Source organism: Cupriavidus sp. 01L415 (assembly GCF_056400065.1).
Genome location: NZ_JBFTSP010000020.1, coordinates 1 through 57,671, shown reverse-complemented (window position 1 = coordinate 57,671; position 57,671 = coordinate 1). Strand labels below are relative to the sequence as shown.

General features: G+C 63.5%; 44 protein-coding genes and 1 tRNA gene (1 of these 45 running past the window's edge). 24 read left to right on the top strand and 21 right to left on the bottom strand.

What is annotated here, in order from left to right; genetic code table 11:
• The 3 genes from AC1DOX_RS22805 to AC1DOX_RS22795 all read right to left on the bottom strand — a co-directional run.
• Positions 1-760, bottom strand: partial view of a Bug family tripartite tricarboxylate transporter substrate binding protein gene (locus AC1DOX_RS22805; RefSeq protein WP_441617325.1) — the 5' portion only. The gene continues 263 nt to the left of window position 1, outside the view; only the first 760 of its 1,023 coding nucleotides appear in the window; it begins with the start codon at positions 758-760; the stop codon falls past the left edge of the window.
• A gap of 77 nt (positions 761-837) precedes the next feature.
• Positions 838-1,293, bottom strand: coding sequence for a DUF2214 family protein (locus AC1DOX_RS22800; protein WP_092134774.1), 456 nt, complete (start codon positions 1,291-1,293; stop codon positions 838-840).
• A 250-nt stretch (positions 1,294-1,543) separates the two neighbouring features.
• Entirely contained in the window at positions 1,544-2,764 is a 1,221-nt protein-coding gene (locus AC1DOX_RS22795; RefSeq protein ID WP_477114067.1) for a CaiB/BaiF CoA transferase family protein, read from the bottom strand.
• A 331-nt stretch (positions 2,765-3,095) separates the two neighbouring features.
• Between AC1DOX_RS22795 and alaS the strand changes: the two genes are divergently transcribed.
• Complete coding sequence (gene alaS / locus AC1DOX_RS22790; RefSeq protein WP_441617329.1) at positions 3,096-5,720, top strand: alanine--tRNA ligase; 2,625 nt, start codon at positions 3,096-3,098, stop codon at positions 5,718-5,720.
• Between the two features lie 96 nt (positions 5,721-5,816).
• Here the strand turns inward: alaS and AC1DOX_RS22785 are convergent, their stop codons facing one another.
• The 3 genes from AC1DOX_RS22785 to AC1DOX_RS22775 all read right to left on the bottom strand — a co-directional run bounded on the left by AC1DOX_RS22785 (position 5,817) and on the right by AC1DOX_RS22775 (position 9,036).
• Positions 5,817-6,581: a slipin family protein gene (locus AC1DOX_RS22785; RefSeq protein WP_092134769.1), complete on the bottom strand. Its 765-nt coding sequence runs from the start codon at positions 6,579-6,581 to the stop codon at positions 5,817-5,819.
• A 1-nt stretch (position 6,582) separates the two neighbouring features.
• Entirely contained in the window at positions 6,583-8,052 is a 1,470-nt protein-coding gene (locus tag AC1DOX_RS22780) for an NfeD family protein (RefSeq protein ID WP_441617332.1), read from the bottom strand.
• Between the two features lie 99 nt (positions 8,053-8,151).
• Positions 8,152-9,036, bottom strand: coding sequence for a LysR family transcriptional regulator (locus AC1DOX_RS22775; protein WP_441617334.1), 885 nt, complete (start codon positions 9,034-9,036; stop codon positions 8,152-8,154).
• A gap of 132 nt (positions 9,037-9,168) precedes the next feature.
• Between AC1DOX_RS22775 and AC1DOX_RS22770 the strand changes: the two genes are divergently transcribed.
• From AC1DOX_RS22770 to AC1DOX_RS22745, 6 genes are all read left to right on the top strand, one after another.
• A complete protein-coding gene (locus AC1DOX_RS22770; RefSeq protein WP_441617336.1) occupies positions 9,169-10,410 on the top strand; it encodes a YbfB/YjiJ family MFS transporter in 1,242 nt (413 codons plus the stop codon).
• Positions 10,411-10,500: 90 nt separating this feature from the next.
• Positions 10,501-11,274: a class II aldolase/adducin family protein gene (locus tag AC1DOX_RS22765; protein WP_441617338.1), complete on the top strand. Its 774-nt coding sequence runs from the start codon at positions 10,501-10,503 to the stop codon at positions 11,272-11,274.
• A 51-nt stretch (positions 11,275-11,325) separates the two neighbouring features.
• On the top strand, positions 11,326-11,514 hold the full coding sequence (locus AC1DOX_RS22760; protein ID WP_092134765.1) for a 4-oxalocrotonate tautomerase: 189 nt from the start codon (positions 11,326-11,328) through the stop codon (positions 11,512-11,514).
• A gap of 59 nt (positions 11,515-11,573) precedes the next feature.
• Entirely contained in the window at positions 11,574-12,605 is a 1,032-nt protein-coding gene (locus AC1DOX_RS22755) for a threonine aldolase family protein (RefSeq protein WP_441617340.1), read from the top strand.
• 98 nt (positions 12,606-12,703) lie between these two features.
• Positions 12,704-13,300 carry an NUDIX domain-containing protein gene (locus AC1DOX_RS22750; protein ID WP_092134761.1) on the top strand — a complete coding sequence of 199 codons (597 nt, stop codon included), beginning with the start codon at positions 12,704-12,706 and terminating at the stop codon, positions 13,298-13,300.
• 13 nt (positions 13,301-13,313) lie between these two features.
• Positions 13,314-13,541 (top strand): sulfurtransferase TusA family protein, encoded by a 228-nt coding sequence (locus AC1DOX_RS22745; protein ID WP_092134760.1) that lies wholly within the window; start codon positions 13,314-13,316, stop codon positions 13,539-13,541.
• A 72-nt stretch (positions 13,542-13,613) separates the two neighbouring features.
• On the opposite strand, the gene galU is transcribed toward AC1DOX_RS22745, so the two are convergent.
• Together galU and AC1DOX_RS22735 are read right to left on the bottom strand one after the other, a co-directional pair.
• Positions 13,614-14,483 carry a UTP--glucose-1-phosphate uridylyltransferase GalU gene (gene galU, locus AC1DOX_RS22740; protein ID WP_441617342.1) on the bottom strand — a complete coding sequence of 290 codons (870 nt, stop codon included), beginning with the start codon at positions 14,481-14,483 and terminating at the stop codon, positions 13,614-13,616.
• Between the two features lie 186 nt (positions 14,484-14,669).
• The gene (locus AC1DOX_RS22735) at positions 14,670-17,537 is read right to left on the bottom strand and encodes a valine--tRNA ligase (protein WP_441617344.1); all 2,868 of its coding nucleotides are present in this window, start codon (positions 17,535-17,537) and stop codon (positions 14,670-14,672) included.
• Positions 17,538-17,750: 213 nt separating this feature from the next.
• Between AC1DOX_RS22735 and AC1DOX_RS22730 the strand changes: the two genes are divergently transcribed.
• Positions 17,751-20,123: a UvrD-helicase domain-containing protein gene (locus AC1DOX_RS22730; RefSeq protein WP_441617346.1), complete on the top strand. Its 2,373-nt coding sequence runs from the start codon at positions 17,751-17,753 to the stop codon at positions 20,121-20,123.
• A gap of 67 nt (positions 20,124-20,190) precedes the next feature.
• On the opposite strand, the gene AC1DOX_RS22725 is transcribed toward AC1DOX_RS22730, so the two are convergent.
• From AC1DOX_RS22725 to AC1DOX_RS22710, 4 genes are all read right to left on the bottom strand, one after another.
• Positions 20,191-20,988, bottom strand: a complete 798-nt coding sequence (locus AC1DOX_RS22725; protein ID WP_092134753.1) for a BPSS1780 family membrane protein — start codon at positions 20,986-20,988, stop codon at positions 20,191-20,193.
• A 6-nt stretch (positions 20,989-20,994) separates the two neighbouring features.
• Positions 20,995-21,981, bottom strand: a complete 987-nt coding sequence (locus AC1DOX_RS22720; protein WP_092134752.1) for a homoserine kinase — start codon at positions 21,979-21,981, stop codon at positions 20,995-20,997.
• Positions 21,982-22,132: 151 nt separating this feature from the next.
• Complete coding sequence (locus tag AC1DOX_RS22715; protein ID WP_441617349.1) at positions 22,133-22,552, bottom strand: DUF2782 domain-containing protein; 420 nt, start codon at positions 22,550-22,552, stop codon at positions 22,133-22,135.
• 192 nt (positions 22,553-22,744) lie between these two features.
• Positions 22,745-23,692, bottom strand: a complete 948-nt coding sequence (locus tag AC1DOX_RS22710) for an LOG family protein (protein ID WP_176860867.1) — start codon at positions 23,690-23,692, stop codon at positions 22,745-22,747.
• 4 nt (positions 23,693-23,696) lie between these two features.
• Here AC1DOX_RS22710 and polA point away from each other — a divergent pair, with 4 nt between their 5' ends.
• From polA to AC1DOX_RS22685, 5 genes are all read left to right on the top strand, one after another.
• Positions 23,697-26,519 carry a DNA polymerase I gene (gene polA / locus AC1DOX_RS22705; protein WP_441617351.1) on the top strand — a complete coding sequence of 941 codons (2,823 nt, stop codon included), beginning with the start codon at positions 23,697-23,699 and terminating at the stop codon, positions 26,517-26,519.
• Positions 26,520-26,561: 42 nt separating this feature from the next.
• The gene (locus AC1DOX_RS22700; protein WP_441617353.1) at positions 26,562-26,792 is read left to right on the top strand and encodes a hypothetical protein; all 231 of its coding nucleotides are present in this window, start codon (positions 26,562-26,564) and stop codon (positions 26,790-26,792) included.
• A 155-nt stretch (positions 26,793-26,947) separates the two neighbouring features.
• The gene (locus AC1DOX_RS22695) at positions 26,948-28,339 is read left to right on the top strand and encodes an NAD(P)/FAD-dependent oxidoreductase (RefSeq protein WP_441617355.1); all 1,392 of its coding nucleotides are present in this window, start codon (positions 26,948-26,950) and stop codon (positions 28,337-28,339) included.
• Between the two features lie 143 nt (positions 28,340-28,482).
• The gene (locus AC1DOX_RS22690; RefSeq protein ID WP_441617357.1) at positions 28,483-29,379 is read left to right on the top strand and encodes a dienelactone hydrolase family protein; all 897 of its coding nucleotides are present in this window, start codon (positions 28,483-28,485) and stop codon (positions 29,377-29,379) included.
• Between the two features lie 206 nt (positions 29,380-29,585).
• Entirely contained in the window at positions 29,586-30,407 is an 822-nt protein-coding gene (locus tag AC1DOX_RS22685) for a ZIP family metal transporter (protein ID WP_441617518.1), read from the top strand.
• A gap of 15 nt (positions 30,408-30,422) precedes the next feature.
• Here the strand turns inward: AC1DOX_RS22685 and AC1DOX_RS22680 are convergent, their stop codons facing one another.
• The 3 genes from AC1DOX_RS22680 to AC1DOX_RS22670 form a co-directional block, all read right to left on the bottom strand.
• Complete coding sequence (locus AC1DOX_RS22680; protein ID WP_441617359.1) at positions 30,423-31,280, bottom strand: sulfurtransferase; 858 nt, start codon at positions 31,278-31,280, stop codon at positions 30,423-30,425.
• 44 nt (positions 31,281-31,324) lie between these two features.
• Positions 31,325-32,245, bottom strand: a complete 921-nt coding sequence (locus AC1DOX_RS22675; RefSeq protein ID WP_092134741.1) for a DMT family transporter — start codon at positions 32,243-32,245, stop codon at positions 31,325-31,327.
• A gap of 238 nt (positions 32,246-32,483) precedes the next feature.
• Complete coding sequence (locus AC1DOX_RS22670) at positions 32,484-33,587, bottom strand: aromatic ring-hydroxylating oxygenase subunit alpha (RefSeq protein WP_092134740.1); 1,104 nt, start codon at positions 33,585-33,587, stop codon at positions 32,484-32,486.
• A gap of 499 nt (positions 33,588-34,086) precedes the next feature.
• Between AC1DOX_RS22670 and AC1DOX_RS22665 the strand changes: the two genes are divergently transcribed.
• The 4 genes from AC1DOX_RS22665 to folE2 all read left to right on the top strand — a co-directional run bounded on the left by AC1DOX_RS22665 (position 34,087) and on the right by folE2 (position 38,381).
• Entirely contained in the window at positions 34,087-34,389 is a 303-nt protein-coding gene (locus AC1DOX_RS22665) for an exodeoxyribonuclease VII small subunit (RefSeq protein ID WP_441617362.1), read from the top strand.
• Positions 34,386-35,270, top strand: a complete 885-nt coding sequence (locus tag AC1DOX_RS22660) for a polyprenyl synthetase family protein (protein WP_441617364.1) — start codon at positions 34,386-34,388, stop codon at positions 35,268-35,270. Before AC1DOX_RS22665 ends, AC1DOX_RS22660 begins: the two co-directional genes overlap by 4 nt.
• Positions 35,271-35,315: 45 nt before the next feature.
• Positions 35,316-37,232 carry a 1-deoxy-D-xylulose-5-phosphate synthase gene (gene dxs / locus AC1DOX_RS22655; RefSeq protein WP_441617366.1) on the top strand — a complete coding sequence of 639 codons (1,917 nt, stop codon included), beginning with the start codon at positions 35,316-35,318 and terminating at the stop codon, positions 37,230-37,232.
• A gap of 321 nt (positions 37,233-37,553) precedes the next feature.
• Entirely contained in the window at positions 37,554-38,381 is an 828-nt protein-coding gene (folE2, locus tag AC1DOX_RS22650) for a GTP cyclohydrolase FolE2 (RefSeq protein WP_441617368.1), read from the top strand.
• A gap of 223 nt (positions 38,382-38,604) precedes the next feature.
• Here folE2 and tsaD read toward each other — a convergent pair whose 3' ends face one another.
• Positions 38,605-39,633 carry a tRNA (adenosine(37)-N6)-threonylcarbamoyltransferase complex transferase subunit TsaD gene (tsaD, locus tag AC1DOX_RS22645; protein WP_441617370.1) on the bottom strand — a complete coding sequence of 343 codons (1,029 nt, stop codon included), beginning with the start codon at positions 39,631-39,633 and terminating at the stop codon, positions 38,605-38,607.
• Positions 39,634-39,783: 150 nt separating this feature from the next.
• On the opposite strand from tsaD, the gene AC1DOX_RS22640 reads away from it, so the two are divergent.
• The 4 genes from AC1DOX_RS22640 to dnaG all read left to right on the top strand — a co-directional run bounded on the left by AC1DOX_RS22640 (position 39,784) and on the right by dnaG (position 44,023).
• On the top strand, positions 39,784-41,025 hold the full coding sequence (locus tag AC1DOX_RS22640) for a BaiN/RdsA family NAD(P)/FAD-dependent oxidoreductase (protein ID WP_441617372.1): 1,242 nt from the start codon (positions 39,784-39,786) through the stop codon (positions 41,023-41,025).
• A 122-nt stretch (positions 41,026-41,147) separates the two neighbouring features.
• Entirely contained in the window at positions 41,148-41,360 is a 213-nt protein-coding gene (gene rpsU, locus AC1DOX_RS22635; RefSeq protein WP_092134729.1) for a 30S ribosomal protein S21, read from the top strand.
• 124 nt (positions 41,361-41,484) lie between these two features.
• The gene (locus tag AC1DOX_RS22630; protein WP_092134727.1) at positions 41,485-41,934 is read left to right on the top strand and encodes a GatB/YqeY domain-containing protein; all 450 of its coding nucleotides are present in this window, start codon (positions 41,485-41,487) and stop codon (positions 41,932-41,934) included.
• Between the two features lie 247 nt (positions 41,935-42,181).
• Positions 42,182-44,023 (top strand): DNA primase, encoded by a 1,842-nt coding sequence (gene dnaG / locus AC1DOX_RS22625; RefSeq protein ID WP_477101426.1) that lies wholly within the window; start codon positions 42,182-42,184, stop codon positions 44,021-44,023.
• Between the two features lie 81 nt (positions 44,024-44,104).
• On the opposite strand, the gene AC1DOX_RS22620 is transcribed toward dnaG, so the two are convergent.
• Positions 44,105-44,485, bottom strand: a complete 381-nt coding sequence (locus AC1DOX_RS22620) for a hypothetical protein (protein WP_441617376.1) — start codon at positions 44,483-44,485, stop codon at positions 44,105-44,107.
• Positions 44,486-44,504: 19 nt separating this feature from the next.
• Between AC1DOX_RS22620 and rpoD the strand changes: the two genes are divergently transcribed.
• Positions 44,505-46,781, top strand: coding sequence for an RNA polymerase sigma factor RpoD (rpoD, locus tag AC1DOX_RS22615; protein ID WP_092134723.1), 2,277 nt, complete (start codon positions 44,505-44,507; stop codon positions 46,779-46,781).
• A 10-nt stretch (positions 46,782-46,791) separates the two neighbouring features.
• A tRNA-Ile gene (locus tag AC1DOX_RS22610) sits at positions 46,792-46,870 on the top strand.
• A 680-nt stretch (positions 46,871-47,550) separates the two neighbouring features.
• Here AC1DOX_RS22610 and AC1DOX_RS22605 read toward each other — a convergent pair.
• Positions 47,551-51,990 carry an NACHT domain-containing protein gene (locus tag AC1DOX_RS22605; protein WP_477114066.1) on the bottom strand — a complete coding sequence of 1,480 codons (4,440 nt, stop codon included), beginning with the start codon at positions 51,988-51,990 and terminating at the stop codon, positions 47,551-47,553.
• 226 nt (positions 51,991-52,216) lie between these two features.
• Positions 52,217-52,990: a PDDEXK family nuclease gene (locus tag AC1DOX_RS22600; protein ID WP_477114065.1), complete on the bottom strand. Its 774-nt coding sequence runs from the start codon at positions 52,988-52,990 to the stop codon at positions 52,217-52,219.
• 1,301 nt (positions 52,991-54,291) lie between these two features.
• Between AC1DOX_RS22600 and AC1DOX_RS22595 the strand changes: the two genes are divergently transcribed.
• Positions 54,292-55,980, top strand: a complete 1,689-nt coding sequence (locus AC1DOX_RS22595; protein WP_477114064.1) for a 5'-methylthioadenosine/S-adenosylhomocysteine nucleosidase family protein — start codon at positions 54,292-54,294, stop codon at positions 55,978-55,980.
• Positions 55,981-56,103: 123 nt separating this feature from the next.
• Here the strand turns inward: AC1DOX_RS22595 and AC1DOX_RS22590 are convergent, their stop codons facing one another.
• The gene (locus tag AC1DOX_RS22590) at positions 56,104-57,021 is read right to left on the bottom strand and encodes a hypothetical protein (RefSeq protein WP_477114063.1); all 918 of its coding nucleotides are present in this window, start codon (positions 57,019-57,021) and stop codon (positions 56,104-56,106) included.
• Between the two features lie 55 nt (positions 57,022-57,076).
• The gene (locus AC1DOX_RS22585; protein ID WP_477114062.1) at positions 57,077-57,331 is read right to left on the bottom strand and encodes a hypothetical protein; all 255 of its coding nucleotides are present in this window, start codon (positions 57,329-57,331) and stop codon (positions 57,077-57,079) included.
• Between the last annotated feature and the right edge of the window lie 340 nt (positions 57,332-57,671).

Below are 57,671 nucleotides of genomic sequence, written 5' to 3'. Positions count from 1 at the left end.
CTTCCGCGATGGTCGGCAGATCCGGGAACGCGGCGGCGCGGCTGGCCGTGGTCACGGCAAACGCCTTGAGCTTGCCAGCCTTGATGTTGGCCGACGCCGAGGCAAGGTTGTCGAAGATCAGGTCAGTCTGGCCGGACAGCACCGACAACTGCGCGGGCGATGCGCCGTTATACGGAATGTGGACCATGCTGACATGGGCCATGCTCTTGAACAGCTCGCCCGACAGGTGCCCGGCGCTGCCATTGCCGCCGGATGCGTAGTCGAGCTTGCCGGGATGCTTGCGCGCGTATTCCACCAGGTCGCGTACGTTGTTGATGTGCAGCTCGGCGGCCTTGCCCGGATGCATCACCAGCACGTTGGGCACGTCGGCGACCAGCGTCACGGGCGCGAAGTCCTTGACCGGGTCATACGGCATCTTGCTGAATAGCGTCGGGTTGATGGCATGCGTGGCCACCGCGCCCATCACGATCGTGTAGCCATCCGCCGGTTGCTTGGCGACGTAGTCCGCGCCCAGGTTGCCGCCCGCGCCGGGCTTGTTTTCCACCACCACGGGCTGCCCCAGGCTGTCGCGCAGTTTTTCGCCGATGGCGCGCGCCACGGTGTCCAGCGGTCCGCCGGCCGGGTAGGGCACCACGAACTTGATCGGCTTGGTCGGCCAGTTGCCGGCGGCATGTGCGGGCGTGGCCATCGGCAGGGTGGCGGCCACCAGCGTGGCCATGGTGGCGGCCATCTTCGTGGCCGTGAAGAGAGTCTTCAGCATATGGGATCGGAACGACGGAACGATTGGGAAAGCGGGGGGCCGGGACGTACGTGGCGCCCCGGCGCTGGCCGGGCAGTTCAGTGGATGCCGATGCCGCGCGCCATCATCACGGCGCAGAGCGGCAGCAGGATAAATACGTGGGCTTCGATCATGACCCAGCGGCGGGCCTTTTTGATCTCGGCGGGCGTCGGCACGAAGTCGGGCAGCTTGCGCGCCTGCTTGCGCCAGCGCGCGATGGCGAACGTCGGCGGCAGCGAGCTCAGGGCGATCAGCACGAAAATCGTGACCTTGGCGTGGAACCATGGGTTGTGCAGGTAGAAATCCGCACCCTTGGCGCCATAGAACAGCCGCAGCAGGCCGGTGGCCAGCACGACCATCGCCGACAGGAAATAGAACAGGTCGTACAGCGAGAGCCGCCGCACGGTGGCCGGCGTCATTTCAGGCCGCAGCACGACGGCTTCGGCGGCCAGCAGCGTGACCAGCACGAAAATCGCGAGGAAATGGAAGAACGCCAGCAGGGCATCGGTCAGCATGAATTCTCCTTGGGCGAGTCGCGGCTGCGCTGGCGCGCGCTTTCAGACCGCGGCGATTGGCTTGCAAACTTCGCTTTCAATGGGAACTGCGGGGGACGACTTTGGACTTCTGGTTGTCTCGCCCGGTCCGGGGAAGGCCCCGGACCCTGCCTGCGCCGGTCTGTGCCGGTTCAGAGGTTGCTTCATAAATGAAGCGAAGCGGTCCTGGCCAGGCCGTGCAGCGACGCCAGGATCTTCCTGAAGCGACCTCTTAGAGCACGCCCTTGGCGCGCAAGGCGGCGATGTGTTCGGCACTGTAGCCGAGTGTCTCGCCGAGCACCACATCGGTGTGCTCGCCCAGCAACGGTGGATGGCGCAGTGCCTCGGGCGGCGTGACGCTCATCCGCATCGGGCTGCCGACCAGCTTTACCTCGCCGGCGGTGGGGTGCGGCAGATCGACGCGCAGGCCGCGCGCCAGGACCTGCTCGTTCTCGAAGACTTCGTCGAGCGAGTTGATCGGGCCGCAGGGCACGCCGGCACGCTCCAGGTCCAGGATCCATTGCTGGCGCGTGCGCGGCAGCACCATTTCGGCCAGGATCGGCACCAGCTCGTCACGGTTGGCCACGCGCTGCGGATTGGTGGCGAAGCGCGGGTCGTCGGCCAGTTCCGGCCGGCCGCCGGCCGTCACGAACTTGCGGAACTGCCCGTCGTTGCCCACGGCCACGATGATCCAGCCGTCGGCGGCATGGAAGGTCTGGTAGGGAACGATGTTCGGATGGGCATTGCCCCAGCGCCGCGGCGCCACGCCGCTGGCCAGGTAGTTGGTGTTCATGTTGGCCAGCATGGCCACCTGCACGTCCAGCAGCGCCATGTCGATGTACTGGCCCTCGCCGGTGCGGTCGCGGTGGGCAAGGGCGGCCAGCACCGCGATGGTCGCGTACTGGCCGGTCATCAGGTCGGAAATCGCCACGCCGGCTTTCTGCGGGCCGCCGCCGGGCAGGTCGTCGCGCTCGCCGGTCAGGCTCATGAATCCGCCCATGCCCTGGATGATGAAGTCATAGCCCGGGCGCTGGGCATACGGGCCGGTCTGGCCGAAACCGGTCACCGAGCAATAGATGATGTCCGGCTTGACGGCTTTCAGCGACTCGTAATCCAGCCCATACTTGCTGAGCTGCCCGACCTTGTAGTTTTCCAGCACCACGTCGCTTTTGGCGGCCAGTTCGCGCACCAGTTGCTGGCCTTCCGGCGTGCTGATGTCGCAGGTCACGGAGCGCTTGTTGCGGTTGGCGGCCAGGTAGTAGGCGGCTTCGGCCGTGTCGCGGCCGTCTTCGGCCTTGAGCCACGGTGGACCCCAGGTGCGGGTGTCGTCGCCGGGACCGGGGCGCTCGATCTTGATGACATCGGCGCCGAAGTCGGCAAGGTTCTGGGCGCACCATGGCCCGGCGAGGACGCGGGTCAGGTCGAGGACGCGGAGATGGCTCAAGGCTCCCATGGCAGAGACGGCAAGGCGTGGAGGTGGGGTGAGTGGGGCGGAGCGGCCGCGCGGCGCGAAAGGCCGTGGCGGAGCCCGGGCGGACAGCCTGCACTCTACCACCCGGCAGGGCGGCCGACGCACTCCGGTGGGGCATCCGTGGGCGATAGCCGGCCAATCGTCGCTCACCCGGCCGCCGTCCCGCCACCGGCCGGCTGTCCGGCGGCTGCCGGGCGGACACGGGCCGCCCGCGAGACTGCCCCGGGGCGGGGCTTGCCCGTATAATCAACGGTTTGCAAATCCAACCTGACTGACTGCGCCCTGCCACGACGCGGGAGGCGCCCGATATAACATGAAAGTCTCCGACATTCGCAGCAAGTTCCTGCAGTACTTCGAGTCGAAGGGCCATTCCGTGGTCCGCTCGTCCAGCCTGGTGCCGGCGAACGACCCGACGCTGCTGTTCACCAATTCGGGCATGGTGCAGTTCAAGGACGTGTTCCTGGGCACCGACAAGCGTCCCTACACGCGCGCCACGTCGTCCCAGCGCTCGGTCCGCGCCGGCGGCAAGCACAACGACCTCGAGAATGTGGGCTATACGGCTCGCCACCACACGTTCTTCGAGATGCTCGGCAATTTCTCGTTTGGCGACTACTTCAAGCGCGAAGCCATCCAGTACGCCTGGGAGCTGCTGACCAAGGTCTACCAGCTTCCCGCCGACAAGCTGTGGGTCACGGTCTACGCCGAAGACGACGAGGCCTATGACATCTGGGCCAAGGAAGTGGGCGTGCCGGCCGAGCGCATCGTGCGCATCGGCGACAACAAGGGCGCGCGCTACGCGTCCGACAACTTCTGGCAGATGGCCGACACCGGCCCGTGCGGCCCGTGCTCGGAAATCTTCTACGACCACGGCCCGGAAGTGTGGGGCGGCCCCCCGGGATCGCCGGAGGAAGACGGCGACCGCTACATCGAAATCTGGAACCTGGTGTTCATGCAGTTCAACCGCGACGAGCAGGGCAACATGACGCCGCTGCCCAAGCCGTGCGTGGACACCGGCATGGGCCTGGAGCGTATTGCCGCGGTGCTGCAGCACGTGCACAGCAACTATGAGATCGACCTGTTCCAGGCACTCATCAAGGCTGCTGGCCGCGAGACCCACATCGACAACCTGAACCAGAATTCGCTGAAGGTCATTGCCGACCACATCCGCGCCTGCTCGTTCCTGATCGTCGACGGCGTGATTCCCGGCAACGAAGGGCGCGGCTACGTGCTGCGCCGGATCGTGCGCCGCGCCATCCGCCACGGCTACAAGCTGGGCCAGAAGAGGCCGTTCTTCCACAAGATGGTGCCGGACCTGGTAGCGCAGATGGGCCAGGCCTATCCGGAACTGGCCGAGGCGCAGACGCGCGTGGTGGAAGTGCTGAAGGCCGAGGAAGAGCGCTTCTTCGAGACCATCGAGAACGGCATGTCGATCCTCGACGCCGCCGTGGCCGAGCTGAAGACGCGCGGTGGCAAGGTGCTGGACGGCGAACTGGCGTTCAAGCTGCACGACACGTTCGGCTTCCCGCTGGACCTGACGCAGGACGTGGCGCGCGAGCAGGAAATCACGGTCGACGAGACCGCGTTTGACGCCGCGATGACCCGCCAGCGCGAGCAGGCCCGCGCTGCCGGCAAGTTCAAGATGGCGGCCGGCCTCGAGTACACGGGCGACAAGACCGTGTTCCACGGCTACGATTCGCTGGGCGTCGAGCGCGCGCGCGTGACGGCCCTGTACGTGGATGGCGCCGCCGTCGACACGATGCAGCCGGGCCAGACCGGCGTCGTCGTCCTGGACAACACGCCGTTCTATGCCGAGTCCGGTGGCCAGGTGGGCGACCAGGGCACGCTGGTGTCGGGTCCGGCGGTGTTCAGCGTGACCGACACGACCAAGATCCAGAACGAAGTCTTCGGCCATCAGGGCACGCTGACGAACGGTCCGCTGAAGGTCGGCGACACGCTTGCCGCGCAGGTGGATGCCAACCGCCGTGCGCGCACCGTGCGCAACCACTCGGCGACCCACCTGATGCACAAGGCCCTGCGTGAGGTGCTGGGCACGCACGTGCAGCAGAAGGGTTCGCTGGTCGATGCCGACAAGACGCGTTTCGACTTCTCGCACAACGCGGCGCTGACGGACGAGCAGATCCGCCAGGTGGAAGAGATCGTCAACGCCGAGATCCTGCGCAATGAGGCCACCCGTGCCGAGGTCATGCCGTTCGATGACGCGGTGAAGGGCGGCGCGATGGCGCTGTTCGGCGAGAAGTACGCCGACGATGTGCGCGTGCTGTCGATCGGGACGTCGAAGGAGCTGTGTGGCGGCACGCACGTGTCGCGCACCGGCGATATCGGCCTGTTCAAGATCGTGGTGGAAGCGGGCGTAGCCGCCGGCATCCGCCGCGTGGAAGCCATCACCGGCGACAACGCGCTGCACTACCTGCAGGCGCTGGACGCGCGCCTGAACGAAGCCGCTGCCGCGCTGCGCGCCCAGCCTTCGGAACTGGTGCCGCGTATTGGCCAGGTGCAGGACCAGGTCCGCGCGCTGGAGAAGGAACTGGAGAAGCTCAAGAGCAAGCTGGCGTCGTCGCAGGGCGATGAGCTGGCCGCGCAGGCGGTGGACGTCAAGGGCCTCAAGGTGCTGGCGGCCCAGCTCGACGGCGCCGATGTGAAGACGCTGCGCGAGACGATGGACAAGCTCAAGGACAAGCTCCAGAGCGCGGCCATCGTGCTGGGCGCCGTGGCCGACGGCAAGGTCAGCCTGATTGCTGGCGTGACCGCCGACGCGACGTCGAAGGTGAAGGCTGGCGATCTCGTCAACTTCGTGGCCCAGCAGGTGGGCGGCAAGGGTGGCGGCCGTCCGGACATGGCGCAGGCGGGCGGCACCGAGCCGGCCAATCTGCCGAAGGCGCTGGCCGGCGTCAGCGAATGGGTGGCGACCAAGGTCTGATGCCTTGATCCACGCATGACAAGGGGCGCTTCGGCGCCCCTTGTTTTTGCATCCCTTCTCTTTGCATCCCTCGTTCTTACTTCCGTCGTTCCTGCATCAAACCTCGCGCTTTCCGACGACGGCCGCCAGGCCGCTCAACAGGTCCATCGGCAACGGAAACACGATCGTCGAGCTCTTGTCCCCGGCGATCTGCGTCAGCGTCTGCAAGTAGCGCAGTTGCATCGCCTGAGGTTGCTGGGCGAGCATTTGCGCGGCCTCCAGCAGCTTCACGGAAGCCTGCAACTCTCCCTCCGCGTGAATGATCTTGGCGCGGCGTTCGCGTTCCGCCTCGGCCTGGCGCGCGATCGCCCGGATCATCGATTCGTTCAGGTCCACATGCTTGATCTCGACGTTCGACACCTTGATGCCCCACGCATCGGTCTGCGCGTCCAGCACCTTCTGGATGTCGAGGTTCAGCTTCTCGCGCTCGGCGAGCATTTCATCGAGTTCATGCTTGCCCAGCACGGAACGCAGCGTGGTCTGCGCGAGCTGGCTGGTCGCCTCCATGAAATTCGCCACCTGGATGATCGCGCGCTCCGGGTCCACCACGCGGAAGTACACCACCGCATTGACCTTGACCGACACGTTGTCATGCGAGATCACGTCCTGCGGCGGCACATCGAACACGACGGTCCGCAGATCCACGCGCACCATCTGCTGGACCGCAGGAATGAGCAGTACCAGCCCGGGCCCCTTGACGCGCCAGAACCGGCCGAGCATGAAGACGACGCCGCGCTCATACTCGCGCAGCACGCGGAACGCGGCCACGACCAGCAGGACGAGCAGGAAGATCAGGCCACCGAAACTGAATCCGAATGCCATGTCAGGCTCCCTTGTTGTGGGGGGAAGTTGCAAAGCCGGCGTCGCTGGCCATCACGTCCAGCACCAGCCCACGCCGCGCCGTCACGCGCACCTGCTGGCCGCGCGCCAGCGGCACGGTGCTGTGGATGCGCCATTGCTCGCCTCGCACCATGGCCCAGCCGTCGGCCTGCGTGTCGTCGATCACGATGCACACGGTGCCGAGCAGGGTATCCGCGCCACTGACGACCGGCCGCCGCCGCGAGCGCAGCAGCAGCGCGGACATGCCGAAGAGGAAGATGGCGGAGATACCCGACAGCGCGCCGATCAGCGACAACGGCACGCCAAAGCCGGGCACATCGGTATCGATGAGCATCACCGCGCCGAAGGCAAATGCGATGATCCCGCCCACGCCGAGCGCGCCGAACGTCGGCAGGAACATCTCCGCCACCATGCAGCCGACACCCAGCGCGATCAGCGCCAGCCCCGCGTAGTTGACGGGCAGCATCTGCAGCGCGAACAGACCCAGCAACAGGCAGATCGCCCCCGCGATGCCCGGCACTACCATGCCCGGCGTGGAGAATTCGAAGATCAGCCCGTAGATGCCGATCATCATCAGGATCAGCGCGACGCTGGGCTCGGTGATGACGGCCAGGAACCGGCTGCGCCAGTCGGGTTCCAGGGTCACCACGGGGGCGTTCGCGGTGCGCAGCACGCGCGCGGCGCCTGCGGCTTCCACGCGTTTGCCGTCCACTTGCCGCAGCAGCGTCGGCAGGTCCGCCGCCACGAGGTCCGCCACACGCTGGGTCACGGCCTCTTCGGCCGACAGGCTCACCGCCTCGCGCACGGCCCGCTCGCCCCATTCGGCATTGCGGTGGCGCAGTTGCGCCAGGCCGCGGATATACGCGGACGCGTCGTGCATCTGCTTGCGTGCCATGGTGTCCTCCGGCGGCGCGCTGGCCGGGGCGGAAGCGGGGGCCGGGGCGGCTTCGGGCTTGGGCCCGCCAACGCCAATCTGCACGGGACTGGCCGCGCCCAGGTTGGTGCCGGGCGCCATGGCGGCGATGTGGCTGGCGTAGAGGATGTAGGTGCCGGCGCTGGCCGCCCGCGCGCCACCCGGGAATACGTAAGTGGCCACCGGCACCGGCGACGCGAGGATGGCCTGGATGATGTCGCGCATGGACACGTCGAGCCCGCCCGGCGTGTCCATTTCCAGCACGATCAGTTGCGCGCCTTGTTTCTGGGCCAGCGCCATGCCGCGCACGGCAAAGCTGGCGCTGGCGGGGCCGATCGCACCCTTGACCGGAATGACATAGACGGGAGGTGTGGCGGGTGCGGTGGCGGACGTTGCAGCGGAATTCCCGGCCGACGGGGTCACGGTTTGCGCCAGCGCCACGAGCGGCCCCGCCATCGCCAGGATCATCAGAAGGCAGGCGGGCCAGGGCGCAGCCAGCCGGCGGGCCAACGACCGTATCAACGCAAGGGCGAGTGTCATGGCAGGACGTCGCCACGGGATATGCCGTGGTGACGCCACTTTCAGTGTAGGCGACCGGCCACATATTGCACGCTGTGCTGCGTGCGCCGGCGGCCCGCGTCAGGCCGCTTCGCGTGCGATATCCGTCGCCACGATGTTCGGCAGCATGTCGGCAAGTGCGGTCAGCGCCGCGCTGGTCATGGCGGGATGCCATGCCAGCACCGTCGTCACGCGGCCCGCTTCCCCGAGCGGATGGATGCTGATCTGCGGCAGATTGCGGTAGAGCGCCAGCACGGAGCGCGGCACGATCGCCACGCCGATGCCCGCCGCCGCGCAGGTCACGATGGCGTGGTACGACCCAAGCTGGATCACGCGTCGCGCCGCATTGCTGTATTGGCTGTACCAGTGTTCGAAACGCGTGCGGTAGTTGCAGCCGGAGTCGAAGGCGAGCAGGGTGGGGCGCTCGATGTCCTCGGGCGTGCGGATCGGCGGATGCTGGGCGCTGGCGATGATCACCAGTTCCTCCTCGAAGCCCGGGCGGCTGACCAGGTCCGGATTGCCGAGCGGCTCGGCCACGAATGCGCAGTCCACCTCGAAGCGCTGCAGCGCGTCCAGCGACTCGCGCGTGGACAATGTCACGAGTTCCAGTTCCACCTCCGGCCACGCCTGGTGGTAGGCCGCCAGCACGGTGGGCAGCCGGCTGGCGGCGGTGCTCTCCATCGACGCAATCCGCAGCCGGCCGTGCGGGCGTGCCGGCTGCACGGCGTGCCGCGCCTCGTCGGACAATTGCAGGATCCGGCGCGCATAGTCGAACAGCGTCTGGCCGGCCGGCGTCAGCACCATGCGTTTGCCGTCCCGCACGAACAGGTCCACCCCCAGCGATTGCTCGAGCTGGCGTATCCGGGTGGTCACATTGGATTGCACGCGATGCAGCCGTGCGGCGGCGCGTGTGATGCCGCCAGCCTCCACGACAGTGCGAAAGATTTCCAGCGCCGCCAGGTCCATGGCAGTCTCCTTTCTCAAATTGAGATGAAAGGCATCTCGATAATTCATTATCCGTGATGGGGTTTGCGGCATAGCATAGGGGAAACTCAACCGTTCAGCCAAGGCGCCTCGTTGCAAGGTGCGGGTTCCTCCATGTCTCTCGTGAATATCGATCTCCCCGCCGGGTGCGTTGCCCGGCCAACCGCCGGCCCGTGGGCCGTGGCCATGGCCGGCTTTGTCTCGCTGGCACTGGCCATGGGCATCGGTCGGTTTGCCTTTACGCCGTTGTTGCCGATGATGCTGCACGACGGCTCCGTGACGCTGGCCGAGGGCGGCGCGCTGGCCACGATGAACTACATCGGCTACCTGCTGGGCGCGCTGCTGTGCCTGTTCATCCGCCCCGATCCCGTGCGGATCGTGCGCGGGTCGCTGGTGCTGACGGTCGTCCTGACGCTGGCCATGGCGCTGCCCGGCGGCATGCCGGCCTGGCTGACGTGGCGCACGATTGCCGGCGCCGCCAGCGCGGTGGTGATGGTCTACGCCACCGCGTGGTGCATGCAGCGGCTCGCCGAACTCGGTCATCCGACGCTGGGCGGGATCATGTTCTGCGGACCGGGCATTGGCATCGTGGTCACGGGCGTGTCGGTCTTCGGCATGGTGGGCGAGCACTGGCTGGCCAACTGGGGCTGGATCGCCTTTACGGTACTCGGCGCCGTGATGCTGGCGGCGGTCTGGCGCGTGTTCGGATCGCCGGCCCCCGCCGCGCATGCGGCATCCGGCCAGCCGGTGGCCGCCACGCCGGCCACGTCGGTTGTCACACCCGAGCTCAACCTGGAAACCTGGGCGCTGACCCTGGCGTACGGGCTGGCAGGCTTTGGCTACATCATCACCGCCACCTTCCTGCCAGTGATTGCGCGGCAGGCGATGCCCGGCACGGTCTGGGCGGACCTGTTCTGGCCGATCCTCGGCGCCGGCGTGGCGGTCGGCGCCTGGCTGGCCACGCGCGTCGGCATGCATCACGACAACCGACGCATGATGATGATCCTGTACACGGTGCAGGCCATCGGCGTGGGCGTGGCCGCGGTCTGGCCGACGGTCGCCGGATTCGCCCTGAGCAGCCTCCTGGTTGGGCTGCCGTTCACGGCGCTGGTGTCGTTTGCGATGCGTGAGGCGCGCCGGCTCTGGGGCGCCTGCGCGCCAAAGCTGATCGGCCTGATGACCGCCGCCTACGCCCTCGGCCAGATTGCCGGGCCACCGCTGGCGACGGCGCTGGTGGCGCGCACCGGCGGATTTGCCGCATCGCTTGTCGTGGCGGCCGCGGCGTTGCTGGTCGGGGCCCTGATCTACCTGTGGATGTGGCGTGCGATGCCGGTGCGGGCGGCCACCTCGCGCTGAGGACTGCGCTACAGTATTGGCTTCGCCGCTCACTCGACCGGGGTACATCCGCACCGGCGCTGCAGGGCGGCGTGCGGAGAATGCGTCCCCATGTCTTTTGCCTTGCAGCCCGGGCGTGCCGCGGGCCCGGCTCTTCCCATCAGCGCCGAGGAAGCGCGCGTGCGCGTCGACCTGGCCGCCGCCTATCGGCTGGCAGCGCTGGAACGCTGGGATGACCTGATCTACACCCACATCTCGGCCACCGTCCCCGGCGAGCCGGACCACTTCCTGATCAACCCGTTCGGGTTTGCCTTCGACGAGATCCGCGCGTCCGATCTCGTCAAGATCAACGGCCGCGGCGAGGTGGTCGGCGAGACCGTACATCCCGTCAATGTCACCGGTTTCGCGCTACACGCCGCCGTGCATGCAGCACGCGCCGACGCCCATTGCGTCATGCACCTGCACAACACGGCGGGTATCGCGGTGTCCGCGCAGGCGGAGGGGCTGCTGCCGCTGTCGCAGCACGCGATGCGCTTTCACGGCCGTATCGGCTATCACGACTACGAGGGCCTGGCGTTCACGCCGGCCGAGGGGGCGCGGCTCACCGCGTCGCTCGGCGACCATCCCGCGATGCTGCTGCGCAACCACGGCACGCTGACCGTGGGGCGCACCGTGGCGGAAGCCCACGTGCTGATGGCAACGCTCATCAAGGCGTGCGAGATCCAGCTTGGCGCACAGCTTGGCAGCGCCACCGTGCAGCCGCTGGCGGCCGTGGTGGACAAGACGTCGCTGCAGCTCTACGACAACGGCGCCGTGGAGGGCGAGATGGAATGGCCCTCGCTATTGCGCAAACTCGATAGAATCGATCCCTCCTACCGGGACTGAATACCCGGTTTTCTGACAGAGCACCCGCAAAAACCAAAGGAGTCACGAGAAATGCCCACGTTTCACGTCGAGATGTTCGAAGGCCGCACGGTCGAGCAGAAGCGCAAGCTGGTCGAGGAAGTGACCCGCGTCACCTGCGAGACGCTTGGATGTTCCGCGTCGGCCGTGGATATCATCATTACCGATATCAAGCGCGAGAACTGGTCCACCGGCGGCGAACTCTGGATCGACAAGAAGTAAGCCATCCGCGCCAGTTCACCACGCTGGCCCGCCTTCCACGTTCTTCGCCGCCTCCCGCCATGCAGCATTTCGCCTCTGACAACTACGCCGGCTTCTGCCCGGAATCGCTCAAGTATTTCCTGGAAGCCAACGCGAGCGGCCACGAAAAGGCCTACGGCGACGACACCTGGACGCAAAAGGTCTGTGATCGCATTCGCGACCTGTTCCAGACCGATTGCGAGGTCTTCTTCGTTTTCAACGGCACGGCGGCCAATTCGCTGGCGCTGTCGTCGCTGTGCCAGTCGTATCACTCGGTGATCTGCCACGAACTGGCCCATATCGAGACCGACGAATGCGGCGGTCCGGAGTTCTTCTCGAACGGCTCCAAGCTGCTGACGGCGCCGGGCGAGAACGGCAAGCTGACGCCCGATGCCGTGGAGGCGCTGGTCACGCGCCGCACTGACATCCACTACCCGAAGCCCCGCGTGGTGTCGCTGACCCAGACGACGGAAGTCGGCACGGTCTACACCGTGGAAGAGGTGCGGGCGATTGCCGCCATCGCCAAGCGCCGGCAATTGCGCGTGCATATGGATGGCGCGCGCTTTGCCAATGCGGTGGCGTCGCTGGGCGTGCATCCGTCGGAAATCACATGGCGCGCCGGCGTGGACGTGCTGTGCTTCGGCGGAACCAAGAACGGCTTGCCGGTGGGGGAGGCCGTGGTGTTCTTCGACCGGCGCCTGGCGGAAGACTTTGCGTACCGCGTGAAGCAGGCCGGCCAGTTGGCGTCGAAGATGCGCTTCATTTCGGCGCCCTGGCTGGGCATGCTGGAAAACGACGTGTGGCTGGCCAATGCGCGCCATGCCAACGCGATGGCGCAGTTGCTGCATCAGCGCATCGTCGATATCCCCGGTGTGCGGATCATGTTTCCGACGGAGTCGAATGCGGTCTTCGCCGAACTGCCGCTGCCGGCGATTGAAGCGTTGCGCGCGAAAGGCTGGTTGTTCTACACGTTCATCGGCGCGGGCGGATGCCGCCTGATGTGTTCGTGGGACCTGCAGCCACAGACGGTGGAGGTGTTTGCCGCGGACATCCGCGCCGCCTGTACCCGCTGACGTAGCGATCGAACGGGCGATCGGAGGAACGATCGCTCCAGACGATCGACCTTGAATATCGAACCTGAACGGGCGCGACAGACGCCCAGGAGCCCTCGATGGAACCCTACCGATTCTGCCCCCGGTGCGGCTCGCCGCTGGAGCATTTGCCGATGTCAGGGCGCTGGCGTCATGCCTGCGTGCAGGATGGCTGTGGCTTTGTGCACTGGAACAACCCGCTGCCCGTGCTGGCGGCCGTGGTGGAGTATGAGGACAAGATCCTGCTGGCCCGCAACGCGGCCTGGCCGGAGAAGATGTTCGCGCTGGTGACGGGTTTCATGGAGCGCGACGAGACGCCGGAACTGGGCGTCGCGCGCGAGCTGAAAGAGGAAACCAACCTCGACACCGTTTCCGCGTCGCTGATCGGCGTCTACGAATTCATGCGCAAGAACGAGCTGATCATCGCCTATCACGTCAAGGCGACGGGGCGGATCGAACTGTCGGAGGAACTGGCGGAATACAAGCTGGTGGCGCCGGAAAAGATGCGGATCTGGAACGCCGGCACCGGGTTTGCCGTGGCGGACTTCCTGGAGCGGCGCGGCCTGCCGGTGCAGTTTTTCGACCGGGCGACGGGGGAAGACATTCCCGACCCACGCCGGCCGACTGACTTCAGCCAGGTCGGGGCTTCGTTACAATACGGCATCGACCAAAAATAGTGGGATGAGAGGAATGGACTTCCAGAAAGAAGTGGATGCGCGCGGACTGAACTGCCCGCTGCCGATCCTGCGGACCAAGAAGGCGCTGGCGGACATGGCCAGCGGCGACGTGCTCAAGGTGCTGGCGACCGACCCGGGCGCAACGCGTGATTTCCAGGCGTTCGCCAAGCAGACCGGCAATGAGCTGCTGTCGCACGCGGAAGTGGACAAGGTATTCGTGTTCTACATGAAGCGCCGCTGAAGCCCGCGCCTCCGGGCAAAGAAAAAGCCGCCTCGCGTATGAGGCGGCTTTTTCGTTTCCGGCTTGCGGCGCTTACCCGCGATGCGCCAGATAAGCGCGGAACTCGTCACGTACTTCCGGGTGCTTCAGGGCAAACTCGACGGTCGCCTTGAGGTATCCGAGCTTGCTGCCGCAGTCGTAGCGCACGCCGTTGTAGCGGTAAGCGAGCACCTGCTCCTGGCCCAGCATCGACTGGATGGCGTCCGTCAGCTGGAACTCGCCGCCAGCGCCGGGCTTCAGCTCGCGGATGTGATCGAAGATGCGGGGCGTCAGGATGTAGCGGCCGACCACGCCCAGGTTGGACGGCGCGTCCTCGGGCGCTGGCTTTTCCACGATGGCGGACATCTTGATCACGCGCTCGTCCCACTCGCGGCCATCGACCACGCCGTAGGACCGGCTCTGTTCGGGCGCGATTTCTTCCACGCCGAGCACCGAGCAGTTGTAGTGGTTGTAGACATCCACCATCTGCTTCATGACCGGCACGTCGCCATCCAGCAAGTCATCGGCCAGCATGACCGCGAACGGCGTGTCGCCCACCAGCTTGGCGGCGCACAGCACCGCGTGGCCCAGGCCAAGCGCCTCGGGCTGGCGCACGTAGTAGCACTCCACGTTTGCCGGCTTGATCGAGCGGACCACATCGAGCAGGGCCCGCTTGTTCTTGGCTTCCAACTCCATTTCCAGCTCATAGGCCTTGTCGAAGTGATCCTCGATGGCGCGCTTGGAGCGGCCGGTCACGAAGATCATTTCGGTGATGCCTGCGGCCATGGCTTCTTCCACGGCGTACTGGATCAGTGGCTTGTCCACCACCGGCAGCATTTCCTTGGGACTTGCCTTGGTTGCGGGGAGGAAACGGGTGCCGAGACCGGCGACGGGAAAGACGGCCTTGGTGACGCGGTTTTCCATTTCAGATTCCTTTTCTATCCGGTGTAATACCGTGCCGTATGGTGAGGGCGCCGTCTGTCCGGTTCCGTCCGACCCGGCGGGCGGCCGGGTCCGGAATCGCTGTCTGACCGCGCCGGAAGCTAACACGGCCCGTTACAACCAGCCCCGCAACTTCCGTGCCGGTCAGGCAGCGGCGTACAGGGCCCGTCAGGCCGGCAGACGCTGTAGTTGACCCTGCAGCTTGGCCAGCGTCTGTTCGAAATCCGACAAACGCTGCGTCTCCTGCGCCACCACGGCCGGCGGCGCCTTTGCCACGAAGCTCTCGTTGGACAACTTGCCACGGCATTTGCCGATTTCGGCGCTGATCCGCTCGACTTCCTTGGAGAGGCGCACACGCTCGGCCGCGACGTCGATTTCGATCTTCAACAGCAGGTGATTGCCGCCGACGATGGCAACCGGCGCCCCAGCCCCCTCCTTCTGAAGGGTGGCATCATCTTCGAACACCTTGACCTCGGAAAGTTTCGCCAGCGCCTGCACTTGCGCCGCCGCTTCCTTCAGGAAGGCGCTGTCGCCGTGGGCGTACAACGGAATCCGCTGGGCCGGGGAGATGTTCATCTCGCCGCGCAGGTTGCGGGCGGCGTCCACCACGGCCTTGAGCTGGGCCACCCAGGCTTCGGCGGCTTCATCGATCTTGGCCACGGCGGGCAGCGGGTAGGCCTGCAGCGCCAGGGACTCGCTGCCGTCACCCTTGGCACGGCCGGCCAGCGGGGCCACCTTCTGCCACAGTTCCTCGGTGATGAACGGGATGATCGGGTGGGCCAGGCGCAGCACGGTCTCCAGCACGCGCAGCAGCGTGCGGCGCGTGGCGCGCTGTTGCGCTTCCGTGCCGGTCTGGATCTGCACCTTGGCCAGTTCCAGATACCAGTCGCAGTATTCGTCCCAGACGAACTTGTAGATCGCGTTGGCGATGTTGTCGAAGCGGTACTCGTCGAAGCCCTTTTCGACTTCCGCTTCCACGCGCTGCAGCAGCGACACGATCCAGCGGTCGGCCTGCGAGAAGTGCAGGTAGCCGTCCGGGCCGCAATCGTTGTTGCACGGGCCCATGCCGCAGTCATGGCCCTCGGTGTTCATGAGCACGAAGCGCGTGGCGTTCCAGAGCTTGTTGCAGAAGTTGCGATAGCCCTCGCAGCGGCCGGTATCGAAATTGATGTTGCGGCCCAGCGTGGCCAGCGAGGCAAACGTGAAGCGCAGCGCGTCGGCGCCAAACGCGGGAATGCCGTTCGGGAATTCCTTCTTCGTCTTGGCCTCGATGCGCGGGGCATCCTTCGGACGGCGCAGGCCCGTGGAACGCTTCTTCAGCAGCGGCTCCAGCTCGATGCCGTCGATCAGGTCCACGGGGTCCAGCGTGTTGCCCTCGGACTTGCTCATCTTCTTGCCTTCGGAATCGCGCACCAGGCCGTGTACATACACAGTGTGGAACGGGACCTTGCCGGTGAAGTGCTTGGTCATCATGACCATGCGCGCCACCCAGAAGAAGATGATGTCGTAGCCGGTCACCAGCACCGACGAGGGCAGGAAGTGCTGCATCTCGGGCGTCTCTTCCGGCCAGCCCAGCGACGAGAACGGTACCAGCGCCGACGAGAACCACGTGTCGAGCACGTCTTCCTCGCGACGCAGCGCGCCGGTGCTGCCGGCGGCCTGGGCCTTGGCCTTTGCCTCTTCCTCGGTGCGGGCAACGAAGCAGTGGCCCGCATCGTCGTACCACGCCGGGATCTGGTGGCCCCACCACAGCTGGCGGCTGATACACCAGTCCTGGATGTTGGCTAGCCACTGGTTATACGTGCTGTTCCAGTTTTCCGGCACCAGCTTGATCTCGCCGCTCTGCACGGCGTCCAGCGCCACCTCGGCGATCGAGCGGCCCGGGAAGTAGGTGCCTTCCGGCGCCGGCTTGCTCATGGCGACGAACCACTGGTCGGTCAGCATCGGCTCGATCACGCTGCCGGTGCGCTCGCTGCGCGGCACCATCAGCTTGTGCTTCTTGATCTCGCCCAGCAGGCCCTGTGCCTGCAGGTCGTCGACCATCTTCTTGCGCGCGTCGAAGCGGTCCATGCCGGCGTAGGCTGCCGGCGCGTCGGCCACGACCTTCGCGTCGAGCGTCAGGATCGACAGTTGCGGCAGGTTGTGGCGCTGGCCCACCGCGTAGTCGTTGAAGTCGTGGCCCGGGGTCACCTTGACCACGCCGGTGCCGAACTCGCGGTCCACGTATTCATCGGCGATGACCGGAATCGTGCGGCCGGTCAGCGGCAGGTGCACGAATTTGCCGATCAGGTGCGCGTAGCGCTCGTCTTCGGGATGAACCATCACGGCGGTGTCGCCGAGCATGGTTTCCGGCCGCGTGGTGGCCACGGTCAGGTGGGTCAGGCCGCGCACGGTATCCGGTTCGGCCAGCGGGTAGTGGATGTGCCAGAGCGAGCCTTCTTCCTCGATGCTGTCCACTTCCAGGTCGGACACGGCCGTGCCCAGCACCGGGTCCCAGTTGACCAGCCGCTTGCCGCGATAGATCAGCCCCTGCTCATGCAGGCGGACGAAGACCTCGGTCACCGCCTTCGACATCTCGGGCGACATCGTGAAGTATTCGCGCGTCCAGTCGATCGACGCACCCATCCGGCGCACCTGGCGCGTGATGGTGGAGCCGGACTCTTCCTTCCAGGCCCAGACCTTCTCGGTGAATTTCTCGCGGCCGAGGTCATGGCGGGACACGCCCTGCGACTCGAGCTGGCGCTCCACCACGATCTGGGTGGCGATGCCGGCGTGGTCGGTGCCGGGCAGCCACAGCGTGTTGGCGCCGCGCATCCGGGCGTGGCGCGTCAGGCCGTCCATGATGGTCTGGTTGAACGCATGGCCCATGTGCAGCGTGCCGGTCACATTCGGCGGCGGCAGCTGGATCGCGAAGTCGGGGCGATCGGGGTCGAACGTGGGCTGGGCAATGCCGCGGCGCTCCCACTCTGGGCCCCATTTCGCCTCGATGGCGGCGGGTTCGAAGCTCTTGGCAAGGGACTGGTCTTCTGCGGTCATGCTGGGGATGTGGAGGTATGCGTGTCAGGGCGGTGGCCGGCAGGCGGAAATCGGCGCGCCGCGGCATCGGGCCGGGAAAACATCAAATTATAGGGGAGGCGGGGTGCCGGTGCGCATTTCCTGCTTGCGCGCGCGCCGGAAGGGCCACCTCGTTGCCGATGCGGGCCATGGCCCGCCGGTATAATTGCCGCCATTCCTCCCGGCCCTCTCCCGATGTCCAGCCTGCTCGCCAATCTCAATGCCGAACAACTCGCCGCCGTCACATTACCTGACGAGCCGGCCCTGATCCTGGCGGGGGCGGGCAGCGGCAAGACCCGCGTGCTGACCACCCGGATCGCTTGGCTGATCCAGAACGGGCGCGTCTCGCCGGCCGGCATCCTGGCGGTCACCTTTACCAACAAGGCGGCCAAGGAGATGCAGACCCGCCTGTCGTCCATGTTGCCGATCAACACGCGCGGCATGTGGATCGGCACCTTCCACGGGCTGTGCAACCGGATGCTGCGCGCGCACTTCCGCGACGCCGGGCTGCCCCAGACCTTCGCCATCCTCGATTCGCAGGACCAGTTGTCGGCGCTGAAGCGCCTGCTCAAGTCCTTGAACGTGGACGACGAGAAGTACCCGGCCAAGAATCTCCAGTACTTCATCAACAACGCCAAGGAACAGGGCCTGCGCCCGGCGGACGTGGAGGCCAACGACGACTTCAACCGCCGCTTCGTCGACCTGTACGCTGCGTACGACCAGCAGTGCCAGCGCGAGGGCGTGGTCGACTTTGCCGAACTGCTGCTGCGCTGCTACGAGCTGCTGCGCTACAACGACGCGATCCGGCAGCACTACCAGCACCGCTTCCGCCACGTGCTGGTGGATGAGTTCCAGGACACCAACGTGCTGCAGTACCAGTGGCTCAAGCTGCTGGCCGGCTATGGCACGGGCAATACGGCATCGGTCTTTGCCGTCGGGGACGACGACCAGAGCATCTATGCGTTCCGTGGCGCCAACGTGGGCAACATGCGTGATTTCGAGCAGGAATTCCGTGTGCGCCACATGATCAAGCTGGAGCAGAACTATCGCTCGCATGGTCACATTCTCGATTCGGCCAATCACCTGATTTCGCATAACGCGCGGCGGCTCGGGAAGAACCTGCGCACCGATGCCGGCCATGGCGAGTTGGTGCGCGTGTTCCAGGCCGGCACGGACGGGCAGGAGGCTTCGTGGATCGTCGAAGAAATCCGCGACCAGATCGCCCAGGGCATGCAGCGCTCGGAAATCGCGATCCTGTATCGCAGCAACGCCCAGTCGCGCGTGATCGAGCATGCGTTGTTCTCGTCGGGCATTCCCTATCGCGTGTACGGCGGCCTGCGCTTCTTCGAGCGCGCCGAAGTGAAGCACGCGCTGGCGTACCTGCAACTGATCGAGAACCCGCGCAACGACGCCTCCTTTGGCCGCGTGGTCAACTTCCCCACGCGCGGCATTGGCGCGCGAACCCTGGAACTGCTGCAGGACGCGGCACGCCAGTACAACTGCTCGCTGGCCGAGGCGGTGGCGTATGTGCCGGGCAAGGGCGGCAGCTCGCTGGGTGCGTTCATCCGCCTGATCGAGCAGATGCGCGCCGAGACCCGGCGCATGACGCTGGCGGAGACCGTCGAGTACGTGACGAATACCAGCGGCCTGATCACGCACTACCAGACCGAAAAAGAAGGCCAGGACCGCATCGAGAACTTGCAGGAACTGGTGACCGCCGCGCAGGCGTTCGTGGTGGAAGAGGGCTACGGGCTCGAGGCGCTGGCCAGCGTGCTGCCGGCGAACCGCGTGGGCGATGCCCCGCCGGTGCTTGCCGACGGCGACCAGGCGCAGCAGGTGCTGGACCCCGAGCAACTGCCGGTGGTGATGACGCCGCTGGTCGCGTTCCTGACGCACGCGTCGCTGGAAGCCGGCGACAACCAGGCGCAGGCCGGACAGGATGCCGTGCAGATGATGACCGTGCACGCCGCCAAGGGGCTCGAATTCAACGCGGTGTTCATCACCGGGCTCGAGGAGGGTCTGTTCCCGCATGAGAACAGTGCGATGGAGGCCGATGGCCTGGAGGAAGAGCGCCGGCTGATGTATGTGGCCATCACGCGCGCGCGGGAGCGCCTGTATATGTCGTTCGCCCAGAGCCGCGTGCTGCACGGCCAGATGCGCTACCACATCCGCTCGCGCTTCTTCGAGGAACTGCCCGAGACGTCGCTGAAGTGGATCACGCCGCAGGCCCAGAGCTATGGCACGTACGGCGGCGGCGGTGCCCGCCGCCCGTCATCGGAGCGTGAAAGCGCCTGGGGCCGCGACTGGTTCAGGAAGCCGGAGGACGTGCCATACACGGGGACGAAGCCGACCGGCGGCATGGATACCGGCAAGACCTACGCCGAGCAGAAACGCGCGGCCGAAACCGGGCTCCGGGTTGGCCAGAACGTATTCCACAACAAGTTCGGGGAAGGCAAGATCACGGCGATGGAAGGCGAGGGCGCCGATGCGCGCGCCAACATCAACTTCAAGCGGCATGGCGCCAAGTGGCTGGCGCTGTCGGTGGCCAAGCTCGATCCGATCGACTGACCGGGGAGATGGGCCCGGGCGCGCGCCGGGAGGCACCCGCGCGCGCCGGAGGGATATCGGTCCTGTATCAGCCTTGCGGGGCTTCGGCCGATTCCTCGGCAGGCACGATGTTGAAACAGCCACGATACGTGGCGTAGAACGAGCAATACAGGATCGCCAGCATCAGCAGCGAGTACGGCGTCACCAGGAACGACAGCACCGTCTCCGCGCCGAACGCCGCGAACACCGCTTCAAGGAACAGCGGAATCGCCACCAGCAGCATCGCAAACAGCACGGCATACGTGAAGAACGCGCCACGGTTGCGCCAGCATGCGGTCCAGCTGAAGAACAGCGCCTTGACCGGCGGCACGCTGTGCCACGCCGACAGCAGCGGCGCGAACCAGAACATCATCGCAATCGGCGTATATAACAGCGCGCCAATCAGCAGGGCGTAATAGAGCTGCCGGATTGCCTCGGCGGACGGCTCCTCGCCCTTGAGCACGATCGGTGCCAGCGTGCCGATATCGACCACGGTCGTCGCGACAAAGCTCAACGTGAACACCAGCGCCGCATAGATGCCGCCCAGCACCAGCAGGTTGCGCGTGGCCTGCTTGCCGTTGGTGCGGAACCCCGCCAGCAACACGGTTGGCATCACGCGCTTGTTCTGGATCACCTCGCGGCATGCCGTCATGACGCCAACCGACAGGCCGGGTGTCACCACCAGCAACGCGATGATGCCAAACAGCGGCACGAAGATCGCCAGTTGCGCGGCGATCAGGTAGATGAACAGCAGCATCAGGAATGCAAGCGGGTTCTTGCGGAAGAGCCAGATACCCTGTCGAAACCAGACGTAGCCTTCCTTGGCGGAAACTTCCAGTAGTTGCATGGGAAATCAGATCCAGGGGAGCGTCGCCGCGTCGTCGATGCGACGGCGCAGGATGCGTTCGAAGTGGGTCGGATCGTGCGGCTGCAGCATGTCGGCTTCGCGCGGCAGGAAAAAGTCCCACAGGCGCGAAACCCAGAAGCGCAACGCGCCCGCGCGCAGCATGTCCTGCCAGTGCGCGGACTCGACGGCGGTGAGCGGCCGCACGGCATGATAAGCCCGCAGCATGGCCTGCGCACGGTCGCGGTCCAGCGTGCCGGTCGGCAGGTCGATGCACCAGTCGTTGACGGTCACGGCCAGGTCGAACAGCCACTTGTCGTTGCCGGCGAAGTAGAAATCGAAGAAGCCACCCAGCTTGTGCCCGGAGGTGCCGTCGGCATCGAACAGCACGTTGTCGCGGAACAGGTCGCAATGGCACGGGCCGCCCGGCAGCGCGGCGTAGTCGGCGCCGGCGAAGAACGCGGTCTGGTGCGCGATCTCGTTGGCCAGCAGGTTGCGCTGGCCAGCGTCCAGGAACGGCGTGATCTCGGGCTCGGTCTGGCGCCACCAGGCCAGGCTGCGTAGGTTGGGCTGCTGACGCGGGTAGTCCTGGCCGGCCAGATGCATGCGGGCCAGCATCGCGCCGACTTCGGCGCAGTGGCCCGGCTGCGGCGCCAGCTGCGAGGCACCCGGCAGGCGTGTGACGATCGTCGCCGGCTTGCCCTTCAGCGCGCGCAGGATCTCGCCGTCGCGTGCGGGGATTGGTGCCGGCACGCTGATGTCGTGGCGCGCCAGGTGAGCCATCAGGTGCAGGTAGTACGGCAGCTGGTCAAACGTCAGCCGCTCGAAGATGGTCAGCACGTACTCGCGCGTGACGCCACCCTGCTCCATGGTCAGAAAGAAGTTGCTGTTCTCGATCCCGGAGGCAATGCCGCGCAGTGCGCGCACTTCGCCAAGATCGTAGTCAAGCAGCCAGCGGGCGATCTCGTCCTGCGAGACCGTGGTGAATACGGCCATACTGTTTTATTGGTGCGATTCGGGCGCGGCGGGCCGGTAGCCGGTTTGGCAAAAGCGATCCGCCGCGGCGGCATGACTGCCGGAGGGCCGGCGCGATCCAGCGAGGCCTGGGGCCCGGCCGGATCGTGGGTGAAAAGACAATCAGAACAACTCAGAACTTCAGGTTGACGGACGGCACACGATTCACGTCATGGTCGCGAATCTTGGGCGAGCTGTCTTCCGGCTTGCTCATTTCGTACTTGGTGCCCATGCCGGAGCGAACCTGGATGTCGGTGGCCTGCCCCTTGTTGCGATATTCGGTTACCTGGGTCCCGTCCCGTTCGCGCAGCACGAAGCTTGGCTCGCGCGGCTGGTTCAGCTGGCTTTTGGCCGCCGGTGCAATGGGCTGGTTATTGATCTGATTCAGTTCTTGTTGGGTCAGCGCGCTGCTTTCCTGGCTGCCTTGGGCCAGCGCCAGGCTGGACACGGACAGTGCCAGCACGGTCGCGGCAAGTGCCAGCCGATGTCCACGGCCGCCCGCGGCGGGATGGGCATCAGCCGGCATGGCAGCCGGGTGCGAAGGGGAGGTCATCTGAGGCTCCTGTGCGTGCGGGGCATACGGCACCGCGACGCGGATTGAAATCTGCGGCCCGGCGGCGCCGGACCTGGCAGTGCAGACAGGCTTCCATTCTAGCAATTCCTGCCGTCCGCGGGCCGCCGTCGTGGCGCCCGGGGCACCTCGCTTGACAGCTGCCAGCCCCGGTGCCAGCCGGGGCGCAATGCCTTACAGATAGAACATTTCTTCCTTCGGCGGGATCGGGCGGTCGCCGCCGCGCTTCTCGTAGTAGTCGTAGACCGCTTCCAGCACCTCGTGCGGTTCGTCCACGATCTTCATCAGGTCCAGATCGTGCTCGGCGATCAGGCCCATTGGCAGCAGCGTGAAGCGGAACCAGTCCAGCAGGCCCTTCCAGAAGCGGCTGCCGTACATGACCACCGGAACCGACCGGGACTTGCCGGTCTGCACCAGGGTCAGCACCTCGGCCAGCTCGTCGAGCGTGCCGAAGCCACCCGGCATGACGATGAAGGCGTCGGAATTCTTGACGAAGGTGACCTTGCGCGTGAAGAAGTGGCGAAAGCGCATGGCAATGTCCTGGTACGGATTGCCTTGCTGCTCGTGCGGCAGTTCGATGTTAAGGCCCACGCTGGCGGATTTGCCCGCGTGCGCGCCCTTGTTGGCCGCTTCCATGATGCCGGGGCCGCCGCCGGAGATCACCGCGAAGCCGGCGTCCGAAAACAGCCGCGCGATCTCGATGGTCTTCTGGTAGTACGGCGAATCCTCGCGCAGGCGCGCGCTGCCGTAGATCGATACGGCCGGGCGGATCTCCGAAAGGTACTCGGTCGCCTCAATGAACTCTGCCATAATCGTGAACATTTGCCACGAGGCACGTGCCTTCTTTGCGGTGGCGCGGTCTTCGTCCGCCAGCGCCCGCAGGCTCGGAATCATCTTGCGTGGATTGGCGCGCGCGGCAGCTGCCGCGGCGGCCGCTTCCTGGGCTTCGGGGCTCTTGCCCGCTGCCGCCGCATCGGCTTTTGCGGCGATGGCGGCAGCGTGCGCCGAGGCTTGCTCGGGCGGCGGGTTCACGGTATCGCCGGAAATGTCGGAAACGTCCGTATCAGCGAGGGGGCCGGCAGCAGCGCCGCCAGCGGGGGCACCAGTCAATTTTGAGTCCATGGGAATGTCGGATAGTCCAAAAACACTCTTGCTCGTCGATGGATCGAGCTATCTGTATCGCGCGTATCACGCTCTGCCCGACCTGAGGAATGGTGAGGGGCTGCCCACAGGGGCAATCTACGGCATGATCAACATGTTGCGCAAGCTGCGCAACGATTACCCGGCAGAGTATAGCGCCTGCGTGTTCGACGCCAAGGGCAAGACGTTCCGCGACGACCTTTATCCGGCGTACAAGGAACATCGCCCGTCGATGCCCGAAGACCTGGCCCGGCAGATCGAGCCGATTCATGAGGCCGTGCGCGCGCTGGGCTGGCCGATCGTGGTGGTGGAGGGCGTGGAGGCCGATGACGTGATCGGCACGCTCGCCCGCCAGGCGACGGCGCAGGGCGTGCGCACGGTCGTTTCCACTGGCGACAAGGACCTGGCGCAACTGGTCGATGACCACGTCACACTGGTCAACACGATGAGCGGCGAGGTGCTGGATCCGCCCGGCGTGGTCGCCAAGTTCGGCGTGCCGCCGGAGCGCATCGTCGACTATCTCTCGCTGATCGGGGACGCGGTGGACAATGTGCCCGGCGTGCCCAAGGTCGGCCCGAAGACCGCGGTCAAATGGCTGGGGGAGCACGGCACGCTCGACAACATCATGACCAGCGCGGCCAGCATCAAGGGGGTGGTGGGCGAGAACCTGCGCAATACGCTTGACTGGCTGCCGCGTGCGCGTGAGCTGGTGACCGTCAAGACCGACTGCGACCTGACCGATGCCGTCAAGGACTTCCACGCGCTGCGCGAACTCGGCGAGGACAACGAGAAGCTGATCGCGTTCTTTTCGCGCTACGGCTTCAAGACCTGGCTGCGCGAGGCCACGGGCGAATCCTTGCCCAATCCGCGCGCCGCGGCGCGATCGAAAGCCAGCGCCGCGCCGTCCGCGCAAGGCGGATTGTTCGATGGCCCGGCCGACACGCACGACACTGCGGCCGAGACGCCTGCCGCCGACAACGCACCGGCCGAGATCCGCTACGAGACCGTGCTCACCGAGCTCGCGCTCGACGCGTGGATCGCGAAGATCGTCGATGCGCCGCTGGTGGCGATCGATACGGAGACCACATCGCTGGATCCGATGCAGGCGCAACTGGTGGGCATCTCGCTGTCGGTGGAACCGGGCGAGGCCGCCTACATCCCGGTGGCTCATCGTGGCCCGGACGTGGCTGGCATGGAGAACCACGGCCAGTTGTCGCGCGAGTTCGTGCTGGAGCGCCTGCGTGCGTGGCTGGAAGATCCGTCGCGCCCCAAGCTGGGCCAGCACCTGAAGTACGACTCGCATGTGTTTGCCAACCACGGCATTACGCTGCGTGGCATTGCGCAGGACACGATGCTGGAAAGCTACGTGCTGGCGTCGCATCGCAATCACGGCATGGACAGCCTGGCCGAGCGCCTGCTGAACCTGAAGACGATCACCTACGAAGAAGTGTGCGGCAAGGGCGCCAGCCAGATCGGCTTCGACCAGATCGACCTGCAGCGGGCCACCGAATACGCGGCCGAAGATGCCGACGTGACGCTGCGCCTGCATCGCAAGATGTATCCGCAACTCGAGGCGGCCAAGGGCCTGAAGCACGTCTACGAGCAGATCGAGATTCCGGTCTCCGTGGTGCTGCAGAAGATCGAGCGCAACGGCGTGCTGATCGATGCCGATCGCCTGGGCGCGCAGAGCGCCGAGCTGGGCCAGCGCATGATGGAGATTGAAAAGGCCGCGTACGACGCCGCCGGCCAGCCGTTCAACCTGGGCTCGCCGAAGCAGATCGGCGAGATCCTGTTCACCCAGATGAAGCTGCCGGTGGTCAAGAAGACTGCCAGCGGTGCGCCGTCGACCGACGAAGAGGTGCTGCAGAAGCTGGCGGAGGACTATCCGCTGCCGAAGCTGCTGCTCGACTACCGGGGCTTGTCGAAGCTGAAGTCCACCTACACGGACAAGCTGCCGAAGATGGTCAACCCGCGCACCGGCCGTGTGCACACGAGCTATGGCCAGGCCACGGCGGTGACCGGCCGCCTTGCCTCGACCGAGCCCAACCTGCAGAACATCCCGGTGCGCACGGAGGAGGGCCGTCGCATTCGCGAGGCCTTTATCGCGGCGCCGGGCAACGTGATCGTATCGGCGGACTATTCGCAGATCGAGCTGCGAATCATGGCGCACATCTCGGGCGATGAAAACCTGCTGCGCGCGTTTGCCAACGGCGAGGACATCCACCGTGCCACGGCGTCCGAGATCTTCGGGGTGGAGCGCGAGGCGGTGAGCAGCGAGCAGCGCCGCTACGCCAAGGTGATCAACTTCGGCTTGATCTACGGCATGAGCGCATTCGGCCTGGCCAGCAACCTCGGCATCGAACGCGAGGCGGCCAAGCACTACATCGACCGCTACTTCATGCGGTACCCGGGCGTGGCGAACTACATGGAAGAGACGCGCCAGATGGCGCGCGAGCAGGGCTACGTGGAGACCGTGTTCGGCCGCCGGCTGTGGCTGCCGGACATCAACGGCGGCAACGGCCCGCGCCGCCAGGCGGCGGAGCGTGCCGCCATCAATGCGCCGATGCAGGGCACGGCGGCGGACCTGATCAAGCTGTCGATGATCGCGGTGCAGGACTGGCTGGAGCGCGACAAGCTTGGCACGCGGCAAATCATGCAGGTGCACGATGAACTGGTGCTGGAGGTGCCGCAAGGTGAACTCGAACTGGTGAAGACCCGGCTGCCGGAGTTGATGTGCTCGGTGGCGGACCTGCGCGTGCCGCTGGTGGCCGAGGTCGGCAGCGGGACCAACTGGGAAGAGGCGCATTGAAGCCGGCCAGTTGACCGCCGTCCGTGAGCAGAAAGATACAAGATGGTCAGCCTGACCGAAACAGCCCGATCGGCTTACGCTGATCGGGCTGTTTCCTTTTTCCAGGAGATCATCATGGGCACCGCGACGTTGATCGGCATCGATCTGGGCAAGCACTACTTTTTTCTGCACGCACAGGCGGCAAGCTGTACTGCCACGCCGGATGGCGCGCTGTATGCTCCATGGATCGCGATTGCGCGTGAGTATCGATTGAAGCGACTGCTGGGTCGGTGAATGCCCTCACATCACGGCTTGTCAGTTCTGCTGCTCTGCAGCAAACTGGAGCCATCGACAGCAGTGCCCAGAATAATGACCACGCGGCGCGAGACCACAACATAAAGCTCGCCGACGGGGCCTCCGGTTTTCAAATTGAAAACATCGGGTAGACCATGAGCACCACAGACGGCAGAGAGGAAAGCACGGGCAGGAGCACGGCACACAACGGTACACAACGCGACACACCTCGCGATGTCCATCGGATCATCGTCGTCGGCGGCGGGGCAGGCGGGCTTGAGCTCGTGACCCGGCTCGGCGACAAGCTCGGCAAGTCCGGGGCGGCGCAGGTCGTCCTGGTGGACCGCTCGCCGACGCACATCTGGAAGCCGCTGCTGCACGAGGTGGCAGCCGGCAGCATGGATCCGAACACCCACCAGCTCGAATACGTGGCACAGGCGCGCTGGCACTACTTCGAGTTCCAGCAAGGCGAACTGACGGGCGTCGATCGCACGCGCAAGGTCATCCAGGTGGCCGCCTGCGTGGACCTGGACGGCACGGAACTGCTGCCTGCCCGCGAGTTGCCCTATGACACGCTGGTGCTGTCCATCGGTTGCGTCACGCACTTCTTCAATGTACCCGGCGCGCCCGAGCATGCGATTGCACTCGATACCGTCGACCAGGCCGAGCGCTTCCGCCGCAAGCTGATCGCCGCCTGCGTGCGCGCGCAAAACGGCCGTGGACGCGTGGGTGAGGATGGCCGGCCGCGTGTGGACGTGGCGATCATCGGCGCCGGTGCGACGGGCGTGGAGCTGTCCGCGGAACTGCGCAATACCGCGCATGTGCTCAATGCCTATGGCCTGCATCAGCTCGACCCGCGCCGCGATGTGCGCATCCACGTGATCGAGGCCGGCCCGCGCATCCTGCCGGCGTTGTCCGAGCGCGTGTCGGCGGAGACCACCAAGCTGCTGCGCAAGCTCGATGTGGACGTGTTCACGTCCGAGCGCGTGACGGAAGTCACCTCCGACGCGGTGCTGACGGCCAGTGGCAAGCACATCGACGCCGACCTGACCGTATGGGCCGCGGGCATCACCGCACCGGACGTGCTGCGCACGCTGGGTCTGCCGGTCAGCAAGATGGGCCAGATCGTGGTGGGCCCCACGCTGCAGAGCGAGGCCGATCCGGACATTTTCGCGTTCGGCGACTGCGCAAGCTGCCCGTGGCCGGAAAAGCAGACCGCCGTGCCGCCGCGCGCGCAGGCCGCGCACCAGCAGGCCACGTTCCTTTACGACGCGATCCGCGCCCGGCTGGCCGGCAAGCCGCTGCCACGGTTTGGCTTCAAGGACTTTGGCTCGCTGGTGTCGCTGGGCCACTTCAGTGCCGTGGGCAGCCTGATGGGTGGTCTGATCGGCGGATCGATGTTCATTGAGGGGCTGATGGCGCGCTTCATGTACACGTCGCTCTACCGCATGCACGTGCTGGCGTTGCACGGTGCCATCGGCATGGGCGTGGACACGGTGACGCACTGGCTGCGCAGCAAGACCAGCCCGCGCGTGAAGTTGCACTGAGGGGGCAGGGGAGTTGAGCCGGATCTGGAAATGGGTGGTGGTCGGCCACGCTGTTGTGCGTGGTCGGCCAAGTTTGCTTAGAATCGACGAGTCGCGTTTGCATCACTCATCGCCACTCATCGCTACCCAAGGAGACCGCCCCCATGCTGAAGCCCGAAGTGGAAAGCCTCGTTCCCGGCCAGACATTTGATCGCCGCCGTTTCGTCAAGACCGCGCTGGGCTCCGCGTTTGCGGCGGCCGCGCTGCCGGTGGCCGCGGAAACCATCAAGACCAATTTCAAGGGCCTGACCGCCGGCGAGGTCACGATTCCGTCGGGCGGCTTCAATATGCCCGCCTATTGCGCTCAGCCGGAAGGCAAGAAGAATCTCCCGGTGGTGCTGGTCATCAGCGAGATCTTCGGCGTGCACGAGCACATTGCCGATGTTTGCCGCCGCTTTGCCAAACTGGGCTTTCTGGCCATCGCGCCCGAACTGTTTGCCCGCCAGGGCGATCCGGGCAGCTTCGGCACCATTCAGGAACTGCAGGCCAACATCATTTCCAAGGTGCCGGACGCACAGGTGATGGGGGATCTGGATGCCGCTGTCGCCTGGGCCGGCGCCAATGGTGGGGAGCTCAACCGCCTGGGCATCACCGGTTTCTGCTGGGGTGGCCGCATCACGTGGCTCTATACGGCGCACAGCAAGCGGGTGAAGGCCGCCGTGGCCTGGTATGGCCAGCTGGTTGGCGCGCCCACGGCGCTCAAGCCGCGCAATCCCGTGGATATCGTCAACGATCTGCACGCGCCGGTGCTGGGCCTCTACGGCGGCAAGGACGCCGGCATTACGCAGGAGCATGTGGGGACGATGAAGGCGGCGTTGGCGGCATCCGCGAACCCAAATGCCAAGGCGTCTACCTTCGTGGTCTATCCGGAGGCTGGCCACGCCTTTCATGCCGACTACCGCCCGAGCTATGTGGAGTCGGCGGCCAAGGATGGCTGGCAGAAATGCCTGGCGTGGTTCAAGGAACACAAGGTTGGCGGGAGTGCCGGCGCGGATTATTGATGCACAGGGCCTGCCCGGCTGAGGCAGCGGGTCTGGCCCGTTCCGCCGGTTCCGCGCCGGTCATTGCAAAGTCGGCGCGGACGTACGTACAATGCGGCTTTCAAGTTTTTGCAACCATGTTGCGTTAATCGGCCGCGTGATGTCGCGTTGTGTTCCCGCGCACTGCTCCGGGCCGGTTTCGGGAGCCCACTATCCATTCCACGCTTCTGTACATCCTGCTGGCGGCGACCATTTCCGGCGTCGGCAGCATTCTCGGGGCGGCGCTGCTTTCGCTGACCGTGGCCTCGCGCGTGGTCGAGCGCATGGTGAGCTTCTCGGTGGGCGTGTTGCTGGCCACGGCGCTGCTGCATTCGCTGCCGGAGGCGTTCGAGTCCGGCGCCGATCCGCGCGCCTTGTTTGGCACGCTGCTGGCCGGCCTGCTGGGTTTCTTCCTGCTGGAAAAGATTTCGCTGCTGCGCCACTCGCATCACCACGAGGGCGACGGGCACCACCACCACCACGGCCATGACCGCGAGGAAGCCGGCCGCAGCGGCATGACGATCCTGGTGGGCGACACCTTCCACAACTTCGCCGACGGCATCGTGATCGCCGCGGCTTTCCTGGCTGATCCCCATATCGGTATCGTCACTGCGCTGGCAATCGCGGCGCATGAGATTCCCCAGGAAGTCGGCGATTTCATCGTGCTGCTGAACGCGGGTTTCTCCAAGGCGCGCGCGTTCGCCTTCAACCTGCTGTCGAGCCTGGCGGCGGTGATTGGTGGCGTGGTGGGGTATTTCCTGCTGGATCAGCTGAGCGGCTGGATCCCGTATGTGCTGGTCATTGCGTCCAGCAGCTTCGTCTATATCGCGGTGAGCGACCTGATGCCGCAGATGCAACGCAGGCCGCGGCTGAAGGAGTCGGCCGTGCAGGTGGTGCTGGTAGCGGCCGGCATCGCGGCGATCGTCTTCATCACCAACGGCGTACACGAGTCGCACGCCCATCGCCACGACGTGGACACCAAGGCAGGCTCGGCGGCGGCGTCGAACTGACGCCGCCTTGCCAGATCAGGTGCCCGTCGCGACCGGGCGCTTCGGGTCGGCGCACCACTCGCTCCACGATCCCGGATAAAGCGCCGCGCCGGGCAGACCAGCAACTTCCAGCGCCAGCAGGTTGTGGCAGGCCGTTACTCCCGATCCACACTGCATCACCGTTTCCGCCGGGGCCTTGCCGGCGAACAACTTCCCAAACTCCGCACGCAGCGTCTCGGCCGGCTTGAAGTGGCCGTCCGGGGACAGGTTGTCCTTGAAGAAGCGATTGGCCGCGCCGGGGATATGGCCACCAACCGGGTCGAGCGTTTCGTTCTCGCCGCGGAAGCGGTCGGCCGCGCGGGCATCGACCACCAGCACGGACGGCTGGGCGATATTGGCAACCAGCGACTCCGCATCGACCGTGCGCACCAGCGACGTCTTGCGCGTCAGGTTGCCGGCGGTATCCGGGTCGGGCGTGGCGCCGCGTTCCAGCGGCAGGCCCGCCGCCACCCATGCGTTCTTGCCCCCATCGAGTACCGTCACGGCCGCATGGCCGATCCAGCGCATCAACCACCAGAGCCGCGCCGCGTACATGCCGCCCTGCGCGTCATAGGCGACGACCAGCGAGTTGTCGCTGACGCCCAGCGCGCGCAGTCGCGCGGTCAGGATCTCGGCATCCGGCAGCGGATGGCGGCCGTTGACACCGGTCTTCGGGCCGGACAGCTCGTTGTCCAGATGGAGGTAATGGGCACCGGGCAGGTGGCCCTGGAGGTAGCTCTCGCGGCCGGAGGCCGGATTGGCCAGGTCGAAAGAACAGTCGAAGACGACGATGTGCTGCGTGCCCTTGGCGCGCAACGAGTCCAGCTCGGCAGAAGTAATCAGGGGTGTCGGCATGTAGGGAACCTGTCAGCAAGTGATAGCCACGCGGTTCGCAAATGCTACACCTCGGGGTGCACTTCCGCCTCCGCGGACTTCACCGGCGTGGCCGGCGTGGGGTGCTTGTCGGTGTCGCGCGCGCGCGTGAGCGTAGTGGCGATGCCGCTGGCGATGATCAGCGCCATGCCGAGCCAGGAGATCCAGTTGAGTTTGTCGTCCCAGACCAGGATGCCCCAGAGGCTCGAGAACACAATGCCGGCGTACTGCAGGTTGGCCGTCAGCAGCGTGTTGCCGCGCTTGTAGGCGCGGGTCATCGATGTCTGGCCCAGCGTTGCCAGCACGCCGATGGCCAGCAGCAGGGTGGCACCGTGCCAGGTATGCGGGGTGGGCCCCGTGTACAGCATCCAGGCCAGCCCGCAGACCATGCCCACGGCGGAGAAGTAGAACACGATGCGACCCTCGGGCTCGCCCAGTTGCCCCAGTTGGCGCACTTCGACATAAGCCAGTGCCGTGAATACGCCGGAAATCAGGCCGATCAGTCCGCCAGTGAGCTGATCCTTGCCGACTGATGGCTGCAGCAGGCAGAGCACGCCGGCGAACGACAACAGGATCGCGCCGATCAACTTGCGGTCCGCCGCGCCAGCCGTGCCGGCCAGTGCGGCACTGGCGCCGAGGATCAGCGCGATCCAGACCGGCGACATGTAATTCAGCGTCATGGCCGTGGCCAGCGGCAGCAGAGTGATCGACGTGAACCAGAGCAGCAGGGCGGTTACGCCGAACACACTGCGCTTGATGTGCGTCGCCATGTGTGGCGTGCGGACCGAGATGCCTTGGGACGCCAGCATGATCCACATGATGGTCACGCCGATCAGGCTGCGATAGAAGACGATTTCGCCGGTGGTGTAGAACTCGGAAGCCAGTTTGACGCCCACCCCCATCAATGAAAACGAGAAGGCGGCGAACAGCATCCAGAGCGATTGCATGGCGAGGGCGAGGTGAAAACCGAAAGCGAGGGTCGGGTACGACGCGCATGCGCGGCTTCATGCGCCGGGCGCTGCGGTTGGGGGACCACGGACCAATGGGGCGCCGGCCATGGGAAGGGTCGGCGATGGAAGGCCAATTGTAACAGTGCGTAGATGGCCACTCCAATGCAAAACGGACCATTTTCACGGTCCGTTTCGGAGGATGGCGGCAGATACCGGGCGATAGCCGGTCAGTCGCTCAGCCCGTGTAGTCCATGGTGCGGCGATACCATTCGTGGAAGTGCTGCATGCCGTCTTCCATTGGGGACTGGTAAGGGCCGGTTTCGCTGACGCCGCGTTTCATTAGCGCCAGGCGGCCGGCATCCATGCGTTCGGCGATCTCGTCGTCCTCCACGCAGGTTTCCATGTAGGCGGCGCGCTCGGCCTCGACGAATTCGCGCTCGAACAACGCTATTTCCTCGGGGTAGTAGAACTCCACCACGTTGCGGGTCTTGCGCGGGCCGAGCGGATGCAGCGTCGAGACGACCAGCACGTTCGGATACCACTCCACCATGATGTTCGGGTAGTAGGTCAGCCAGATCGCGCCGTGCTTGGGCAGCGTGCCGTTGTTGAACCGCAACACCGCGTCGTGCCACTTCTGGTACGTCGGGCTGCCCGGCCGCTTGAGCCCGGCATGCAGGCCCACGGTCTGCACGCTATGCCAGTCGCCGAACTCCCAGTTCAGGTCGTCACAGGAGACGAAACTGCCCAGGCCCGGGTGGAACGGCACGACGTGGTAGTCCTCCAGGTAGACCTCGATGAAGGTCTTCCAGTTGTAGTCGCACTCGTGGACTTCCACGTGGTCGAGCATGTAGCCGTCGAACTTCAGATCCCCGGCCACGCCTAGGCGGGCCAGGTCCTCGCGCACGTCGCGCGCACCTTCGAACAGCAGGCCGTTCCAGTTCTGCAGCGGCGAGCGATTCAGGTGGACGCACGGTTGCTCCGCGAAATGCGGCGCGCCGAGCAGTTCACCCTTGAGGTCGTAGGTCCAGCGGTGCAGGGGGCAGACGATGTTCTTGGCGTTGCCGCGGCCGTTGAGCATGATGGCCTGGCGGTGGCGGCACACATTGGACAGCAGCTCGATGCCCGCGGGGTTGCGGACCAGCATGCGGCCTTCGTCTTCGGCGGCGAGCGTATGGAAATCGCCCGTCTCCGGGATCATCAGTTCGTGACCGACGTACCCCGGGCCTTTCCTGAACAGCAGTTCCAGTTCTTGTTGATGCAGCGCCTCGTCAAAGTAGACATCCACAGGCAACTGCGAATCAGCCGGCGCCAGCTTGAGCGCGGTGCTGAGATTGGACATTATCCCCACTCCCTATGACAGGCGAAAGCAGTGAACAACCCAACCATCGAAATATGAAATCGATTTGGGAAACCCTGTCAGACGAGTGGAGCGTGGTCCGGTTTCCTGCGGCATTGGCCGGCACGCGCGGAGGGCGGAGACGGTACACAACGGCCGGTCGACGGGACGCGAAAACCGGCATTTTTGCACGGCAATGGCGGTCCGGGCGGCGATGCGGGCACGGTCGGCGCCAACTCGCTGACGAGCCGGGGATTGTACCCGAGGCCAAAACTTAAGGGTCTGATTTTTTTGCCTTTTTAGCGTAAAAGTCGACCCGGGTCGTCATGGAGGTGCCCTTTGGAGCGCATTCGGAATGACGACCCGGGCGCACACGTCACTTCCACTTTGGGACCCGCCCGCGAAAGGCCTGGCCGAGGGATGACACAGGTTGGCCAATGCATATCTGCGGGTAAGTCCGGGTTTGGCGTAAAATCCCGGCTTCCCCTGATCAAGGCCTGACATGCCAAAAACGACGACCGCCCCGGTCCAGCCTGAAGAATTGCCGGCAGCCAGCGTGCCGCCGGCATCCTACGAGGCCGCAATGGCCGAGCTGGAGACGCTGGTGGCGAGCATGGAGAGTGGCGAACTGCCGCTGGAGGCGTCCCTCACCGCCTACCGCCGCGGCGCCGAACTGGTGCGCTATTGCCAGCAAAGCCTCGAGCGGGTCGCGCAGCAGGTCAAGGTACTGGAAGGTGACACGCTCAAGCCACTGGCTGGCGAGTCACGCACAGATAACAACAGCAACGGCGCAGATTTCGAATGAGCGATTTCGCTACCTGGATGCGGGCGCAGGGCGCCCGGACCGAGGCCGCCCTGGACGCGGCACTACCGTCCCCTGACACAATTCCACACACCTTGCATGAAGCCATGCGCTATGCTGTCCTCGGCGGTGGCAAGCGGGTTCGCCCGCTTCTGGTCCACGCGGCCGGCGAGGTGGCTGATGCAACACCCGAGGCCTGCGATGCGGCCGCGTGTGCCGTGGAAATGATCCACGCCTATTCGCTGGTCCACGACGACATGCCCTGCATGGACGACGACGACCTGCGCCGCGGGCGTCCCACGGTCCACAAGGCCTATGACGAGGCCACCGCACTGCTGGTGGGCGACGCACTGCAGACGCAGGCGTTCATCCTGCTGGCCCAGACCCCGGCTGTCGCCCCCGAGGCGCGACTCAAGCTGGTGGCGGAACTGGCGGTGGCATCGGGCTCGGTCGGCATGGCCGGCGGCCAGGCCATCGACCTGCAGAACGTGGGCCTGGCCATGTCGCGCGACGCGCTGGAGGCCATGCACCGGATGAAGACCGGCGCCCTGTTGCGCGCGAGCGTGCGCATGGGGGCGTTGTGTGGAAACGTCGATTCGGTTGGACTGGCCGCGCTGGACCGCTATGCTGCGGCCGTGGGATTGGCGTTCCAGGTGGTTGACGATATTCTCGACGTCACCGCGGATACGGCGACACTCGGCAAGACCGCCGGCAAGGATGCCGCCAATGACAAGCCGACCTACGTGTCCCTGATGGGACTGGATGCCGCACGCGCACTGGCCGCCCAGCTGCGCACCGACGCCCACGAGGCGCTGGCGGGATTCGGCGCGCGGGCACACCGGCTGGCCGAACTGGCCGACCTGATCGTGCTGCGCTCAAACTGAACTGAAAAAGCCGGACGCAAAGAATCCGGCGGCCGAACGGACACCATGACCTACACGCTGCTCAATAAAATCGACGACCCCGCGGACCTGCGCAAGCTGGATCGGCGCCAGCTCAATACGCTGGCCGAAGAACTCCGCGCCTATGTGCTGGAATCGGTCTCCCAGACCGGCGGGCACCTGTCGTCCAACCTCGGTACGGTGGAGCTGACCATTGCGCTGCACTACGTCTTCGACACGCCGGCTGACCGCGTGGTCTGGGACGTGGGCCACCAGAGCTATCCCCACAAGATCCTGACCGGCCGCCGCGACCGCATGTCCACGCTGCGCCAGTACGGCGGTATCTCGGGGTTCCCGCGCCGCGCGGAAAGCGAGTACGACACCTTCGGCACCGCGCACTCGTCGACGTCGATCTCCGCCGCGCTGGGCATGGCGCTGGGCGCGCGCACCAAGGGCGAGAAGCGCGTGGGCATCGCCGTGATCGGCGACGGCGCGATGACCGCCGGCATGGCCTTCGAAGCCATGAACAATGCAGGCGTCTACAAGGACCTGCCGCTGCTGGTGGTGCTCAACGACAACGACATGTCGATCTCGCCGCCGGTGGGCATGCTGAACCGCCACCTGGCCCGCCTGCTGTCCGGCCAGTTCTACGCGGCCACCAAGAAGGGCATCGAGCGTGTGTTGTCGGTGGCGCCGCCGGTGCTGGAGTTTGCCAAGCGGCTGGAAGAACATGCCAAGGGCATGGTCGTGCCGGCCACGCTGTTCGAGGAATTCGGTTTCGACTACATCGGTCCGATCGATGGCCATGACCTCGATTCGCTGGTGCCGACGCTGCAGAACATCCGCCAGCGCGCGCTGGAAGGCCACGGCCCGCAGTTCCTGCACGTGGTGACCAAGAAGGGCCAGGGCTACAAGCTGGCCGAGGCCGACCCGATCCTCTATCACGGCCCGGGCAAGTTCAACCCGGCCGAAGGCATCCGCCCGTCGGGCAAGCCGTCGCGCAAGACCTACACGCAAGTGTTTGGCGACTGGCTGTGCGACATGGCCGCGGCAGACAAGCGACTGGTCGGCGTGACGCCGGCCATGCGCGAGGGCTCGGGCATGGTGGAGTTCGAGCGGCGTTTCCCGGAGCGCTATTACGACGTCGGCATCGCCGAGCAGCACGCCGTGACGTTTGCCGGCGGCCTGGCCTGCGAAGGCCTGAAGCCGGTCGTGGCGATCTATTCCACGTTCCTGCAGCGCGGCTATGACCAGCTGATCCATGACGTGGCGTTGCAGAACCTGCCGGTAGTGTTCGCGCTGGATCGCGCCGGCCTGGTTGGCGCCGACGGTGCCACGCACGCGGGCGCGTATGACATCGCCTTCCTGCGCTGCATCCCCAACATGATGGTGATGACGCCGGCGGACGAAAACGAATGCCGCCAGTTGCTGACCACCGCGTACCAGCAGGACTGCCCGACGGCCGTGCGTTATCCGCGCGGCGCAGGCGTCGGCGTGGCCACGCAGGCCGAGCTGACCGGGCTGCCGTTGGGCAAGGGCGAAGTGCGCCGCGAAGGCAATGCCCGCCCCGGCCAGCGCGTGGCCTTCCTGGCCTTCGGTTCGATGCTGCACCCGGCACTGGGCGCGGCCGAGGTGCTGGACGCCACGGTCGCCAACATGCGCTTCGTCAAGCCGCTGGACGTGGAGCTGGTGAAGCAACTGGCCGCCAGCCATGACTACCTGGTCACGGTGGAAGAGGGCAGCGTGATGGGCGGCGCTGGCAGTGCCGTGCTGGAAGCGCTGTCCGAAGCCGGCATCGACATTCCCGTGCTGGTGCTTGGCCTTCCCGACAAGTTCATCGACCACGGTGATCCCGCCTTCCTGCTGTCGCAGTGCGGGCTCGACGCCGCCGGCATCGAGCAATCGGTGCGCGAGCGCTTTTCGATCTCGGCACAACCGGTCAAGGTGGCCACGCGCGTCGCCTGACGTCGCTGTCCCGCTGAACCAGGCCAAACCGGCGCGGCAATCCCGCGCCGGTTTGCTTTGTGGGGCCTGGAAATGGTGATCTTCCGCGTCAGCTCGCGGGCATCCGCACGGATCATGCGGATTTGGGCCGCATTGCGACAGGGTTATCCAATTCCCGCTAAAATCGCCCTTTCATTTTTCGTGTTCGCAGCTGCGGGCCGGCCCTTTACTGCCGGGACCCGTCGTTTCACACTCGTTGCGCGGCGTGGATAAGTCCTGCGAAAACGCCGCGACCGTAAGGATGGCCGACACCCCCTGCCGACGTCCTGGAGGAAACCGTAGATGAATGACATCAATCCCGCCTTTGTCATGCCCGACGTCCAGTCGAGCGTGGATACCCGCCAGATCGTGATCCAGCGCGTGGGCGTGAAGGGCGTGCGCTACCCGCTCACGCTGAAGACGCCGGCCGGTGTAGTGGCGACGGTCGGCACGTTCAACCTGGACGTACGCCTGCCGGCGGATCAGAAGGGCACGCATATGTCGCGCTTCGTGGCCCTGCTGGAGGAAAACCAGGCCCCGCTGGACGTGGACGCGTTCCGCGCGCTGCTGGACGGCATGCTGCTGAAGCTGGAAGCCGATGCCGGCCGCATCGAGGTTACGTTCCCGTATTTCATCTCCAAGACTGCGCCGGTGTCGGGCGTGCAATCGCTGATGGACTACGAGGTGACGCTGGCCGGTGAAGTACGCGATGGCGAGACGCGCGTGTTCCTGACCGCGCTGGTGCCGGTGACGAGCCTGTGCCCGTGCTCCAAGAAGATCTCGCAATACGGTGCGCACAACCAGCGCTCGCACATTACGATGCGGGTGGAACTGGCGGGCGACCGCGGCGGCGACATGAGCGTGGAGACGCTGGTGCGCATGGCGGAGGAAGAAGCGTCGTGCGAACTGTGGGGCCTGCTCAAGCGGCCGGACGAGAAGTTCGTCACCGAGCGTGCCTATGAGAACCCGAAGTTTGTGGAAGATCTGGTGCGCGATATCGCCGTGCGCCTGAATGCCGACGACCGGATCGTGGCGTACACGCTGGAAGCGGAGAACTTCGAGTCGATCCACAACCACAGCGCCTATGCGGTGATTGAGCGCGACAAGCGCGCGACGGAGCCGTCGCTGTAACAGCCAACCTCTGCAGCGACACGTTGGACAGGTGGGACCCATCGGGGGCAGTCACGACGACTGCCCCCGATTGCATTGGACGGCGGCTCGCGTGATGCCTCCGCCGGAACTCAGACCTGCATCGTCCCGGCTTCAGGATTGAACGCGGCAAAAAAACAAAACCCCACGCGGATGAGGCGTGGGGTCTGTTTTCGATGCATTGTCACCCGATGGGTGACGGCGCTTATGCCGGCAGCCGGATGTCGGCCAGGTCCCAGCGTGGCGTCACGCCGTAGTCGTAGCCGCGCTGTGCCAGTTGCGGTGCGGCCTGGAGTCGCATCGCGCCGGCAAAAGCGATCATTGCGCCGTTGTCGGTGCAGAAGGCCAGGTCGGGGTAGAACACCTCGACCTGGCGACGCTTGCCCATCTCGTCGAGTCGTTCGCGCAACTGCCGGTTGGCCCCCACGCCACCCGCCACGACCAGCCGCTTGTGGCCGGTCTGCTTGAGGGCGTTAAACGACTTGGCCGCAAGCACGTCGACGATGGCATCGACAAAGGACCGGGCCAGGTTGGCGCGATCCTGCTCGCAGGTGTTGGCCAGTTTGCGCGTCTGCGTCAGCACGGCGGTCTTCAGTCCTGCGAACGAGAAATCGAGATTGCCCGAATGCAGCATGGGACGCGGCAACGTGAATGCGCCGGGCGTGCCGAACTCCGCCAGCCGCGAGACTTCCGGCCCGCCCGGGTAGCCGAGGCCGAGCAGCTTGGCGGTCTTGTCGAAGGCCTCACCCGCGGCGTCATCGAGCGTTTCGCCCAGCAACTGATAGTCGCCGATGCCTTTCACTTCCATCAACTGGGTATGGCCACCGGAGACCAGCAGCGCCACGAATGGAAATGGCGGCGGTGCATCGGTCAGCAGCGGCGAGAGCAGGTGACCTTCCAGGTGGTGCACGCCGACCATCGGCACATCGAGCGCGAAGCCCAGTGCGTTGGCCACCGATGCGCCCACTAGCAGCGCGCCGGCCAGGCCGGGGCCCTGCGTGTAGGCGATGGCGTCAATGTCATCGCGCGTGCGCTGCGCTTCGTCCAGCACCTGCTGCAGCAACGGCAGCACGCGGCGAATGTGGTCGCGCGAGGCGAGTTCGGGTACCACGCCGCCGTAGTCGCGGTGCATGGCGATTTGCGAGTGCAACGCGTGCGCAAGCAGGCCGGCCTCGGTGTCATAGAGGGCCAGCCCGGTTTCATCGCAGGAGGATTCGATACCAAGGACGAGCATGGGGAAAATGGAGCGGCCAGCGGCGATCTGCGGGGATCGTGCCGGCAAAATCTGAAGGCCAGCAGGTTAGCACACCGGCGCCGGCTACGCTGTCCGCAGGGTCGGCGCACGGCTTTTCGCTACAATCGGCGCTTCGTTAAAAAGGCAGGTATGACAAAAAGCAGGACAGACCGGTTCGATGTGGCGGTGCTGGGCGCGGGTGCGGCCGGCATGATGTGTGCCGCCGTGGCCGGACAGCGCGGTGCACGCGTGGTGTTGATCGACCATGCCACGCGGCTGGCCGAGAAAATTCGCATCTCGGGCGGCGGCCGTTGCAACTTCACCAATTTGCAGGCCAGCCCGACTAACTACCTGTCGTCTAATCCGCACTTTTGCCGGTCGGCGCTGGCGCGCTACACGCCACAGGACTTCCTGTCGCTCATGCGCCGGTATGACATCGGCTGGCATGAGAAACATCGCGGCCAGCTGTTCTGCAACGACAGCGCGGAGTCCGTGATCAACCTGCTGCGCGCCGAATGCGAGTCGGGCGGCGTGCACTGGCAGACCGGCTGCGTCATTGAAGAGATCCGGCGCGAGGGCGATGACTTCCTGCTGCTGACCACTCAGGGCACGATTCGCGCCGGGGCCGTGGTGGTGGCCACCGGTGGCCTGTCGATTCCGAAGATCGGCGCATCGGATTTTGGCTACCGCATCGCCCGCCAGTTCGGCCTCAAGATCGTCGACACTCGGCCGGCCCTGGTGCCGCTGACATTCGATGGGCAGGCCTGGCAGCCTTTCGTCCCCCTGGCCGGGGTATCGATGGAAGTGGACATCGCCACCGGCAGCGGCAAGACCGCCGGCGCCTTCAAGGAAGACCTGCTCTGGACGCACCGCGGCCTGTCCGGCCCGGCTGTGCTGCAGATTTCCAGCTTCTGGCGGCCCGGCACACCGATCGAAATCGACCTGTTTGACGGGGAAGAGGCCTCGGACTGGCTGATCGCCCATAAGAAGGGCAGCCGCAAGCATCTCGCCAATCTGCTGGCGGAACGCCTGCCGTCCCGGCTGGCCGATGCCTGGTGCGCGGCGGCCGGCCTGCCTGGCGCGCAGTCGGTGGCCGACCTGCCGGACAAGCCGCTGCGCCAGCTCGGCGAGGCATTGAACCGCTGGAAGCTGGTGCCCTCCGGGACTGAAGGCTACAAGAAGGCCGAGGTCACGCTGGGCGGCGTGGATACCCGGGGCCTGTCTTCGACCACGATGATGGCGCGTGAGGTCGATGGCCTCTATTTCATCGGCGAAGTGGTCGACGTAACCGGCTGGCTGGGTGGCTACAACTTCCAGTGGGCCTGGGCATCCGCCGTGGCCGCTGGCGAAGCCGCGGCGGAAGCCGCGCGCGGCGCCACGGCTGTTGCGTAGTCAGCACGCGGCGGTCCGGAGCGCCGGTCGTGCGCGTGCAGCGTCACAGGCCTTGCGCTACAATCGGCACCTCTCGTAAACGCTGGCAGGGCGCCGGCATCCTCTTCTTCCTTTTTGGCCAAATGACTACGATTCGCCTCAAAGACAATGAACCGTTTGAAGTCGCCATGCGACGTTTCAAGCGCACCATCGAGAAGAATGGGCTGATCACCGAGCTGCGAGCGCGAGAGTTTTACGAGAAGCCGACTGCGGAGCGCAAGCGCAAGCGCGACGCCGCCGTCAAACGCCACTACAAGCACCTTCGCAGCCAGATGCTGCCGAAGAAGCTGTACTGACCGCACCCCGAGTCAGCTTGAAACCCGCTGCGGGCACGGCTCCGGCGGGTTTTTGCGTTATGGTCTGACTTGTCGCGGCCGCACGCCGGTTCGGCGCGTAACCCCAAATTTTCGGAAAACTGCCATGTCCCTGAAAGCCCGCATCAACGACGACATGAAGGCCGCCATGCGCGCCCGTGAAGCCGACCGCCTCGGCACCATCCGCTTGTTGCTGGCCGCCATCAAGCAACGCGAGGTCGACGAGCGCGTGGAACTGGATGACAGCGCCGTGACGGTTGTGATCGACAAGATGATCAAGCAGCGCAAGGATTCGATCTCGCAGTTCGAGCAGGCCGGCCGCAACGACCTGGCTGACAAGGAAAAGGCCGAGGTCGAGGTGTTGACAGCCTATATGCCGGCCCAGTTGTCGGATGCCGAGGTTGCCGCCGAAGTCCAGAAGGCAGTCACCGAATCCGGCGCCACCGGTCCCCAGGACATGGGCAAGGTGATGGGTATCGTAAAGCCCCGCCTGGCCGGTCGTGCTGACATGACAGCGGTCTCGGCCCTAGTCAAAGCAGCCCTGACCTCCAAGTAGAATGCCGCTGGTCAGACCGGTGTCGTAAAAAGACCTTTAGGTCAGAAGTAAGCACGGTTAGCATGTGCGATGCGTGGAATTGCCGCCAGGTTGACGGGATTTGGCGGTCATTGTCAGCAATGTCCGGCGACGCGTTGCATCTGCACTACAATGATTCGATAGCCACCGGGCGTCGTTCCGGTCACGCATTCCAGAAAAGCGGCCGCCGGCGAGCCCGGCAGGCCTTGCCATCAGGACGGTCAGTCGGGTGATTCCGCAATCCTTTATTCAGGACCTGCTCAACCGTGTCGACATTGTCGACGTGGTGGGCAAGTATGTGCAGCTGAAGAAGGGCGGCGCCAACTTCATGGGGCTGTGCCCCTTCCATAACGAGAAATCGCCGTCATTCACGGTTTCGCCCACCAAGCAGTTCTATCACTGCTTTGGCTGCGGCGCCCATGGGTCGGCCATCGGTTTCCTGATGGAGTATTCCGGGCAGTCATACCCGGATGCGGTCCGAGAACTGGCGCAGTCCGTCGGCCTGTCGGTGCCTGAGGAGCGCGACCGGCTGCCACCGGCACAGCGCGCCGAGCAGCAGGCAAAATCCGTCGCGTTGTCAGATGCCATGACGCGCGCCACTGATTTCTATCGCAAGCAACTGCGCGGCGCGCCACAGGCCATCCAGTATCTGAAGGGCCGCGGTCTGACTGGTGAGATCGCCGCTCATTTCGGCCTGGGCTACGCGCCGGATGACTGGCAGGGGCTGGAGGCCGTGTTCGGCAGCTACCGTGATGACGCCATTGCCGCGCCGCTTGTGGAAGGCGGGCTGTTGATCGAATCCGCGGACAAGCGCGATGCCGATGGCAAGCCGCGGCGCTATGACCGCTTCCGCGATCGCATCATGTTCCCGATCCGCAATACCAAGGGGAATGTGATCGGCTTCGGCGGCCGCGTGATGGGCCAGGGGGAGCCAAAATACCTGAATTCGCCTGAAACACCGCTCTTCAGCAAGGGAACGGAGCTCTACGGCTTGTTCGAGGCTCGCCACGCGATTCGCGAGAATGGCTACGTGTTGGTGGTGGAAGGCTACATGGATGTGGTGGCGCTGGCCCAGCTCGGCTTTGCCAACGCGGTGGCTACGCTGGGCACCGCCTGTACGGCTGTGCACGTCCAGAAGCTGATGCGCCAGACCGATGCCGTGGTGTTCTCGTTCGACGGTGACGCCGCCGGCCGTCGTGCCGCGCGCAGGGCGCTGGAGGCTTGCCTGCCTCATATCGCCGACAACAAGACCATCCGTTTCCTGTTCCTGCCGGCCGAACACGATCCGGACAGCTACGTGCGGGAAGAGGGCACGGACGCCTTTGCGCGGCAGGTCCAGACGGCCATGCCGCTGTCGCGATTCCTGCTGCAGGTGGTGACGGAGGATCAGGACCTGCGCCAGCCGGAGGGCCGCGCCCGCGCCCAATACGAAGCCAAGCCGCTGTTGCAGGCCATGCCCGCCGGTGGGTTGCGGCTACAGATTGTGCGGGAACTTGCCGATGCTACGGGAACGACGCCTGCCGAAATAGAGGTGGTCTGCGGGCTGGGCAGCGATTCGTCGCGTGTCGGCCGCTTTGCCCAGCCACGGCCCCGTGCCCGCCGCCAGGCGCCGACGGGCCTGGAGCAGCGCGTGATCCAGTTGCTGATGTGCTACCCGGCCCTGGCAAGCCGGCTCGAGCCCGACGCTCGCGCGCTGCTGCTGGACGCCGAGCGGCCCGAAACCGAAGTGCTGGCGCATCTGGTGGAGGCTTGTGATGGTATACAGGGCGAAGTGAACTTTGCGGCATTTAGCGAGCAGCTGGCGCAATCGCCCTATGCCGAGGTTTATGCCGGCGCCCGAACCGCGGTGTTGAAGGAAGACATCGAAGAGGAGCCGGCAACGCTGGAATTTGACGGCGCCATCCACAAGTTACTGGCAGATCCGCTGCAGCGCGAGCTGGAAACCCTGCAGGCGGCCGTTGTGGCTGGTATCGCCGATGAGGCTGGCAAGGCGCGCATGCGCTGGCTGGTCGCGGAAGTCCAGCGCCGGCGCCAGCTCGGTTGGCGCCCCGGTTCGGCGGATGAAGGGTGAACAGATATACGGCTTGAGCGGCCTGCACGTGGCGCAAGACACGCTCCAGATTAGGGCGTGTCGAGCTTAAGCCTTGATTTTTCAGGTGAAAACCTCACCTGACAGGAAGCTGGGCGTTGGTGACGTGCTACAATGCCCGGTTTGGATTGCGAAATCTTTCTCTCCAGTTCTGGCGAAAGTGAGCGTGCCAATGGCAAAGGCCAAAGCAACCGAAAGGGTAGCCGAGAAGGCGCCCTCCAAAGCTCCCCAATCAGGGAGCGGCAAGGCGTCCGTGAAAACAACGGCGGCGAAGACATCGACCGCGTCAGTCAGGACGACACAAGCCCGGTCTGCGCCAGCAAAGTCCGTGCGCGGTGCATCAGCATCCGCCGAGACCACTTCCGCCAGGAATCGCACATCCAAAATTACCAAGCCCTCGACTTCGGCACGCGAGAGCGGCGAGAGCGCCAATACGAGCGGCAAGATTGCCGCTTCTGCACCCGTGAAAGGCAAGAGTATCACCGTGGCGAAACAGCAGAATACCGAAGTCGAGAGCAAGCGTGCGGCAACGACGGCCGGCACCCGGAATGGAGGCGCCAAGGCAGGCGCCGCCGCCGCGGCGCCCAAGGCCCGTGCCGCGACTCCCGCACCCGTTGCATCCGAGCGTCCCGCTGCCCCGGCCGTCAAGCCGGAGCCCAAGAAGCGTGGCCGCAAGCCCAAGGCCGAGATGCAGCAAGACGACAGCACTACTGAAGACGTGACTGAAGAGTTTTACGAAAACGATGCTCCCGCGGCCACCCCTGCTGCGGCGCCCAAGACCGAAAAGCAGAAAGCCAAGGACCGCAAGGCCAAGGAAAAGGCCCTGCTCAAGGAGTTCGCCTCGACCCAGCAGGGCACCGAGGAGGAACTCGAGGTCCGCCGCCAGAAGCTCAAGGCGCTGATCAAGCTGGGCAAGTCGCGCGGTTACCTGACCTACGCGGAAATCAACGATCACCTGCCGGACGACATGGTCGATTCGGAGACGATCGACACGCTGGTCGCCACGCTGAACGACATCGGCATCGCCGTCTACGAGCAAGCTCCGGACGCCGAGACGCTGCTGCTCAACGACAACGCGCCGTCCGCCACCAGCGAGGAAGAGGCCGAGGAAGAGGCGGAAGCCGCCCTGTCCACGGTGGATTCCGAATTTGGCCGTACCACTGACCCGGTCCGCATGTACATGCGTGAAATGGGTACCGTGGAACTGCTCACGCGCGAAGGCGAAATCGAGATTGCCAAGCGGATCGAAGCCGGCCTGAAGGACATGGTCATGGCCATTTCCGCGTGCCCGGTCACGATCTCCGAGATCCTGGCCCACGCCGAGCGCGTGGCCAATGACGAGATCAAGATCGACGAATTCGTCGACGGCCTGATCGACCCGAACGCCTCGGAGGTTGTAGAGTCCGCGGCCGCCCCGGCTGCTGCGGCTGACGATGAAGACATCGAATCCGACGAGGAAGGCGACGAGGAAGACGAAGACGAAGACGAAGCCGGCGCTGGCGCTGCGGCATCCGCACGCCAACTGGAAGAGCTGAAGCAGTCCGCGCTGGAGAAATTCCGCGTGATCGCCGAGCAGTTCGACAAGATGCGTCGTGCATTCGAGAAGGAAGGCTACAAGTCCAAGCCGTACGTGAAGGCGCAGGAAGCCATCCAGGCCGAGCTGATGGGCATCCGCTTCACCGCGCGCAATGTCGAGCGCCTGTGCGACACGCTGCGTGGCCAGGTGGACGAAGTCCGCAAGCTGGAACGCGCCATCCTGAACATCGTGGTCGACAAGTGCGGCATGCCGCGTTCCGACTTCGTGGCCCGTTTCCCCGGCAACGAGACGAACCTGGACTGGATCCAGACCATCGTGGCCGACAACAAGGGCTACAGCACGATCGTCGAGCGTAACGTGCCGGCCGTGCACGAACTGCAGCAGAAGCTGATCGACCTGCAGGCCCGCGTGGTGCTGCCGCTGAAGGAGCTGAAGGACGTCAATCGCAAGATGTCCGAAGGCGAGAAGCGCGCCCGCGAAGCCAAGCGCGAGATGACCGAGGCCAACCTGCGTCTGGTGATTTCGATCGCCAAGAAGTACACGAACCGTGGCCTGCAGTTCCTCGACCTGATCCAGGAAGGCAATATCGGCCTGATGAAGGCGGTGGACAAGTTCGAATACCGTCGCGGCTACAAGTTCTCCACGTATGCCACGTGGTGGATTCGCCAGGCCATTACGCGTTCGATCGCCGACCAGGCTCGCACGATCCGTATTCCGGTTCACATGATCGAAACGATCAACAAGATGAACCGGATCTCGCGCCAGATCTTGCAGGAAACCGGCAACGAGCCGGATCCGGCAACGCTGGCCGAGAAGATGGAGATGCCGGAGGACAAGATCCGCAAGATCATGAAGATCGCGAAGGAACCGATCTCCATGGAAACGCCGATCGGTGACGACGACGACTCGCATCTGGGCGACTTCATCGAGGACACGAACACGCTGGCGCCGGCGGAAGCTGCGCTGCATGGTTCGATGCGCGATGTCGTGAAGGACGTGCTGGACAGCCTGACGCCGCGCGAAGCGAAGGTGCTGCGCATGCGTTTCGGTATCGAAATGAGCACGGACCACACGCTGGAAGAAGTCGGCAAGCAGTTCGACGTCACGCGTGAGCGGATTCGCCAGATCGAGGCCAAGGCACTGCGCAAGCTGCGCCACCCGAGCCGCTCCGACAAGCTGAAGAGCTTCCTGGAAGGCAACTAAGCCCTTCCAAGGGCCTCTAGCTCATGCCTGGTTAGAGCAGCGGACTCATAATCCGTTGGTGCCGTGTTCGACTCACGGGAGGCCCACCACTGCTGTCAAGGGTTTGCAGGTTAGCGCCTGCAAACCCTTTTTGTTTTCTGGCTCTCATGTAAGAGCGTTGTAAGTCGAATGCGGTGAATGTCGGCCGACCCGTGTGCGTGTCATCGCTGCCGACCTTGCGATGCTAGGCAAGATGAGCAACTTCCTCGGACTGCGCATGCGACTTAGTCACTTGGGCGTCTCGATATTGCCCCACCGTTACGCCACTACGGGCAGTTAAGCCTCTCGACCGTGATGTCGGCACGGGAGCCCCTATGACATATGCAAGCTGCAGCGTGGCAACCGATGCGTCCCCCGGCAGCAGAAACTCGAACTGAGCAGCGAGGTCGCTCCAAGCGCCGTCGAGCGGCAAGTCATAGCCGACTGCGTAGCTTCTGCCGTCGTCAAACGCGGCAACCGAAACACGCGGTCCTCTGCCAAGCTTCCAGGGGGCGGTAATTAAACGTGCCACGCCCTTGCCCCGACGGATGATGCGAATCCCTACGGGCTCCGCAGTAGTGTCACTTCGACGCCAGACGCCTATCTTCTCTTGCCACCAGCAGATTGGTGCCACCAATGTTAATGAGTAAGTATTCGCTAACTTAATTTCGCGGCGATAAAAAAATGGCTACCCACACGGTCGGCAAGGGCTCGGCCCTAGAGATTGGACGCCCCCTACCCATCTGGTGGCCTAGGTTGGGTTCTCTGTACTCGGAAAATTTCGCGCTTTGTTCGGCGTCCTAACGGTTTTTGGTGGTCGTTCGTTGCTTTTCTTTGCAGTCTTCCTAGCGGCAATGCTAAGTGTCTGATCGGTTCGAGCGCGCGCATCCAAAGCGAAGGCTCTGACTTCAACGGGGCCAGTTTCATTGCATATAACGCCAGCGGCAATTGATTGCAAATGATCCATCAGATTACTGAAATTCCAGATTAATCCATTCCGTCTCCATGTTTTCGCCGAGTGAAGGGACACAACCAAGATGCCATGTCTTCGCTTGTGGGTACGCAGGTAGTCTCGCGCTAGTTGGCCGCTAAGCGTGTTTTCGAGTTGAGTCACCGTCCAACCCTTATTGCCGTTCTTCACCTCGATTGCAACCTCGACATTTGCCGATGTAGAAGAGACGACAATATCCGGCTCATTCCCCCTAGCGACCTTCGGCTCTCGGTGGGCGTGGAAGCGCCCCCTCGATCGTTCATTTAGACGCTCTGCTAGCCACGTCTGCACTTGGTATTCGTCCTGAGCAAGCTCCAGTATGGATCTGCTACTTGCATCGGACTGAGCAAACGAGGTCGCAATATCCGATAGCACAGCAGTGACCACGCGAAGTAGGTCACTACCCGTCTTCGCGGGACCGGTTCCTGCTCGTTCAAAGTCAAGTACGTCCGATTCGCTCCAGGCAACTAAATCTCCATCGGATTCCGCCTTGCCATGTGCAAGCTCTAGGATGCGCAGACGGTCGCCGCCGAAGGTTGGGTCAGTTGCCAACTGTAATAGCGCTTGGAAGGCTTCAGTTCCCGGTCGAGCCACTAAGGCATTCAGTGCTGCGCTCTGTGCATCGTCGGCAGCATCACGAACCGTCCGCGTTCTTGCGCCGCCGCGTTCATCGGGGCGAGGTAAGCGGCTACCGTAGAGCAGTTTTAGAAGCGCCAAAAGCGAGGAAGCGGACAGTTGTGTCAACGTGCCAGACCCGTCGCGATATCCACGTCCAAAAAGATGTCCCAGCCATTTATGTAATCGCCCTTGCCACGCCGTCTCATTCTCTTGCTCGTTGCGTGCCATAAGCCCGCAAAGCTGATGCGCAGCGTCGTCCGGCGCTAGAAGCAAGTACAGTGCGTAGTACACCAGCGCACGTTTGTCATCTAGAGCATTCAGATGCGCGTCTAACCTGGTCTCGACAAGGAGGCGTAGGGCTTTTGCAGGCATCTCATTGCGACTGACTGCCAAGATATGGAGTGCTCTCTCCAATGTTGTCTCATCGGTCGGTTCGCTCTTTCTCAGTAGTCGGAAAACGCGAGAAGCCACCAAATTTCGCAAGGTCGTTGGGCCATTCGCGCTACCAACTAGAAGATCGCTACGCACTCCTTCGGATGCATACTCGAACTCCACCGATGTCTGAATCACGTTGGCAGCATCATTCATGCGGGTGCCAACAAGATGCTGGAACCAGTCCGTGCTGCAGTCGCCGACGTAGCAGCAATGCTTTACGGCAAGGCGGACTTCTTCAGAGGAGAGATTCTTAGCCCAGTCGGACACTTCCACGCTTTCGATGGCGAGGCCATGAAGTGCCAGCGTACTTGTGAACTTGGTGGAGAAGCTTCCGTTGCCGTGATAGACGGGGCGTTCGGCTTTGATCTGCCGCCAAGCTAAACACATGCCGTTCTTGTAGTGTTCCGCCACGTTATTGCCAAAAACAGGTCTCAGCACGCGCCATGACCTGGAGCTCTCGGGCGAATTATTACCAGTCTTGGCTTGAATCCATTTGGTAAGGTGATGCAGGCGATAAAGCCCAGCTTGCCAGCTGATAAGATTGGCTGGTGAATCAAGAAACTCGGGATGCTTCTTAAGCTCTTCGCGAAAGTCACGCCATGACTGCTTGTCGCTCTCCTCTTGTTGCTTGCGCGTTAGTTTGGCTTTTTCCAAACGTTTCGCATTGCCATCGGTTGGAGGCGGGGTTTCAAAGTGCGCTAGGTCATGAAGCAGGCATGGATTACCACCAGCGATATCTTCGAGTCGGAACCGCTCCGCTGGCAGTCGCTTAGCATTGTGCAGCACATGGTAGACGGCACTGAACGCCACGCGGCGCTCACTCTCATGAGGTCGCATTCTCGCGTCCTCCATAAGCCATTGAAGATCGCTTTCCCCGATGCCCCATAGTTGAGTGCCGTAAAACGGCCCTATCTGCCAGAAGTAGATTGGTGGATTATCGCGGGGCCTTCCTCGTATCCCAATATTCGCATTCGCCCACATCAAGTCTCGATTCAACTTTGCATCGCTGCGAACGCGATCGGTAAGCTGTATAAGGACATCGCTACTGTGATGATCCATCACGCGCTCGATAGCCATGAGTAGGCGAACTACACCGGGTTCGACATCCTCATGACGGCGACTCGCTAGTTCTAGCTGCGCGACTTCGGCAAGCCCGCTTCCTAGTTCCGCGTGCTCGTCCTCTGAGCTGGAATCCGTATCCTCTCCCGGAGACCGCTCCAAGCAAAGTTCTGCTACCCCAAAGGCAAACTGTCGAGCCGATGCAATGTCTGACGATGCTCTGAAGAGATCTGCGAGACGTGGCCCAAAGCCCTCGCTTTGAAAGCGGCGCGCAGGTTGAGATCGTGCAATAAGATCGAGTAGGTCGGCGGTTGTGAGATGGCTGGGATAAAGGATGGCACCGAATTCTGGCGCCAAGCGCGCATTTAACTTATCCGGGGCCGCGCGCACGTCACGAGCTAACAACCCGAGACCTACGCCGTCAGAGCAGGCGCGCAACGCGCGAGCCGCAATAGTTCGGCAATAGACGTTCTGACTTTGATCTAAGGAAACCTGTCGCGCGAGATCGATGCAACCAGGTATGGGACCCTCCTCGATGAAACGTAACAATTGCAGGCGAAAGTCGTTGCGAGCATTGCTGTTCCATGCGTCGTGGATTGCTTCGGCTAACTCTGGGTCTGAAAACATCCAGGCTGCACGATGGTCTATCATTTCAGCGTTGAGCTCACCTTTCGCATCCAGTTCTGCATAGGCTTGTAAGAGACGCGCTCGTACCGGTATAGGGAGCGAGCGGGGGTCGCCGTGAGCGATGAGGCAAACAGGCTCACGGCGGATAGCTTCGTCTAGTATGATCGGGTGGCTATAAGCAAGCCAAGCAGTGACTGCTCTAAGTGCGGGGCGAATGGTCTCGACCCCATATAGTTCAACGAACAGAAGCCGAGTTACTTCGTCCAAAGGGCAGTTTTCCCCAAGCAGGCGCTTTAGCCAAGAGGCGGTCAGATACTCTTGACTAGTCCGTTGGTGAAAGCGCACTCGGCCGTATGTAGCCGGGGCGAAGAGCCCGCGCCGAAGCAGAGCCCCAATCTGCGCTGGAGTCCAATCCGGCAATACTTTCAAAGGTTCGATTGCGCCATATGAAAGTTCAGGCTCCGATTCTTGACCTATCGCTCGCAGCGTGAAGGACTTTCCCAGAACAAGCGCTGCTGCTAGCCGCTCCGCGCCTTCGCGAGCTTGCTGGGGTGTGATTTCACCCGCGTCCGGCCGATATGCGTCTTCCTCAGTTAATTTACGACGGATCCCTTCTTCAGTCATTTCTCGAAGGGTGCCGAATGTGAGGTGCTCTTTCCAATAGCCGACAAGATCAATGAGGTCGCCGGGACGCTCCGTCATACGCAGCAGTCCCGAACGATCAGCCTCACGCAAAAACTCGTCGGGATTGGAAATTCCCGCTGCGTTGGCGAATGATCTCTTTTGCTCGAAGGTCAGGGGTACAAGTTGGACAACGAGCAATTCAGCAGGCACTTCCTTCGGCCGTTGCAGCGACTCACGATGAGCCGCGTTCTCAGTTGGCCTAAAAATCGGCGCCAACAGCTCTTCATCTGGGTCAAGCATTGCCGATGCGCTAGGAAGCACAACATGCGGAAGCCGATCTGCAATTAAATCTCTATCCCCTTTGCCATGCCAGTCACTGGCGCGGCAAGTAACTAGCACATGTGCTCGCCCGAGATTTTCACGTCCAAGTTCCTTGGAAAATCGTCGCAATGCCAAGTCAAAATTCTTCTTGTTAAGTCGAGCTTCATCGACCGAGTCCAGGAAGAACCATGCCGGTTCGCTTGTTGGCTTCCACTCGCGGAAGTCGACAGTGTCGGTCTCATCCAAGCTGGCTTCAAACCCATTATCTGCAAGTTCCTCGATGCGAACAAAGTATGCGTGCTTGCTTTGATTCTTGAGTTTTTTTGTTTGAAACAGTAGCTCTTGGGTTTTGCCGCTCAGGGCCTCCGCCAGTAGCACAACTCGTGGACGTTGTAGGAGTTCATCCCAGTTCTGCCACCCGCCGTACTTGCGCCCGGCCGCAACTCCCCATTCGAGGGTTGCCTCCTTGTCCTTAACTAACGGCGCGAACATGCGATCGAGATTTACGAAGTCCATGTGTAAGAGAATTATGTTGCGCCATTTGATAGCTGGGTTCGTCGCTTCGGTCAGGTAGTTGCTGAACTTACTGCAGACAGTCCCAGAAGGCGGCGTAGACGAGAGGCCTTGTCGCCATTCTAGCCTTGAACTGTTCCAGTAGGCTGCGAGCCTTAATCGGGCTCAACGATTGTTGCAAACCCATAAGCCAAAATTCGATGCTTCAATTTCGCCTGCAAAGAGCGAGTTATCGATTGTCACGGCAAGGCTTGGTTCTACAGTGCGGACAGGCGGTACCGTGGCGGAGACTGGCCCAAGAAGCCGACCAGCGGCAGCCGCACCGACAGAGCAGGCTGAGCGGCTCATTCTGGCCGACAAACTCGACAGACTCGACGCGTCCCCCCGCTTTCTCCATACACTGCCGAATCTTTGCAAGAGTTTCGATGTGATGCGTCGCTAGATGTTCGGCCTTCCAGCAAGCCCGACACCAGACGCCACGGTGAACCAATCGTGGTGACTTCTTCCACTCATGCCCGAGTGCACAGCGCCATAGTAGTTCGACGTTCTGCCCCAAATACTGCGTGCTTTCGCATGTTCCGCCGTGCGCGCGCGCCATCGCCTGGCACTGGGCCAATCGGTGATCCGTAACGATAGCGATTTGGTGTAGATCGACCGGTGGCCGATTACGCCAAGAAATGCACGTCACGCCGGTACGCTCCAGTTCCGATCGAATGTGGGCTTCGATCTCGTGGTGAGGAACGGTGTACGGAATTTCAATTAACGTGATGCCGTGTTCGCGGCAAGCGGCGCGCTTCAGCTTATCGCGAGAGCGTAGTGCGGCAAGCCGTCGGCCATCCATCCTGAATTGCTTGACCTTCGCAAAATGCTGTGCTCCCTGATATTCGAACGCGAGTTTCAGCGTCTCGCAGTACCCGTCGAGTTCGAGCGGCTTGCCGCGCTTGCCAAGCAGCCAGGGAGGACGTGCCTTCGGAAAGCGGGCGTCAAGTAGGTGCTCGAACACGGCCCTGCAAATCCGCTCGCTCAAGCCATGACGACACATGGGACACCATCGCCCTGCAATCACGTTTGCCGGCGCCGTTGACCACCGATGCCCGAGTGCGCACTCCCATTCAAGAGGGTGGTATGTGTTCCGGTAGTCCAAGGAATTGCATTTACCACCTTTCGCGGCAGCCAGCCGCCGCATGTCATCGATCGCCAGATTCGTGTTGTCTCGGCTTTTCTTCTCGTTCGCACAAATGACGCACCAGTGTCCGGAGAACACATTAGCCGGCTTCGTCGACCACTGATGCCTCCCTGCGCATTCCCAGTCCAATGGCGTGTCGCTATCCAAGTACGCTGCTGAAAGGCAACGCCCACCACGTTCGCGCGCGATAGTCTGGCATTTGAGGTATCCCCTGAAACGCCGCCGTCTCCGGCTACGCTCTTCTGCGCAATGGGGGCACCAATGTCCTGCGAGAACACTTTCGCCATTTGCTTCCCATTCGTGATTTCTACAGCAGCGCCATGGCAGGCGGGTTCTGCCATTGATGTATGTTTTGGCAAGGCACTGACCGCCGCGAAGTCTCGCAATCCGTTGCATTTCCTCCAGCGTGTGTGCCGGCTTTCCAGCTTTCCAGGATCGCATGACACATCCTCCACGTAGTTGTGAAGAAACCTTAGTCAAGAATTTCGCATTGACCAAATACGCCTCTCCTGCCAACAAGTTGGTAGGAAGCTGATTGCGTGAGAGCTGAACCTCTGGCAACTATATTTCGTGTCTCTGTGGAGCCGTGCTGTTGTACGAAACTCTCTCGGTAGTACCCCGCAAGAGAATTTTTTTGGGGGGGCAAATAGAGCGGTGTTTCATTGGCAACATGTTGGTTGCAGCACGGGCTATGTGCAGCTGATGCTGGATCCAATTTTGTGGCGACAGAAATACGCGGTTGCGCGCGTTGTCGGAAGATCGGCGGCCCTATTCCCTAGTGATTGTTCGCCTAGTGGGCTATCAAGCTAGCATAGCCTCGCAGGTCGGATTCCAGCGGCTATTGGTTGACAGCGATAGAGCGTAGGTAGCAATGGAAAGCGTCTTCCAGTCTCGCGCCGACCCTGATCGCGGCTGATCCGAGGGTTAGGATGACTATGCGTTCAGGTGTTCATACTTTTCTCGTTTGCATTCGATCTCGATCCAGCTTCGCGGCTAGGCTGTGACGAGTCGCAGTCGGTCGAGGTGGTGTTTCAACCTACCTGCGATCTGCCGTGCCGCTGCGCGCGGCTTAGGGTATGCTGCCGGCTTCCTGAATGTAAAAGAACGCAGAGACAAGCATGAGGCAGAAGCTGCTCGACCTGGTCGATTTCCGTGTCACGGAAGCGAAATTTATCGATTTGTTCTGCAATCGACTCATAACAGAGCAAGGCTATTCGCACGACAACTTCGTGCTAGAAATGGGTTTTGGGACATCGCTCAGAGCGGATCTCGTCATTGCAGATTCAAGGGATGCGCGAACACCGATCGCGATCATCGAATTCCAGCGTCTCCCAGAACGGAACACGCCGGATTTTCTGCGCAGGATGTCTCGCTATTCCAATATCTGTCCTGCCGCGCGTCTCTTTTCAATTTTTTATTCGACGAGGGAGCTGAGGATCCAAGAGCATTTCGTTGATGGTGGTCAACTGAAGTCAAGGAGCCTTGTTGAGTTCCCCTCCTTCGAGCAGCTGTCGCAGACCTCTAAGGCCTCGACTGATGCAGGGAAGATCTGGTCGGGACCGTTCGCATTGGAAAAGAATGACCTGTTGCGCCTAGTTGTCCAGGCGAAACGGAAGCTCGACGAACTATCCATCAACGTGACCGGTGAAGGAGGCGCGTTCGCAGCTTCCCATGCATCGGTGGCTGATGATTTGCGCTCAAAGTTGGACTTGAATTTTTCGGATCTGGGGGTGCCAGAGCCATGGAAGACCGACGACGACCTCTTTTCCGCTGTTCTTCTATTTTCGGAAGAACTCGATGCGACGATCTCAGGGGTGACCGCCAACGAGAGTCTGTATTCGCGTACGCTTACTTCGGTCCTTCAGGAATTGCAGGCCGGCCTGCGGAAGATCCTCACGTCCGATATCGTGAAGCAGTTGCCTGGGGTTGTCACATGGGGAAGCGGCAAATCATCGCCAATTGACGAGCAGTCCAATGCCGCCATCGATATCCTTGTCATTACCGCCATGCTTGAGCCGGAGTTTACAGAAGTACTATCGGTGATCGAGGATCAGACGCATGAGAAGCCGTATAGCACGGCGGACTATTCTCACCGCATCCGTGGCAGGTTGGCCGATACATCTGCTTCCGTGCTTGTCGCGACTCAGGACGATATGGGCATGGCCAATGCCGGTATTCTGGCGACGAAGCTCATTCTCCGCTATCGTCCGAAGTATGTGGTAATGACTGGCATCGCCGCCGGGATCGACAGCAAGACCCAGCAGGTAGGCGATATTCTCGTACCGTCCCACACCTATGATCTAGCCATGGGCAAGCTGGAGGAGGACGAGGATATGTCGTTTATCTTCAAGCCGAAGTTTTATCAAAAGGATGCCAGAGATCATTTTTCGCACGTCGGCGACATTCTTGGATCTGCACGTGACACAGATTTCCAGAATGCGTTGTTGTCTGTACTCCGCGCTGCTCTTCCCGATGCCTGTAAAAAATTGCTCAAACGCGGCATCCAGGTCCACCATGGATCGTTTGGCTCCGGTGGCACGGTAATTGCGGCCGAGGAGGAGGCTCAGTTTTATCGGAAAATCAATGGTGGTCTGATCGGCTTCGACATGGAGGCTCACGCAGTGGTCACGGCGGCGGCAGAGTGCGGGCTTGAGAACAAGCCATACGTCCTTGTTGCGAAAGCGATATGCGATTTTGCCGGCACCGACAAGAAGAAGAACAAGGATCTTAAGCAAAGGCTGGCAGCAAGGGCCAGTGCCATTTATTTCCATCATTTTTTTGTCAACTACGTCTTCGCTGACGACTGATCGACGATCTGACGCATCCACTCCTTCGGGTTCTGCGCCATATGCCGTTCAAAAAAAGCGGCGCCGGAGCGCCGCGTGGTGGATAGGAGGGAGTGGAGCCCCAAGGAGCAGTTTCGCCTGTGGCTAGAAGTAGATCATCGTCACGCCGCTTTCCATCATTACCTCGGCATAGGGTGCGGCTTTCTTGGCAACCGGAGCCGCTTGCTGCTTGGCGGCGATGGGCTTTTGCGCGATGGCACGCTTGATCGGTTGCGGCTTGACGGGCGGCACTTGCGTCGTACGCGGCTGCGGGGTTGGCAGGTCGCCCGGGTCGAGGACGCGATTTTCCTGCAAGACGTCCGAGAACTTGAGTTTTTCGCGGCTCAACGTCACCGCGCCGTCTTCATCAAGGCGCGGCGTCGGCAGCGAGAACGCGTCCAGCATCGGTGCCAGCTTGTGGGTCAGCGCGGTCAAGCGTTCGGAAATCTCGGCGCGGGTCAATGGCAGCAACGTCATGCGTTCGACCTCCGCTTGCGCGTCCTTCAGCGCCGTCGAAAGCGTGGACACTTCGTCGGCATTGGATTCGTACCGAACCGACTTCGCGCCCGTCCACGAATGGAGCGGGAACGTCGTAATGCGCGTCAGATGTCGCAATTTGTCCTTGGCGTCGTCGAGGTGCAGCCAAAAATCATCGAGCCGATTGTCGCGCGTATCGCGCAGCGCTTGGTGCAATTCGCTTGCTTCCGCGCCCTTTGACGCTTCGGCGGCGTACACCATGGCGCGGGCTTGCGTTTCCTTCTCACGTGCCGTCAGGAGGCGTGCTTCGGCCGCTTCCAGCGCACGGATTGCTGTTTCGAGCGTCGCGCCAGCAGCGGCAATGCCCTTGTCATGGCGCGCATCGAGGCTACCCAGGCGCTGGCACAGCACCTTGCGGTTATCAATGGCCGCTTGCTCGGCGCGGGCGATGATTTGCTCGGTTTCGGGGGCTTCAAGAATCTGACGAATAACCCGCTCGTCGTCTTTGCTGAAGGTGGCCTTGTTGAAGATGTTGAAGAGGGTCATGGTGTCTATCTCCAGAGTGGAATTTTGGGGTACTTCTTGTCGTACTGGACGGGCTTTACTCGGCAATCTGCCAGCCGACGACGTTGTGCAAGCGCAGCCCCGTGCGGGCGTCATACCAGTCGGCCCCCGAGGAACGAGCGGCGTACCGCGCGAGCCGATAAATCGGGTCGTTGTCACGGTGCGCGAGGTTGGTGGCGTCGACCTTCACGAGAACGTTGCTTACGCTACCTGCGCTGTCCAGCAACGCCGCGAGGCCGCTACCTGCATCAGCGGGGCTGTTCCAAGTCGGGGGTTGGATAGTTGTAGCCATTTCATTTCCTCCATCAAAAATGCGCCATGGGCGCGTGGGTTAGGCGCGTGTGTGTCCTGTCTGCGCGGCTTTATCCAGTCATAGCTAAGCCCTCCCATACTTGATTTAACGCTTCCCGAAATTTCCTGAACTTCCCGGAATCAGGCTTTTCCGGCTGGCCCAAATTTCCCGAAGTTTCCCGCCGCCCCTTTTAGGGCTGAGGATTACCCACAAATCCGGTTGTAAACCTCGGCAGACGGTGTTAACTTGCGCGCATCCTGTTCATTTTGCGGCAGCGGGTTGGCAATCGAGGACGACACGACAGACTGGGCGAGCGAGGAATTCGCGCAAGCGAATTTCG

Coding starts and splice junctions, on each gene's coding strand:
- AC1DOX_RS22750 (WP_092134761.1), top strand. CDS start 12,704: ATGGAACCCTACCGATTCTGCCCCCGGTGCGGCTCGCCGCTGGAGCAT.
- AC1DOX_RS22630 (WP_092134727.1), top strand. CDS start 41,485: ATGTCCCTGAAAGCCCGCATCAACGACGACATGAAGGCCGCCATGCGC.
- AC1DOX_RS22800 (WP_092134774.1), bottom strand. CDS start 1,293: ATGCTGACCGATGCCCTGCTGGCGTTCTTCCATTTCCTCGCGATTTTC.
- AC1DOX_RS22665 (WP_441617362.1), top strand. CDS start 34,087: ATGCCAAAAACGACGACCGCCCCGGTCCAGCCTGAAGAATTGCCGGCA.
- AC1DOX_RS22710 (WP_176860867.1), bottom strand. CDS start 23,692: ATGGACTCAAAATTGACTGGTGCCCCCGCTGGCGGCGCTGCTGCCGGC.
- AC1DOX_RS22595 (WP_477114064.1), top strand. CDS start 54,292: ATGAGGCAGAAGCTGCTCGACCTGGTCGATTTCCGTGTCACGGAAGCG.
- AC1DOX_RS22730 (WP_441617346.1), top strand. CDS start 17,751: ATGTCCAGCCTGCTCGCCAATCTCAATGCCGAACAACTCGCCGCCGTC.
- rpsU (WP_092134729.1), top strand. CDS start 41,148: ATGACTACGATTCGCCTCAAAGACAATGAACCGTTTGAAGTCGCCATG.
- AC1DOX_RS22770 (WP_441617336.1), top strand. CDS start 9,169: ATGTCTCTCGTGAATATCGATCTCCCCGCCGGGTGCGTTGCCCGGCCA.
- polA (WP_441617351.1), top strand. CDS start 23,697: ATGTCGGATAGTCCAAAAACACTCTTGCTCGTCGATGGATCGAGCTAT.
- folE2 (WP_441617368.1), top strand. CDS start 37,554: ATGAATGACATCAATCCCGCCTTTGTCATGCCCGACGTCCAGTCGAGC.
- AC1DOX_RS22785 (WP_092134769.1), bottom strand. CDS start 6,581: ATGGCATTCGGATTCAGTTTCGGTGGCCTGATCTTCCTGCTCGTCCTG.
- AC1DOX_RS22765 (WP_441617338.1), top strand. CDS start 10,501: ATGTCTTTTGCCTTGCAGCCCGGGCGTGCCGCGGGCCCGGCTCTTCCC.
- AC1DOX_RS22745 (WP_092134760.1), top strand. CDS start 13,314: ATGGACTTCCAGAAAGAAGTGGATGCGCGCGGACTGAACTGCCCGCTG.
- AC1DOX_RS22660 (WP_441617364.1), top strand. CDS start 34,386: ATGAGCGATTTCGCTACCTGGATGCGGGCGCAGGGCGCCCGGACCGAG.
- AC1DOX_RS22690 (WP_441617357.1), top strand. CDS start 28,483: ATGCTGAAGCCCGAAGTGGAAAGCCTCGTTCCCGGCCAGACATTTGAT.
- AC1DOX_RS22695 (WP_441617355.1), top strand. CDS start 26,948: ATGAGCACCACAGACGGCAGAGAGGAAAGCACGGGCAGGAGCACGGCA.
- AC1DOX_RS22680 (WP_441617359.1), bottom strand. CDS start 31,280: ATGCCGACACCCCTGATTACTTCTGCCGAGCTGGACTCGTTGCGCGCC.
- AC1DOX_RS22795 (WP_477114067.1), bottom strand. CDS start 2,764: ATGGGAGCCTTGAGCCATCTCCGCGTCCTCGACCTGACCCGCGTCCTC.
- AC1DOX_RS22725 (WP_092134753.1), bottom strand. CDS start 20,988: ATGCAACTACTGGAAGTTTCCGCCAAGGAAGGCTACGTCTGGTTTCGA.
- AC1DOX_RS22605 (WP_477114066.1), bottom strand. CDS start 51,990: ATGGACTTCGTAAATCTCGATCGCATGTTCGCGCCGTTAGTTAAGGAC.
- AC1DOX_RS22590 (WP_477114063.1), bottom strand. CDS start 57,021: ATGACCCTCTTCAACATCTTCAACAAGGCCACCTTCAGCAAAGACGAC.
- AC1DOX_RS22585 (WP_477114062.1), bottom strand. CDS start 57,331: ATGGCTACAACTATCCAACCCCCGACTTGGAACAGCCCCGCTGATGCA.
- AC1DOX_RS22775 (WP_441617334.1), bottom strand. CDS start 9,036: ATGGACCTGGCGGCGCTGGAAATCTTTCGCACTGTCGTGGAGGCTGGC.
- AC1DOX_RS22755 (WP_441617340.1), top strand. CDS start 11,574: ATGCAGCATTTCGCCTCTGACAACTACGCCGGCTTCTGCCCGGAATCG.
- tsaD (WP_441617370.1), bottom strand. CDS start 39,633: ATGCTCGTCCTTGGTATCGAATCCTCCTGCGATGAAACCGGGCTGGCC.
- AC1DOX_RS22715 (WP_441617349.1), bottom strand. CDS start 22,552: ATGACCTCCCCTTCGCACCCGGCTGCCATGCCGGCTGATGCCCATCCC.
- alaS (WP_441617329.1), top strand. CDS start 3,096: ATGAAAGTCTCCGACATTCGCAGCAAGTTCCTGCAGTACTTCGAGTCG.
- AC1DOX_RS22720 (WP_092134752.1), bottom strand. CDS start 21,981: ATGGCCGTATTCACCACGGTCTCGCAGGACGAGATCGCCCGCTGGCTG.
- AC1DOX_RS22640 (WP_441617372.1), top strand. CDS start 39,784: ATGACAAAAAGCAGGACAGACCGGTTCGATGTGGCGGTGCTGGGCGCG.
- AC1DOX_RS22760 (WP_092134765.1), top strand. CDS start 11,326: ATGCCCACGTTTCACGTCGAGATGTTCGAAGGCCGCACGGTCGAGCAG.
- AC1DOX_RS22735 (WP_441617344.1), bottom strand. CDS start 17,537: ATGACCGCAGAAGACCAGTCCCTTGCCAAGAGCTTCGAACCCGCCGCC.
- AC1DOX_RS22670 (WP_092134740.1), bottom strand. CDS start 33,587: ATGTCCAATCTCAGCACCGCGCTCAAGCTGGCGCCGGCTGATTCGCAG.
- AC1DOX_RS22780 (WP_441617332.1), bottom strand. CDS start 8,052: ATGACACTCGCCCTTGCGTTGATACGGTCGTTGGCCCGCCGGCTGGCT.
- AC1DOX_RS22675 (WP_092134741.1), bottom strand. CDS start 32,245: ATGCAATCGCTCTGGATGCTGTTCGCCGCCTTCTCGTTTTCATTGATG.
- AC1DOX_RS22700 (WP_441617353.1), top strand. CDS start 26,562: ATGGTCAGCCTGACCGAAACAGCCCGATCGGCTTACGCTGATCGGGCT.
- dxs (WP_441617366.1), top strand. CDS start 35,316: ATGACCTACACGCTGCTCAATAAAATCGACGACCCCGCGGACCTGCGC.
- galU (WP_441617342.1), bottom strand. CDS start 14,483: ATGGAAAACCGCGTCACCAAGGCCGTCTTTCCCGTCGCCGGTCTCGGC.